Annotated in this window: 51 protein-coding genes and 1 tRNA gene; 32 read left to right on the forward strand and 20 right to left on the reverse strand. The window is 64.4% G+C overall.

Annotated elements, in window-relative coordinates; genetic code table 11:
- Positions 1-94: 94 nt before the first annotated feature.
- The gene (locus RMO95_RS18260; RefSeq protein ID WP_310452094.1) at positions 95-1,048 is read right to left on the reverse strand and encodes a hypothetical protein; all 954 of its coding nucleotides are present in this window, start codon (positions 1,046-1,048) and stop codon (positions 95-97) included.
- Positions 1,049-1,347: 299 nt separating this feature from the next.
- Between RMO95_RS18260 and RMO95_RS18265 the strand changes: the two genes are divergently transcribed.
- From RMO95_RS18265 to RMO95_RS18305, 9 genes are all read left to right on the forward strand, one after another.
- Entirely contained in the window at positions 1,348-1,560 is a 213-nt protein-coding gene (locus RMO95_RS18265) for a CsbD family protein (protein WP_310452095.1), read from the forward strand.
- A gap of 9 nt (positions 1,561-1,569) precedes the next feature.
- Positions 1,570-2,658: a glycine zipper 2TM domain-containing protein gene (locus tag RMO95_RS18270; protein ID WP_310452096.1), complete on the forward strand. Its 1,089-nt coding sequence runs from the start codon at positions 1,570-1,572 to the stop codon at positions 2,656-2,658.
- 82 nt (positions 2,659-2,740) lie between these two features.
- Positions 2,741-2,890 (forward strand): lmo0937 family membrane protein, encoded by a 150-nt coding sequence (locus tag RMO95_RS18275; protein WP_310452097.1) that lies wholly within the window; start codon positions 2,741-2,743, stop codon positions 2,888-2,890.
- Between the two features lie 472 nt (positions 2,891-3,362).
- The gene (locus RMO95_RS18280; protein ID WP_310452098.1) at positions 3,363-4,049 is read left to right on the forward strand and encodes an OmpA family protein; all 687 of its coding nucleotides are present in this window, start codon (positions 3,363-3,365) and stop codon (positions 4,047-4,049) included.
- 71 nt (positions 4,050-4,120) lie between these two features.
- Positions 4,121-4,702, forward strand: coding sequence for a hypothetical protein (locus tag RMO95_RS18285; protein ID WP_310452099.1), 582 nt, complete (start codon positions 4,121-4,123; stop codon positions 4,700-4,702).
- A 57-nt stretch (positions 4,703-4,759) separates the two neighbouring features.
- Entirely contained in the window at positions 4,760-4,975 is a 216-nt protein-coding gene (locus RMO95_RS18290) for a glycine zipper 2TM domain-containing protein (RefSeq protein ID WP_310452100.1), read from the forward strand.
- Between the two features lie 121 nt (positions 4,976-5,096).
- Positions 5,097-5,288, forward strand: coding sequence for a hypothetical protein (locus RMO95_RS18295; protein ID WP_310452101.1), 192 nt, complete (start codon positions 5,097-5,099; stop codon positions 5,286-5,288).
- A 397-nt stretch (positions 5,289-5,685) separates the two neighbouring features.
- The gene (locus RMO95_RS18300) at positions 5,686-7,074 is read left to right on the forward strand and encodes a phospholipase D-like domain-containing protein (RefSeq protein ID WP_310452102.1); all 1,389 of its coding nucleotides are present in this window, start codon (positions 5,686-5,688) and stop codon (positions 7,072-7,074) included.
- Positions 7,075-7,305: 231 nt separating this feature from the next.
- Entirely contained in the window at positions 7,306-7,743 is a 438-nt protein-coding gene (locus RMO95_RS18305; RefSeq protein WP_310452103.1) for a hypothetical protein, read from the forward strand.
- 117 nt (positions 7,744-7,860) lie between these two features.
- On the opposite strand, the gene RMO95_RS18310 is transcribed toward RMO95_RS18305, so the two are convergent.
- Both RMO95_RS18310 and RMO95_RS18315 read right to left on the reverse strand, forming a co-directional pair.
- A complete protein-coding gene (locus tag RMO95_RS18310; protein WP_310452104.1) occupies positions 7,861-8,121 on the reverse strand; it encodes a hypothetical protein in 261 nt (86 codons plus the stop codon).
- 16 nt (positions 8,122-8,137) lie between these two features.
- Positions 8,138-8,611: a hypothetical protein gene (locus RMO95_RS18315; protein ID WP_310452105.1), complete on the reverse strand. Its 474-nt coding sequence runs from the start codon at positions 8,609-8,611 to the stop codon at positions 8,138-8,140.
- A gap of 188 nt (positions 8,612-8,799) precedes the next feature.
- Between RMO95_RS18315 and RMO95_RS18320 the strand changes: the two genes are divergently transcribed.
- The 6 genes from RMO95_RS18320 to RMO95_RS18345 all read left to right on the forward strand — a co-directional run bounded on the left by RMO95_RS18320 (position 8,800) and on the right by RMO95_RS18345 (position 15,062).
- The gene (locus tag RMO95_RS18320; protein ID WP_310452106.1) at positions 8,800-9,699 is read left to right on the forward strand and encodes a hypothetical protein; all 900 of its coding nucleotides are present in this window, start codon (positions 8,800-8,802) and stop codon (positions 9,697-9,699) included.
- A gap of 98 nt (positions 9,700-9,797) precedes the next feature.
- Entirely contained in the window at positions 9,798-11,213 is a 1,416-nt protein-coding gene (locus RMO95_RS18325) for a dihydrolipoyl dehydrogenase (RefSeq protein WP_310452107.1), read from the forward strand.
- Positions 11,214-11,433: 220 nt separating this feature from the next.
- On the forward strand, positions 11,434-11,787 hold the full coding sequence (locus RMO95_RS18330; RefSeq protein WP_310452108.1) for a PA2779 family protein: 354 nt from the start codon (positions 11,434-11,436) through the stop codon (positions 11,785-11,787).
- A gap of 98 nt (positions 11,788-11,885) precedes the next feature.
- Complete coding sequence (locus RMO95_RS18335; RefSeq protein WP_310452109.1) at positions 11,886-12,809, forward strand: PA2778 family cysteine peptidase; 924 nt, start codon at positions 11,886-11,888, stop codon at positions 12,807-12,809.
- Between the two features lie 195 nt (positions 12,810-13,004).
- Entirely contained in the window at positions 13,005-13,547 is a 543-nt protein-coding gene (locus tag RMO95_RS18340; protein WP_310452110.1) for a hypothetical protein, read from the forward strand.
- 108 nt (positions 13,548-13,655) lie between these two features.
- On the forward strand, positions 13,656-15,062 hold the full coding sequence (locus RMO95_RS18345) for a MipA/OmpV family protein (protein WP_310452111.1): 1,407 nt from the start codon (positions 13,656-13,658) through the stop codon (positions 15,060-15,062).
- 91 nt (positions 15,063-15,153) lie between these two features.
- Here the strand turns inward: RMO95_RS18345 and RMO95_RS18350 are convergent, their stop codons facing one another.
- From RMO95_RS18350 to RMO95_RS18365, 4 genes are all read right to left on the reverse strand, one after another.
- Positions 15,154-15,546, reverse strand: coding sequence for a universal stress protein (locus RMO95_RS18350; protein WP_310452112.1), 393 nt, complete (start codon positions 15,544-15,546; stop codon positions 15,154-15,156).
- A 155-nt stretch (positions 15,547-15,701) separates the two neighbouring features.
- Positions 15,702-16,055, reverse strand: a complete 354-nt coding sequence (locus RMO95_RS18355; RefSeq protein ID WP_310452113.1) for a BON domain-containing protein — start codon at positions 16,053-16,055, stop codon at positions 15,702-15,704.
- A 117-nt stretch (positions 16,056-16,172) separates the two neighbouring features.
- Positions 16,173-16,349 carry a CsbD family protein gene (locus tag RMO95_RS18360; protein WP_310452114.1) on the reverse strand — a complete coding sequence of 59 codons (177 nt, stop codon included), beginning with the start codon at positions 16,347-16,349 and terminating at the stop codon, positions 16,173-16,175.
- A 279-nt stretch (positions 16,350-16,628) separates the two neighbouring features.
- Complete coding sequence (locus tag RMO95_RS18365) at positions 16,629-17,123, reverse strand: BON domain-containing protein (protein ID WP_310452116.1); 495 nt, start codon at positions 17,121-17,123, stop codon at positions 16,629-16,631.
- Positions 17,124-17,368: 245 nt separating this feature from the next.
- On the opposite strand from RMO95_RS18365, the gene RMO95_RS18370 reads away from it, so the two are divergent.
- The 6 genes from RMO95_RS18370 to RMO95_RS18395 all read left to right on the forward strand — a co-directional run bounded on the left by RMO95_RS18370 (position 17,369) and on the right by RMO95_RS18395 (position 29,771).
- Positions 17,369-17,701, forward strand: a complete 333-nt coding sequence (locus tag RMO95_RS18370) for a glycine zipper domain-containing protein (RefSeq protein ID WP_310452117.1) — start codon at positions 17,369-17,371, stop codon at positions 17,699-17,701.
- A 323-nt stretch (positions 17,702-18,024) separates the two neighbouring features.
- Positions 18,025-18,339 (forward strand): BON domain-containing protein, encoded by a 315-nt coding sequence (locus RMO95_RS18375; protein WP_310452118.1) that lies wholly within the window; start codon positions 18,025-18,027, stop codon positions 18,337-18,339.
- Positions 18,340-18,441: 102 nt separating this feature from the next.
- Complete coding sequence (locus RMO95_RS18380) at positions 18,442-19,386, forward strand: YihY/virulence factor BrkB family protein (protein WP_310452119.1); 945 nt, start codon at positions 18,442-18,444, stop codon at positions 19,384-19,386.
- 116 nt (positions 19,387-19,502) lie between these two features.
- The gene (locus RMO95_RS18385) at positions 19,503-20,603 is read left to right on the forward strand and encodes an AI-2E family transporter (protein WP_310452120.1); all 1,101 of its coding nucleotides are present in this window, start codon (positions 19,503-19,505) and stop codon (positions 20,601-20,603) included.
- Positions 20,604-20,780: 177 nt separating this feature from the next.
- A complete protein-coding gene (locus RMO95_RS18390; protein ID WP_409574974.1) occupies positions 20,781-29,597 on the forward strand; it encodes a GH36-type glycosyl hydrolase domain-containing protein in 8,817 nt (2,938 codons plus the stop codon).
- A gap of 97 nt (positions 29,598-29,694) precedes the next feature.
- Positions 29,695-29,771: transfer RNA gene (locus RMO95_RS18395), tRNA-Val, on the forward strand.
- Between the two features lie 117 nt (positions 29,772-29,888).
- Here RMO95_RS18395 and RMO95_RS18400 read toward each other — a convergent pair.
- Entirely contained in the window at positions 29,889-30,269 is a 381-nt protein-coding gene (locus tag RMO95_RS18400) for a bacteriohemerythrin (RefSeq protein WP_310452121.1), read from the reverse strand.
- 139 nt (positions 30,270-30,408) lie between these two features.
- Between RMO95_RS18400 and ald the strand changes: the two genes are divergently transcribed.
- A complete protein-coding gene (ald, locus tag RMO95_RS18405) occupies positions 30,409-31,524 on the forward strand; it encodes an alanine dehydrogenase (RefSeq protein WP_310452122.1) in 1,116 nt (371 codons plus the stop codon).
- A 37-nt stretch (positions 31,525-31,561) separates the two neighbouring features.
- Here ald and RMO95_RS18410 read toward each other — a convergent pair whose 3' ends face one another.
- The 11 genes from RMO95_RS18410 to RMO95_RS18460 all read right to left on the reverse strand — a co-directional run bounded on the left by RMO95_RS18410 (position 31,562) and on the right by RMO95_RS18460 (position 36,905).
- Complete coding sequence (locus tag RMO95_RS18410) at positions 31,562-32,167, reverse strand: cytochrome c (RefSeq protein ID WP_310452123.1); 606 nt, start codon at positions 32,165-32,167, stop codon at positions 31,562-31,564.
- A 6-nt stretch (positions 32,168-32,173) separates the two neighbouring features.
- Complete coding sequence (locus tag RMO95_RS18415; RefSeq protein ID WP_310452124.1) at positions 32,174-33,106, reverse strand: sulfurtransferase; 933 nt, start codon at positions 33,104-33,106, stop codon at positions 32,174-32,176.
- A gap of 49 nt (positions 33,107-33,155) precedes the next feature.
- Positions 33,156-33,341: a hypothetical protein gene (locus RMO95_RS18420; protein ID WP_310452125.1), complete on the reverse strand. Its 186-nt coding sequence runs from the start codon at positions 33,339-33,341 to the stop codon at positions 33,156-33,158.
- Between the two features lie 18 nt (positions 33,342-33,359).
- Positions 33,360-33,638 (reverse strand): hypothetical protein, encoded by a 279-nt coding sequence (locus RMO95_RS18425; RefSeq protein WP_310452126.1) that lies wholly within the window; start codon positions 33,636-33,638, stop codon positions 33,360-33,362.
- 109 nt (positions 33,639-33,747) lie between these two features.
- Positions 33,748-34,038 carry a hypothetical protein gene (locus tag RMO95_RS18430; RefSeq protein ID WP_310452127.1) on the reverse strand — a complete coding sequence of 97 codons (291 nt, stop codon included), beginning with the start codon at positions 34,036-34,038 and terminating at the stop codon, positions 33,748-33,750.
- Positions 34,038-34,682, reverse strand: a complete 645-nt coding sequence (locus RMO95_RS18435; RefSeq protein ID WP_310452128.1) for a hypothetical protein — start codon at positions 34,680-34,682, stop codon at positions 34,038-34,040. The genes RMO95_RS18430 and RMO95_RS18435 overlap by 1 nt, the downstream gene beginning before the upstream one ends.
- Positions 34,683-34,684: 2 nt before the next feature.
- On the reverse strand, positions 34,685-34,957 hold the full coding sequence (locus RMO95_RS18440) for a hypothetical protein (RefSeq protein ID WP_310452129.1): 273 nt from the start codon (positions 34,955-34,957) through the stop codon (positions 34,685-34,687).
- Positions 34,958-35,074: 117 nt separating this feature from the next.
- On the reverse strand, positions 35,075-35,284 hold the full coding sequence (locus tag RMO95_RS18445) for a hypothetical protein (protein ID WP_310452130.1): 210 nt from the start codon (positions 35,282-35,284) through the stop codon (positions 35,075-35,077).
- A 4-nt stretch (positions 35,285-35,288) separates the two neighbouring features.
- Positions 35,289-35,594 carry a sulfurtransferase TusA family protein gene (locus RMO95_RS18450; protein WP_310452131.1) on the reverse strand — a complete coding sequence of 102 codons (306 nt, stop codon included), beginning with the start codon at positions 35,592-35,594 and terminating at the stop codon, positions 35,289-35,291.
- 16 nt (positions 35,595-35,610) lie between these two features.
- A complete protein-coding gene (locus RMO95_RS18455; protein ID WP_310452132.1) occupies positions 35,611-36,261 on the reverse strand; it encodes a YeeE/YedE thiosulfate transporter family protein in 651 nt (216 codons plus the stop codon).
- Complete coding sequence (locus tag RMO95_RS18460) at positions 36,258-36,905, reverse strand: YeeE/YedE thiosulfate transporter family protein (protein ID WP_310452133.1); 648 nt, start codon at positions 36,903-36,905, stop codon at positions 36,258-36,260. The genes RMO95_RS18455 and RMO95_RS18460 overlap by 4 nt, the downstream gene beginning before the upstream one ends.
- Here RMO95_RS18460 and RMO95_RS18465 point away from each other — a divergent pair.
- Positions 36,898-37,242, forward strand: a complete 345-nt coding sequence (locus tag RMO95_RS18465) for a ribbon-helix-helix domain-containing protein (protein WP_310452134.1) — start codon at positions 36,898-36,900, stop codon at positions 37,240-37,242. The genes RMO95_RS18460 and RMO95_RS18465 overlap by 8 nt on opposite strands.
- An 85-nt stretch (positions 37,243-37,327) precedes the next feature.
- Positions 37,328-39,928, forward strand: a complete 2,601-nt coding sequence (locus RMO95_RS18470) for a GGDEF domain-containing phosphodiesterase (RefSeq protein WP_310452135.1) — start codon at positions 37,328-37,330, stop codon at positions 39,926-39,928.
- A gap of 43 nt (positions 39,929-39,971) precedes the next feature.
- Here RMO95_RS18470 and RMO95_RS18475 read toward each other — a convergent pair whose 3' ends face one another.
- The gene (locus RMO95_RS18475) at positions 39,972-40,397 is read right to left on the reverse strand and encodes a nuclear transport factor 2 family protein (protein WP_310452136.1); all 426 of its coding nucleotides are present in this window, start codon (positions 40,395-40,397) and stop codon (positions 39,972-39,974) included.
- A gap of 148 nt (positions 40,398-40,545) precedes the next feature.
- Between RMO95_RS18475 and thrS the strand changes: the two genes are divergently transcribed.
- The 8 genes from thrS to RMO95_RS18515 all read left to right on the forward strand — a co-directional run bounded on the left by thrS (position 40,546) and on the right by RMO95_RS18515 (position 47,994).
- Positions 40,546-42,462: a threonine--tRNA ligase gene (gene thrS, locus RMO95_RS18480; RefSeq protein WP_310452137.1), complete on the forward strand. Its 1,917-nt coding sequence runs from the start codon at positions 40,546-40,548 to the stop codon at positions 42,460-42,462.
- Positions 42,463-42,490: 28 nt separating this feature from the next.
- Positions 42,491-43,018 (forward strand): translation initiation factor IF-3, encoded by a 528-nt coding sequence (gene infC, locus RMO95_RS18485; protein ID WP_310452144.1) that lies wholly within the window; start codon positions 42,491-42,493, stop codon positions 43,016-43,018.
- A 119-nt stretch (positions 43,019-43,137) separates the two neighbouring features.
- A complete protein-coding gene (gene rpmI, locus RMO95_RS18490) occupies positions 43,138-43,335 on the forward strand; it encodes a 50S ribosomal protein L35 (RefSeq protein WP_310452138.1) in 198 nt (65 codons plus the stop codon).
- A gap of 11 nt (positions 43,336-43,346) precedes the next feature.
- Positions 43,347-43,706 (forward strand): 50S ribosomal protein L20, encoded by a 360-nt coding sequence (gene rplT, locus RMO95_RS18495; RefSeq protein WP_041099570.1) that lies wholly within the window; start codon positions 43,347-43,349, stop codon positions 43,704-43,706.
- A gap of 141 nt (positions 43,707-43,847) precedes the next feature.
- A complete protein-coding gene (pheS, locus tag RMO95_RS18500; protein ID WP_310452139.1) occupies positions 43,848-44,903 on the forward strand; it encodes a phenylalanine--tRNA ligase subunit alpha in 1,056 nt (351 codons plus the stop codon).
- A gap of 25 nt (positions 44,904-44,928) precedes the next feature.
- Positions 44,929-47,319 carry a phenylalanine--tRNA ligase subunit beta gene (pheT, locus tag RMO95_RS18505; protein WP_310452140.1) on the forward strand — a complete coding sequence of 797 codons (2,391 nt, stop codon included), beginning with the start codon at positions 44,929-44,931 and terminating at the stop codon, positions 47,317-47,319.
- A 17-nt stretch (positions 47,320-47,336) separates the two neighbouring features.
- Positions 47,337-47,642 (forward strand): integration host factor subunit alpha, encoded by a 306-nt coding sequence (locus tag RMO95_RS18510; protein ID WP_310452141.1) that lies wholly within the window; start codon positions 47,337-47,339, stop codon positions 47,640-47,642.
- Complete coding sequence (locus RMO95_RS18515) at positions 47,623-47,994, forward strand: MerR family transcriptional regulator (protein ID WP_310452142.1); 372 nt, start codon at positions 47,623-47,625, stop codon at positions 47,992-47,994. The genes RMO95_RS18510 and RMO95_RS18515 overlap by 20 nt, the downstream gene beginning before the upstream one ends.
- Positions 47,995-48,095 lie beyond the last annotated feature (101 nt).

The following is a 48,095-nucleotide window of genomic DNA, read 5'->3' on the forward strand; positions in this document are numbered from 1 at the left end:
GGAGCGAGCTTGCTCGCGATAGCGGCTTATCGCGAGCAAGCTCGCTCCTACAGGGGATGCGCCTTTTCCCCGTTGACTGACTAGTAGATTCTCGTCATATTCGGCGCAAGGCGATGTAGCCGTGGCCGCCGCGGGCACCGGGATCGCACTCGCTGCTGGTGCCTTCGCCGCCGCCACCGCCACCGCCAAGGGTGCCGCGCTGCGGGGGATGTTCGGTTTGCCCCGGACTTTCGCCGCCGCCGCCACCGCCTGAGCCGACCGCGGTTGCGCCGCCGCCGCCGCCGGCACCCGAGAGTTTGTCACCGGCGCTGACGGAGCCGGCCGCACCGGCGGCCCCCGTGTAGCCCGAGGCGAGTTTGGCGCCACCCGGCTCGGCAGGCACCCTGGCGGTGGTCGCAGTTGCCGCCACCGCGGCGTGGCCGCCTTCGGTCTGGCCGACGCCGGAGCCGCCATGCCCATCCATCTTGCCGGCCATCTTTTCGTTCTGGCGACGTTTGAGGCGGACGTAGCTGTCGGCACCCGGTACGCCCGCGACGACTTCGCCGGTGGCGACGCGGATCATGTTGCTCGGACTACCGACCCATCCTGGGCCGCCGCTAAAGCCGGCGCGCGGCATGCAGGCGGTTCCGCCCGGTCCGCCGGCGCCCAGGGTGAGCTTGTAGGCGCCCGGACTCAAGACGAGCGGCGCCTGGGTTTCCATCGCGCCGGCGCCGCCACCGCCGCCACCGCCGCTGCCGGCGAAGCTCTGGAGGGTGCCGCCGGCCCCGCCGCCGCCGCCGTTGGCCAGATAAGCCGTGTATCTGCCTGCCACGAGTTGCGACGCCGATGCAGCCTCATCGCTGGCGTGCACGATCAGCAGGCATTGCTGGTTGACGGCGTTGGCGACTTCGTTCTTCATCGTGAAAATGCCGCGTTCCCGGTCGTAATTGGTATCGAAGCAATTCGGCAAGTCGGATGTCGCGAGCTGGGGTGAAGGCGGCACCGTGGTACAGCCGGCGCCGAGGCCGGCGCCCAGCATCAGTGATAGTGCGAGCTTGGTGATTGTCATTGCAATTCTCCTTTGCGTTTGCGTTTGCGGTCCGGGATGGGCCGGGTCGCGCTGCCCGGCCGTTGCGGCGCCGTGCCTGTCCTGTCGAATCGTTACTCCTACGTCATCGTAGGGCGGCGGTGCCGCGCATTCCGTGCGCTGTCGTACATAAGGACGCGTTCTCTCCGGCTCCATGTCGATCGTGCGTTGGCGCACAGACGAAGCCTGCTGCGCGGCAGAACATGGGCCAATGCGAGTGCCGATTGTCGGGGTGCCGTTGCCACCGTCGTCGCCACCGCTTTGCCAACATGGAGCCTGAAATGAACAAGGAACAATTCGCCGGCATCTGCCTGCAGCTGGCTGGAAAAATCAAGCAGACCTGGGGCGAATGGACCGGCGATTCACTGCAGGAAGCGCTTGGCAGGCACGAGCAGGTCAGCGGCAAGGCGCAGCAGGACAACGGCATCGCGTGCGAGCAGGCCGACCGCCAGTTGAAGGATTTTCACGACCAACACCGTAACTGGTATTTCTAGGAGCCAAAAATGTACAAAAGAATTGTTCTTGGATTGTTCGCCCTGGCGGCATTGCTCCCACTGCCCTTTGTCACCAGCCAGGCTCAGGCCCAGTATGCGGCGTCGCGCGCCGAAGCCACGAGAATCGACGGCTTCGACGTCCGGCCGGTACGACAGGCTGTCGCCGGCAGGGAACTGGACTTCACCCTTTACGGCAGCCCCGGCGGCACCGCGGCGGTACGCATCAACGGCGCAACGGCGGGCGTGGTGCTGGTGGAAACCGAAGCCGGTGTCTACGAGGGCACCTACACCATCCGCCAGCGCGACAGGATCACGGCCGAGAGCAAGGCCACGGCCAATCTGCGGGTGGGCAACCAGGTCGCCAGCGCCATCCTCGACGAGCCCTTGATCGGCCGGGCCTATGCCAGGCGGGCGGGCGCCGGGCAACGCTACGCCAGGGGGCCGACGATCGATCGCTTCGACGTGGTCGATCCGCCGGCCAGCCTGGTTGCGGGCGAAGACCTGAACCTGGTTCTGTCCGGCAGTCCGGGCGGGGCCGCCAGCGCCACGATAGTCGGCGTCAAGGGCAAGATCCTGTTGAACGAGGTCCGCGAGGGCGTGTATGAAGGCAGCCACATCATCAAGCGGCGCGACCGTATCTCGGCGAACTCGACGGTGACCGGACTTCTGCGCGTCGGCGAGCGGGAAACCAGCGCCGTGCTGGGCCAGTCGCTGCTGGCCGCCGCCGGCCAGGCGCCGCGTGCCCGGCAGACGGCCCGCCGCTGCCTCAACTGCGGCGTGATCGAGGCGATCAATCTGGTTGAAGTCAAAGGCGAAGGCAGCTACCTCGGCAAGATCGCCGGCGGTTTGGCCGGCATCGTGATCGGCAACCAGATCGGCGAGGGCAACACCAAAACGGTCGCCCAGGTGGCCGGCGCGGCAGGCGGCGCCTACGTCGGCAATGAAATCGAAAAGCGGGCGAAAACCACCAAGCATTACGAAGTGGTGGTGCGCCTCGAGAACGGCGGCACCCAGACCATCACCTATGCCGCGCAACCGCCTTTCGCGGTCGGCAGCAAGGTCAAGGTCGACGGCAATGTCCTGACCGTAATTCAGTAGGCGCGGATGCCGGCGGCCACTTGGTCAAGCGGTTGCCGGCGCTCCTGCACCCGAACTTTGCAGCATGGAAGAGAGGCTCCAAATGCTATACACAATCGCCGTCGTACTCATCGTCCTGTGGCTGCTCGGCCTGGTCACGTCCTACACGATGGGAGGCTTCATCCATATCCTCATCGTGATCGCCGTCGTCGTGGTGCTGCTCAGAATCATCAGCGGGCGCAAGGTGCTCTGACGCAATCGGCCAGGGGTGGATGGCGTTGTAGGGCCGACTTCAGTCGGCCAGCGGTGGATGGTTTTGTAGGGCCGACTTCAGTCGGCCAAGTGGATGGCGGACTGAAGTCCGCCCTACGGTCCGCCCTACGGTCCGCACTACGGCCCGCCTCGTATCCGCCCCACACCAGTATGCCGTCGACATCCAGCGATAGTTGGCGCTGGCGATACGGCGCGATTCCCTCGCGCGGCAGAGCCCGGACAAATCGCACCCTGTGTGCGACAACGTACAGACCGGGCGCAGTAAGCGGCAGATGATGGGCACAGTGATCGGTACGCGGCAAGTCGCGCAATGACTTGAGCATCGCGCGCAAGCGGACCGGTTCGGAAGAATCAACAGCGACCGTCGGCATTTCTTCGCCTTGCGGACGGTCGGAAGAATCAAAGCAGCACAAGGCGGAAGCTGACGCAAACTTTATGGATCGGAAATCATCATGACCTATGCATTGAACAAAAAACAGATGGCGGTGGCCATATCCTGCGTCCTGGCTCTGGGCCTGATCTCGGGCGCGGCAACAGCGCAAAGCAACAATCCGACCAAGGAAGGCTATCTGATCGACACGCGTAACGAGGTGGTGAAGAGCGGCTTCGGTCTGTGCTGGCACACCGGCTACTGGACTCCGGCGCAGGCGATCGAGGAATGCGATCCCGACCTGGTGAAGAAGCCGATGGCTCAAGCCCCCGCGCCGGCACCGCAACAGCTCGCCGCCGTGGCGCCGCCGCCGGCACCGAAGCCGGCCGCCGACCGCGTCAAGCTGAATGCCGATACGCTGTTCGACTTCGACAAGGCGGTGTTGCGCCCGGCCGGACGCGACGCACTGGATGACTTCTACAACAAGACCCGCGACATCAATCCGGAAGTGATCACCGCCGTCGGCCACGCCGACCGCTTCGGCTCCGACAAATACAACCAGAACCTGTCCGAGCGACGCGCCATGGCCGTGAAGACCTACCTGATGGGCAAGGGCATCGCCGACAACCGTATCTACACCGAAGGCAAGGGCGAAATGCAGCCGGTGACCAAGGCCGACGAATGCAAGGGCCCCAAGAACGCCAAGGTGATCGCCTGCCTGCAGCCCGACCGCCGCGTTGAAATCGAAGTGATCGGCACCCGCAAGTAGCCACCGCCCGGAGCGCTTGCGGCATGAGCTGCCGCAAGCGCCTTCCGGTCTCAGTCCACGAAGGAAGCGAAATGAACAAATACAGCATCAATGTGCTGGCGCTCGCAGTCGGCCTGGCCTTCAGCGCCGGCGCCATGGCGCAGAGCCTGGCGAACGACGACTACAAGGCCGGCAAGAACCGGATCGAAAGCCAGTACAAGGCCGAGAAGGCCGCCTGCAGTTCCTTTTCGGGCAACGCCCGGGATATCTGCGTGGCCGAGGCCGAGGGCCGCGAGCAGGTCGCCAGAGCCGACCTTGAGGCCAGCTACAAGCCATCCGTAAGCAGCCGCTACAAGGCCCGCGTGGTCGCGGCCGAGGCCGCCTACTCGATAGCCAAGGAACGCTGCGACGACAAGGGCGGCACGGCCAAGGATGTTTGTGTCAAGGAAGCCAAGGCAGTGCAGACCACCGCCAAGGCCGACGCCAAGGCGCAGATGAAGGTTTCGGACGCCAACGCGGAAGCCCGCGGCAAGGCAGCGGAGGCGCGCGAGGCCGCTGCAGCAACCGCCAATGACGCGCAATACGGCGTCGCCAAGGAAAAGTGCGATGCCTATGCCAGCGAGGCAAAGGATCATTGCCTGGCACAAGCCAAGAAGAACTTCGGCAAGACCTGAGTCGCCGTCGAGCAGAAACACCCATGCAAGCCCACTGTTTCACAAAGAGGTAATCCCATGAAAACGATCAAGAGCATCACGATAAGTGCAGTTACCGCGGCCATGCTGGTCGGTCTGGTTGGTTGTGCCGGCATGACGGCGCAGGAAAAGGCCACGGCGATCGGCGCCGGCGTCGGTGCCATCGGCGGTTCCGTCCTTACCGGCGGCAGCGCTATCGGCACGGTCGGCGGCGCTGCTGTCGGCGGCGTCATAGGTCACGAAATCAACAAGTGATGCCAGCTGTGCGGCCTGCCCGAGCTTGCGGCGGGTGTGCCGCACCGTTATTCCGAATCCGTAGCCAGCGCGACCGCAAGGTCGCGTTTGTGTTCGGGCGAATCACCAGGAGTCAGAGATCATGAAATTCGGCAAAATAGTCAGCACGGTTCTGGTCGCGGGCGCGATGGCGTTGGTACTCGCCGCGTGCGAGAAGGAAGGACCGGCCGAACGCGCCGGCAAGGAAGCCGACAAGGTGGTCGAGAGCGTCGGCAAATCGATAGAAAAGGCCGGCGAGAACATCCAGGACGCGGCCAAGGGCGAGAAGAAGTAGGACAAACTTTCATGCAGCAGTACCGCAGCGCCCCCGATGATGAAACACGCGAAAGGCGAATTGAAGGCCCGCCCCTCCCATCCGCTGCGCGGCCCACGGCTGGCTTTGCACAGCCAGCCGGCTGCGGCGGCGCGACGCATGCGTCACGAATTCCCGCCTCGCCCCCTCACGGGGAGGCTTCTGATGATGCCCCTGCGCAGTGGGCTAAGCCCGCAAACAACGCGGGCAAAGCCACTGCGGATGATCGGCTCGCTTCGCTCGGCTATCACCCGTCGCTCCGAACGAGTTATTTCACGTTAACAGGAATTCAGATCAGGATCTTCCGACGGTGCAAGCAGGGCATGCGATTGAAGATTTTCCCTGAGCTGAACCCGCAATCCATGACGAGGGGCGGCCCATGTTGATTCGTGTGTTGCAGCGGGCCGCGTTCGCGGTAGCGTGCCTGCCTGCATTTTTCGGTTGCGCAAGCCTGCCCGACACCGACGAACTTATCGCGCGCCACGCCGGGCAGACCGCCCGCTTCGAGAACGCGCGCGGGCCGATCTCGGCGAAGCGCAGTGCCGCGGTACTGGCGGAACTCAAGCGCAAGTCCGGCGATCTGGACATCCTCGACAAGCAGATTGCGCTGGAGCAGGCCGTCGTCGGCAGCCCGCTGATCATGGGCAACAAGGTCACCCTGCTGCAGGACGGCGGGAGCACCTACGCCGCGATGTTTGCCGCCATCCGTGGCGCCAGGGATCACATCAACATCGAGACCTACATCATCGAGGACGACGCCATCGGACGCGAGTTTTCCGACCTGCTGCTGGAACAGCAGACGCGCGGCGTCCAGGTCAATATGATCCACGACAGCTTCGGCAGCATCATTACGCCCAAGGCCTTCTTCGAGCGGCTGAGCCAGGGCGGCATCGAAGTGCTGGAGTTCAATCCGATCAACCCGCTGTCGCTCAAGAAGGGCTGGCAGATCAACCATCGCGATCACCGCAAGTTGCTGGTGGTCGACGGACGCATTGCCTTCCTCGGCGGCATCAATATCAGCAGCGTCTATTCCTCGGGCTCGGTTCCCAAAGGAGCCTCAAAAACGCCCTCGGGCACGGTTGCCTGGCGCGACACCGACCTCCGGATCGAAGGCCCGCTGGTGGCCGAATTGCAGAAGCTGTTCATGGATACCTGGGCAGCGCAGAAAGGCAAGGCGCTGGCGGCGAAGGATTATTTCCCCATGCTGACGACACAGGGGGCGGACATCGTGCGCGCCATCGGCAGCACGCCCAATGACCCCTACAGCCTGATCTACCTGACGCTGATTTCGGCGATCGGCAATGCCGAAAAGCAGGTGCACCTGACCCACGCCTATTTCGTGCCCGATCCCCAGTTGCTCAAAGCCCTGACCGAAGCCGCCGGGCGCGGTGTCGACGTGGTGCTGATCCTGCCCAGCCATACCGATTCCGGCGCCACCTTTCACTCGGGACGCTCGCACTATTCCACCCTGCTCAATGCCGGCGTCAAGATCTACGAGCGGCGCGACGCGCTGCTGCATTCCAAGACGGCCCTGATCGACGGTGTCTGGTCCTGCGTCGGCTCGACCAATCTCGACTGGCGCAGCTTTCTCGACAATGACGAAATCAACGCGGTGGTGATAGGGCGCGAGTTCGGCCAGCAGATGCAGGCCATGTTCAACAAGGACCTGGCCGCGTCGGATGCCATTCTCCTGGAGCAGTGGAATCGCCGCTCCCTGATCTTGCGCATCAAGGAGTGGTTCAGCGGATTCATCCAGTACTGGCTCTAGTACGCAGACATGTTGAAACCGATGGATGTAGGAGCGAGCTTGCTCGCGACAACGGCTTATCGCGAGCAAGCTCGCTCCTACAGGGGCAGGCCACCATTTGCCGACAGCCTGCGACCCGGTTTATTAAGCGCTTGCGTCAACCGATTCGACGGTCCGGCGTTTATCGCTTACGGACCGACAAAGTCCCAGGTCGCAAGCTGCGGCTGACCCCATCTCTATTTAAGGAATTCCATGAACAAATTGCTCGCCGTACTCGTCGCAGGCCTGTTTGCCACCTCCGTCTTCGCCCAGGCCACCGCGCCGGCTGTTGTGAAAGCCGAAGTCAAGGCTGAAAAGGCCGATGCCAAGGCCGTCAAGACCGAAGCCAAGGTTGATGCCAAGGCCGACGCCAAGGTAGACGCCGCCACCGCCAAGGCCGACAAGGCCAAGGCCAAGGCCGACGCCAAGGCTGCCAAGGCCGAAGCCAAGGCTGCGAAGACCAAGGCTGCCGCCGATGCCAAGGCCGCCAAGAGCGACAAGGCTGTCGATGTCAAGGCCGACAAGGTGAAAGCCGAAGCCAAGACCGACAAGGCTGCCGCCAAGTCCGACACCGCTGCCGTCAAGGCCGAGGGCAAGGCTGACGTGAAAGCCGCCGCCGTCAAGGCTGATGCGAAGGCCGCCGCCAAGTAATCGGTAGCGCTACCGCAGAAAAAGACAGGCTTGCCTGTCTTTTTTTTGCCTGGGTGTCATGGATGCCTGCCGATGGCCCGGCAAAAGGTCTTCCAGATTCCCCTGAGGGTTTGCAGCTTATTGTTTGTGGGCGACCACCCGGCCTTCCGCGTTGATGAATACGCGGTAGCGCTTGCCGTTCCTGCAGGCAGCGATGTGGCTGCCGTCCGCTTGCCGTGCGGCGCCGACCACCCGATCGCAGGGCAAACCCAGCAGCACGACGACGGCGGTCAGGTCCTTCAGCAGCGCAAGGTCTGCCGTCGCCGTGGCCGACGCCGGCCCGGCGCAGAGCGCCGCGAGCATAAATACAAGGGCCGCAGCCCTGGTCGATTTGATCAACACACCACTCCCCCGGTCAGCCGACTGACTTGAATTGTTCCGGATCGGCAAGAATGCTCCAGATTGCCTCCCGCGACCCCGCGATGGTGCGTGCCAGAGGTGGATCGCCGTCCTGGATCAGGGCAAGCACCTTGAGCACCAGCAGGTCATAGCGCTGCCGCAGTTTGGTGACGTTATTGCTCCGTCCGCCCAGGTGAAGCGAGCGAAACTCTTGCACCAGGTCATCCATCTGATTGCTCAGTGCGAGCTTGGCGAATACGCCGATCGCATGGGTTTCCCGCAGCCTCGTCTTCAAGGCCGCCACGTCCAGCGGCGGCTCCAACTTCCTGGCAACCGGCGCAGGGGCCACGACCGGACTCGGCTGCTCGACGATGACCGCGGCGGACGCGGATTCAGGCGGGGCGGCCGGGTATTGCGTGACCTCGGCCCAGGCCAGGGCTGTTCCCAGTGCGATGCACAATATTCCAACATGGATGGATGCCGATTTCATGCATTCAACTTAGCCCTCGGCCGCGGCGCTGTCTGTACGCTGACCCACAGACCCGGCAGGCGACCAGGGCTCATGCTGCAGCCATGCGTAGTGCATGGACAGATCACAGGTTGCCTTCAGAGCCGACTCCCGGACCGACTCCCGGGCCGATCCCCGCGCCGCCGGCGCGGGCGACGACAGCGCGGAGGATGCTGCGGCTGCTGCCAGTGGCCCTGGCCTGCTGCGCTGCGGGCCTGGCCCCTGCCGCGGAGTCCGCTGCAAATGCCGCTGCGAATGCCGCTGCGGCCTTGCGCGCCGACTACGAAGTCCTGCACCAGCGACCCGGCAGCAACCCGTTCCAGCGCCCGCTCTACCTGGAATCCGCCGAGACCGCCGACGGTGTCGCGGGAAGCATTCATGCGCTGGTCGATCATCCGTTTGCATTGGCGGGGAGCGAGCTGGACGGGCCGGCGCGCTGGTGCGACATCCTGCTGCTGCATCTGAATATCAAATACTGCCGCGCTGCGACGGACGGCAGCGGCAGCACCCTGCGGGTGTATATCGGCAAGAAACACGAGCAGCCGCTGGACGACGCCTACCCGGTGGACTTTGCCTGGCGCGTCGCCGCCGCAAGCCCCGACTACCTGAAGGTCATGTTGAGCGCCGACGAGGGTCCGCTCAGTACCCGCGATTACCGGATCACGCTCGAGGCCGTGCCGCTGGATGGCAGCCGGACCTTGCTGCATCTGGCCTATTCCTACGGCTATGGCTTTGCCGGCAAAGTGGCGATGCAAGCCTACCTGGGCACCATAGCCAGCGACAAGCTGGGCTTCACCGTCGCAGGCAAGCAGTCCGATGGCCGGCCGATCTACATCGGCGGCATGCGCGGCCTGGTGGAACGCAACACCATGCGCTATTACTTGGCGATTGAGTCCTATCTCGGCGCCTTGTCCACGCCGCCCCAGGCGCGGCTCGAAAAGAGCCTGCATGACTGGTTCGCCGCGATCGAGCGCTATCCGCGCCAACTGCATGAACTGGAACGGGGCGAATACCTGGCGATGAAGCGCAAGGAGTATTTGCGCGCGCGGGCCGCAGTCCGGACGCCCTGACGCCCGGCCAGCAGACGCCGATGTGCGCTGGCGAACAGATCGGCCGGTGCGACGAGCGAACAATGGTCATTGCTTGCTTCCGCAGGGAGGTCTGAATCATGAAAACCATGCAGGTCGACGTTGCAATCATCGGTGCCGGCACGGCCGGCCTGGCTGCCTATCGCTCCGCCAAGGCCGCGGGCGCGAGCGTCGTCATCATCGAGGGCGGCGATCACGGCACCACCTGCGCGCGCGTCGGCTGCATGCCGAGCAAGCTGCTGATCGCCGCGGCCGATGCCGCCGACGCGGTCGGCAAGGCGCCGGGCTTCGGCGTCCATGTCGATGGCGTGGTCCGCATCGATGGCGGCGAGGTGATGGACCGGGTCAGGCGCGAGCGCGACCGTTTTGTCGACTTCGTGCTGGGCGACGTGCAGGATATTTCCGAGACGGATCGCATTCGCGGTCATGCCGCCTTCGTGGATAAGCATACGATCGCAGTCGCCGACTACAGCCTGATCCGCTGCAAGAGCAGCGTCATCGCCACCGGCTCGCGCGCCACCTACCCGGATACGTTCAAATCCCTCGGCGACCGCCTGATCATCAGCGACGATGTCTTCAACTGGCGCGACCTGCCCAAATCCCTAGCCGTGATGGGGCCTGGGATCATCGGGCTGGAACTGGGCCAGGCTTTGCACCGCCTGGGTGTCCGGGTCGCGGTGCTCGGCCGCGGCGGCCGCCTTGGCCCCATCAACGATCCCGAGATCCTCGCCTATGCCGTCGCCGCCTTCAACCGGGAATTCGCGCTGGAGCCCGACGCTCACGTCGAGTCCATGGAGCGCGACGGTGATCGCGTGGCGATTCGACGCAAGGGGGCGGATGGCAAGGTGGATGTCGAGCATTTCGACTATGTCCTCGCCGCCACCGGGCGCACGCCCAATGTGTCGGGCATCGGCCTCGACCAGACCGGCATCGATCTAGATGAGAAGGGCGTGCCGTGCTTCGATCCCCTGACCACCCGCACCATCGACGCCGCCGGGACCAGCCCGATCTTCATCGCCGGCGACGCCAACAACTTCATCCCGCTGCTGCACGAGGCGGCCGACGAAGGGCGCATTGCGGGACGCAACGCCGCACGCCTGGCGCTGGGCAGCGAGGTGACTCCGGTTCCGCGCCGCGTGCCGATCGGCATCGTGTTCACCGATCCGCAAATCGGCATCGTCGGCGGCGGCTACCATGCGCTGTCGGCCGGCAGCTTCGTCAGCGGCCAGGCGAGTTTCGAGGACCAGGGCCGTTCGCGCATCATGCTGAAGAACAAGGGACTGCTCAAGGTCTATGCCGATCCCGCCACGGGCCGCTTCCTGGGCGCCGAAATGCTGGTGCCGGCCGCAGAGCATCTGGCGCATCTGCTGGCCTGGGCGCTGCAGAACAAGATGACCGTGACACAGATGCTGGAGATGCCTTTCTATCACCCGGTCATCGAAGAGGGATTGCGCACGGCGCTGCGTGACGTCAAGGCGAAGCTGCGCCGGGCGTAAGCATGCCGGCTTTGCCCGCCGCGGCCAAGAGTTGGCGTTGGCGTTACGGCGATGCGCAGGGCCGCAGGGCCGAAAGCCGACAAGTTTTCAATAACGCAATTGTCGCGATATGTGCGACAGCGCACAGACCGTGCGCGGAGCCTGGCTCAGAGTCCGTAACAAGTTCTCACACATCCTTGCGTGGGGACGATCCCGATCCGACCCACCACAGGAGATAGACATGAATTCCGCATTCAAGAAACTGCTTTGCCGCTTTCTCGCCGTTGCTCTCATAACCCTGCCCTTCCAGACCGGACAGGCCAGCATGATCGGGACGGATCAGGTAACTGCCGCCGCCACCGTTCAGGCCGACCGCAATCTGGTATCGAGTTACCTGAGCCGCTCGCAGACCGTGAATGAGTTTCAGGCGCTGGGCCTGGATGCACAGGATGCCAGGGACCGCGTTGCGTCGATGAGCGATGAGGAAGTCCGCGGCCTCGCTGGCCAGATCAATGCCGTTCCTGCCGGTGGCGATGGTCTGGTGGTGCTGATCCTGGTCGTCTTCTTCATCTGGTACTTCGCTTTCCGTAAGTAGGCTGTCGAATCCCGCACCGGCCCCGAAAGTCACCGATGCCCGGCTTCCTGGTTCGGTTCGCAGGCGTCCGCTTCAGTGCGGGCGCCTTTTTGCTTTTTATGCTCGCGGGCCTGAGCGGATGCGCCTCGCTGGTGCCGCAAACCATGGGCTTGCGCGATGCCTGGCCGCAGGGCGTCGCCGACCGCAGCGAACTGCGCGAGGTGCCTTTCTTTGCCCAGCAGGAATATCAGTGCGGCCCCGCCGCGCTGGCGACGACGCTGGTCCATGCCGGCACGGCGGTCACCGCGGACGAACTCGTCAGGCGCGTCTACCTGCCCGGGCGCGAAGGCAGCCTGCAGGCGGAAATGCTGGCTGCACCGCGCCGCTACGGCAAGCTTTCCTACCCGCTCGCGCCGCGTTTCGACGACCTGCTGCGAGAGGTCGCGGCGGGCAACCCGGTGCTGGTCCTGCAGGATACCGGGGTCGGCTTCATCACCAACTGGCACTATGCCGTTGTCGTCGGCTTCGACTATTCCGCCGGCGAGCTCTACCTGCGATCGGGTGAAACCCGGCGCCTGGCCGTGCCGTTCACGGTCTTCGAATACACCTGGAAGAAGAGCAATTACTGGGCAATGCTGACCCTGCCGCCCGGCCGCATCCCGGTTACGGCTACCGAGCCTGCCTATCTGGCGGCGGTTGCGGCCTTGGAGCGCGTGGCCGAGCCGGATGCCAGCCTCGCCGCATATTCGGCAGCGCTGCAGCGCTGGCCCGACAATGTCACCGCGAGCATCGGCCTGGCCAACCGGCATTACGCGCGGGGAGACCTCGAGCAAGCCGAAGCCGTCCTGCGCCGGGCTCACATCCGCCATCCGGATTCCGTGGCGGTGATCAACAACCTGGCGCATACGCTCTCGGATCTGAAGCGCAACGAAGAGGCGCTGGTGCTGATCGGGCAGGCCGCAGCGCCCGCCGGCAGTCCCTTCGCCGTGGCGGTAGGCGAGACCCGGGCACTGATCCTGCAACGCCTGGGCCGCGACAGCTAGTGGTCAGTCAACAAGGAAAAGACGCATTCCCTGTAGGAGCGAGCTTGCTCGCGATAAGCCGTTGTCGCGAGCAAGCTCGCTCCTACATCCATCGGTTGCGCCAATGTGCGGTATCGCACAGAAGCTTTCTCCAGAGCCGGCTATGTTGCGCAGGACAGTTCGCTGCTCAATGAATTCCCTACACGGTGATCCAACATGAAACTACTTGCCCTGAAAACAAGATGTGCGATGGCGCTGCTGATTGCCGGAGTTTTCGCGGCCGGTCCGGCGCTGGCCGACAAGCCCTCGTGGGCCGGCAATGACAAGGACGGCAGGAAAGATCGCGGCGATCAGCGTGACGATCGCAAGGGTGACCGCAAGGATAACCGCAAGGACAGCGACCGCGACTCGCGCAAGGACGATGACCGTCGTTCCGATGGCGACAGGCGCCACTTCCAGCCGCAGCAGCACGTGGTGGTGCGTGACTACTACGCCGAGCATTATCGTGGGCGCGGCTGCCCGCCGGGCCTGGCGAAGAAGCACAACGGCTGCATGCCGCCGGGACAGGCCAAGAAATGGCGGGTCGGCTACCAGTTGCCGCGCGACGTGATCTATTACGAGGTTCCCGCATCGCTGGTGATACAGATCGGTCCCCCGCCGGCCGGCCATCGCTACGTGCGTGTTGCCGGCGACATCCTGATGCTGGCGATCGGCACGGGCCTGGTGGTCGATGCGATCGCGGATCTCGGCGCCATGTAGGCATTGCCTGCCGTAGCCGGGCATATAATCAAAATGATGCGGGCGCCGGTTCCTGCCGGCGTTCGGTGCAGCGGCGGCAACGGCCGCAATGAAATCGGAGTGCATGCAATGATTTCTGGTTCCGGTTATTCACTGCAGGCAACGACGGGCCTGGCATTGTGCCTGTGCCTGTTTCCGGCGGCGCATGGCGCTGCGGTAGAGCCCGCCAATCCGCCGATCGTCGCGGCCACCATGCCCGTGGCAACCGGTGGCGCCGGCCTCGGCATGGCCATGCGCTTCGAGAACTCCATCTATCGTGGCGCGGGAACGCGCCACGATTTCGTCCCGATCTACATCTACGAGAGCAAGCGCGTCTTCCTCGAAGCCTACCGAGTCGGCCTCAAGCTCGATACAACGCCCGACTCGCGCTTCGACGCGTTTGTCGCCTACCGTTTCGAGGGCTTTCCCTACGACCGCATTCCCGCGAGCCTGGCCGGCATGGCCAATCGCGGGCCGGGCGTCGACCTGGGGCTGGGCTATCAGCAGCGCAAGCCCTGGGGCACGCTGTTCGGTGAAGTATTGAGCGATGCCGGCAGCGGATCGGGCGGCACTGAAGTCAGGGCCGGCTATCGCTACGATCTGGCGCTCGGCAAGCTGCAGTTGCAGCCGCAATTCACGCTCGCCGCACGCGATGCCCGGCTCAACAACCACTACTACGGCGTGCGTCCGTCCGAAGCGACGATCACGCGGCCGGCCTATGACCCGGGCGGCGGCATCAACGCCGAACTGGGCCTGTCCGCGGCCTATCGGCTTTCCGAGCGCTGGCGGTTGATCGGCGGCGTATCCGCGACGCGCTGGGCCTCGGGTGTGCGCGCCAGTCCCATCGTCGACAGCCGCACCCAGTTGGCCGGGCACCTCGGATTGGCCTACGATTTTTCTCCCGAGCACGACGCCTGGCCCGACGGCCGGCCGCTGATCGTCAAGGCGCTGTACGGCAAGGCCACCGATTGCGATGTGGCCCAGGTCATGCTGCTCAAATGCACCTCGACCAACACCGTCGACCAGACGCGCGTCGCCGGCATCGAACTGGGCCGCCCCTTCATCGAGCGCCTGAACGGCTGGCCGCTCGATTTCGTCGGTTACGTCGGCCTGCTGCGCCACAACGAACGCGGGCTGCAGGAGAATTCCTGGCAGGCCAACGCCTACATGAAGGCCTACTATTACGGATTCCCCTGGAGCCACCGCGTGCGCACCCGGCTCGGCATGGGCGTCGGCATCTCCTATGCCGAGCGCGTGCCCTACGTCGAACTGCGCGACCAGTTGGCGCGCGGCCGCAGCAGCTCACGGCTGCTCAACTACCTCGATCCGAGCATCGACATCAGCCTGGGCGACCTGATCGGCGTGAAGTCCATGGGCGAAACCTATGTCGGCCTCGGCGTCACGCACCGCTCGGGCATCTTCGGCACCTCGCGCCTGCTCGGCAACGTGAACGGCGGCTCGAACTACATCTATTCCTACGTCGAATGGCGCATGTAGTTGCTGCAGGGCGGGCGCCGGTCACGATGGCGCCAGCGCTGGCAGGATGACGGCAGATGCCTTGCAGCCTCCCGGCTGCCTGACACAGCGATCATCCAGCCTTTACGGCCAATACCGGGCAGGGAACCGTAAGCAGAATTTCCTGGGCCACGCTGCCCAGAAAAAGCTTTCCCACGGGTGTGCGTTTGCGCAGGCCGATGATGAGAAGCGAAACCCGCAGCGAGTCGACCATTTCTTCAATTTCCTCGATGGCGCTCTTGCCTCGGACAAACTGCTTGAATGTTGCGTCGATCCCGGAAGCCATCAGCAATTTTTCGACGCGCTCGACATCCTGGACATCGGCCATCGAGGGATCGTCCCCGCTGCCGCCCCGGCTGGTGTTGACCACCACCAGGGCTTCCTTGCGGCGACCCGCGATTTCGATTCCCTTATCCAGGGCGGCCTGCCCTTCCGGGCGCGGTACATAGGCTACAAGTATGGTCACGGCTACTCTCCCTATCAACGACGGATGGGTACCTGGAGAACGCAGATTCTGCCCACGTCCAGGATCTGAATAACCTGATCTTAACCTGCCTGTCGAACGCGCCGGACTTGTCTCTCCCGGATTGCCCGGCGCTTGCCCGATGCCGAGGAGCGGGCTTACTGCCTGCCCTTGACCACCATGTCGTTCTTGATGGATTTGACGCCCTTGACGCCTCGGGCAAGCCTGACGGCCTGGTTGATATCGGCGCGCGACTTGACGAAGCCGGTCAGTTGAACAATCCCCTGGTGGGTCTCGACATTGATCTCCGTCGCCTTGAGCGTGGAGTCCTGGAAGACGGCGGTCTTGATCTTGCTGGTGATGACGGCGTCGTCGACATATTCGCCGACGGATGCCGTGCTGCCGGACGCAGCCTTGGATTCGTTTTGGGGAGTGGTTTCGGCGGCGAGCGCATGGGCGCCGAAGGCGAGGGCGATTGTGGCGGCGATTGCGGCCAGATTGATTCGTTTCATGGCGTTTCCTTTCGTGGTGGCAATGCCTGACGGGATGGGCTCATCCCCGGACTGAATCCTTGCCGGCGGCCGACGAATGCGCGGCACGACGGCAAGGGATGTGATGCTGTGTCGATCTCAGACGACTTTCTTGATGTCTTCTTTCAGATCGCCAAAACCGGCCTGCACCTGACCTTTGAGGTTCTGCAGCTTGCCTTCGTCTTCCAGTTTCTTGTCGCCGCTCAGCTTGCCGGCAATTTCCTTTACCTTGCCTTTGACTTCCTCGACGCGGCCTTTGGTTTGATCCTTGTTCATGCTGTGCTCCCGGTGATTGAAATTGAGAAGGGTCGGTGGCGCCGCCTGGCAGCGCCCACCGTCATTTATGCTATTCGCGAAGCCGGCGACGTTCCGTGCGCTGGCGCTCACAGGTGCAGGAAACCGGGGCGCTTATCAGGAAAAAGGCCCGCAGCAGCGTCGCTGCTTCGGGCCAAGTGCTGCAGGGGTTCGCTGCGGAGGAGGCAACGAATACCTGACTGCAGAATGCCTGGGTTTGCCGATTCGATCTGTGCGTTGTCGCACCTTGCGATGAATCCCTTATTTGCCCTGCACGGCCTTGGCGACCAGCCGGTTGTCGACCTGCGTGACGCCCGCCACCGCTCCCGCGAGTTCCTTGGCCCTGCTGCTGCTCTGGGGCGAATCGACCGAGCCGGTGAGCGTCACCACGCCCTTGACGCTGTCAACGCTGATCTGCAACGTCTTCAGACCGGGCTCGGCAAATATCGCCGCTTTGACCTTCGCCGTGATTTCGGTATCGTCGATGGCGACCCCGGCTTTCATGCCCTGTTCGCCCAGCTTGTCGCCCACCTTGTCGGTTGCCTCGTTGATGGTCTTGCCGGCCGACTCCGCGGTTTGCTCGATCTTGCGGCCGGCGGCCTCGGCGGTCTGGTCGATCTTCTTGCCTGCGGCCTCTGCCGTCTGATCGATTTTCTTGCCTGCGGTTTCTGCAGGTCCGGGTTTGTCGCATGCGGCGAGGCCGGCTGCGAGCAGGACCGAAATGGCGACTAATTTGAAGCGGTATGGGATTTTCATTTGGGTTTCCTTTTTATGTATTGCGATCGAACCACAGGGTGCACTTATCCTCCATTCGCCGGCGACAGTCAGTGCGCTGGAACACATAGGCCCGATCGGACGGCGTCGGTTCGCACCGGCCCGTGGTCCGATTCGTACGGTGGCGTACAGACCGGCGCACAGGCAGGGATCACGATGTCCGGCAGGGGAGTATCGGCGCTCGAATCTCCGGTCGCCGCTGCTGCTCGTCAACATCGGGAGAGACCATGAATATTGCATTATTCGAGCATCGCGGCGCCATCGAGGTCAAGAAGGACAGGCTGGTCAAGGACCTCAAGGGCGTCGTCGCCGATACCGACGACCTGTTGCAGCAGGTGGTGAATTCGACCGCGGAGGAATTCGCTGCGACGCGTACCCGGATCGAGGGCCAGTTGCGGGACGCGAGATCGCGACTCGATGCGGCGCGAATTGCGGTGGCAAGAAAGGCCTGCGACGCCGCCGACGCCACCCAGGAATACGTCAGGGAAAATCCCTGGAAGGCATTCGGCATACCCGCGGTGGCCGGGCTGATCGTATTCCTCCTGCTCAGCCGTCGCTGAGCGGCCTGCCCGCCGCGCGCCTGCGGCGACAGGCTGGCCAGAGAGTTGGCGCTGGCGCGCCGGCGAGCGCGCCGCAGGCCGCGACGGCCATGCACGATGTACCCGGAATGATCGGAGTTCCGTTCGCTGGCGCACCCTTTGTCCTGCGCTATGTACGCCACCGCACTGACGCCATCGGTCGCCTTGACTATTCTGGCTTTGAGGCTTCGAAAGCGTGTGCGGTTTGCATCCCAGGGGCTCGGTTCTCCGTGCGGAAGATGGCGAAATAAATTGTTCGAATCCGGATCGGGAATTCTGTTCAACTCAAATTTGGAGAATCAATCATGAAACAAGCTAGAAGTTATATCTCGGCACTTTTCCTGGCCGTCACGCTGGTCTCGGTCGTCGGCTGCGCGTCCACCACCAAGCAGGAAGGCACCGGCGAGTACATCGACGACGCCGTGATCACCACCAAGGTAAAGACGGCAATCTTCAATGAGCCGACCCTGAAATCCGCCGAAATCAATGTCGAGACCTTCAAGAACGTGGTGCAGTTGAGCGGATTCGTCAGCTCGCAGGCGGCGATCTACAAGGCCACCGAACTGGCGCGCGGTGTCGCCGGTGTCCGCTCCGTCAAGAACGACATGCGGATCAAGTAAGCCAGCCTGAAGCCGAAGCGGGAGCAGGGATCCGCGGGCACTGCCCGCGGTTGCCTGTTCGTGCTGCGCCAGCCACCGCAAACGTCCCGGGCGAGACCAGCCATGGCCAGCGCAATCGTCGATCTGATCGTCCTCGTCCCGATTCATTGGGCGCGACGGCTGAGAATCGTCCTGGTCGCCTCGCTGGTCTCGTGGATCGACCATCGTGCCGCCAGCAAAGGCGCGGCATTGGCCTTTTACACGCTGTTTTCGATGACGCCGATCCTGGTGCTGGCGATTGCGGTCGCCGGCTATTTTTTTGGCGCCGAGGCGGCCCAGGGCGAGATCGTCGCCCAACTGGAAGGCCTGGTGGGGCCGAATGGCGCAAAGGCGATGCAGGCCTTGCTGGCCGGTGCGCAGAGTCCGTCTTCGGGCCTGCTGGCCACGCTCATCGCCAGCGTGCTGCTGCTGCTGGGCGCGACCAGCGTTTTTGCCGAGCTGAAGGGCAGCCTCGATGAGTTGTGGGGCGTAGGCCCACCCGCACGCTCTGGCTTCGGCGTACTGCTCAGAACACGGCTGCTGTCATTCGGCCTGGTGCTGGTACTGGCCTTTCTGCTGCTCGTGTCGCTGGTCGTCAGCGCCGGATTGGCGATGGCGGAGCGCTATGCGCATGGAATGCTCGGTAGCTCTGCGCTGGTGCTTGAGACGATGTCGTCATTCGTCTCCTTTGCCGTCATCGCCTGCATGTTTTCCATCATCTACAAGACCTTGCCCGACGCGCCGCTGTCGTGGCGCGATGTCTGGATCGGCGCCGCCTTCACCGCCGGACTGTTCAGCCTGGGCAAGTACGTGATCGGCCTGTATCTGGGCAACAGCGGCGTGGCATCGAGCTTTGGCGCCGCCGGATCGCTGATTGCCCTGCTGTTGTGGGTGTACTACTCGGCACAGATTTTCTTCCTCGGCGCGGAGTTCACGCGGCACTACGCGCTGTGGTTCGGCAGCCTGCAGCAGGAGAGGCTGCGCATGGAGGAAATCAGCGCACTGGCCGTGCGACCCGAGATCGACTGATGAAACAACCACCTATTCCGATGCCTGCCCCTACGCCCCTTGGCCCCACTATCGAAACGGACGCTGCAGCCGGCAACCCGACTGAACCAGGTCCCGATTCGGCGGCCGCGCCGCCCGTGATCAGCGTTCTGGAAGGCAGCCGGGATCTGGCGCTGGCCGTCATCGCCCTGGTGGCGACGGTATTTGCCCTGAGATGGGCGCAGGGCTTTTTCATCTCCCTGCTGCTCGGCATTCTCTTCGCCTACACCCTGGGTCCGCTGGTGGCTTGGCTGGAGCGCATCCGCGTGCCGCGCGTGCTCGGCACCGGCATCGTGATGGCCGGCGTGGTGTCGGCGCTGGCCTTCGGCAGCTACTCGCTGCGCGATGAAGTGCAGACGATACTGGACCAGTTGCCGGAAGCGGCGACCAAGTTGTCGGCCGGCCTGGCCAGTCTGAACAACGGGCAGGGCAGCACCATGCGGAAGGTGGAAACCGCCGCGAGCGAAATCGAAAAGGCGACCAGTGCGGCGACAGGCCAGTCAGACAAGTCGAGGCGGCAGGCAACGCATGTCGTGATCGACTCGCCCGGCTCCCGATTCGGCAATTTCCTGTGGGTCGGCTCCATGAGTGCCGCTGCGATGTTCGGTCAGGCCACCATGGTGCTGTTCCTGACTTTTTTCCTCCTGCTGTCGGGCGACATCTTCAAGAGAAAACTGGTGCGGGTGACCGGGCCGTCCCTGTCGCGGCGTAAGATCACCGTGCGCATCCTCGATGACATCAACGATTCGATCCAGCGCTACATGCTGATGCTGCTGGCGACCAATGTGCTGGTGGGCATGTTGACCTGGCTGGCGCTGCGCTGGATCGGCCTGGAAAACGCCGGTGCCTGGGCGGTGGCGGCGGGCTTGCTGCATGTGATTCCCTATCTCGGCCCGGTGGTCACGGCTGCAGCCTTGGGCATGGCGGCATTCATGCAGTTCGACCAACTGACTGCGACGCTGCTCGTCGCCGGCGCTTCGACGGCGATCGCCGTTGCGGTCGGGTTCTTCGGTGTCACCTGGATGACGGGTCGGATCGCGAAAATGAACACTGCCGCCGTATTCATCTCGCTGCTGTTCTGGGGCTGGCTGTGGGGAATCTGGGGCATGCTGCTGAGCGTGCCGATCACCGTCATCGTCAAGGTGGTGGCGCAGCACGTGGAGCAACTGGAGGCGGTTTCCGAGTTGCTCGGCGATTAGTACGCATACATGTTGAAGCCGATGGATGTAGGAGCGAGCTTGCTCGCGACAACGGCTTATCGCGAGCAAGCTCGCTCCTACAGGGAATGCGCCTTTTCCTGGTTGACTGACTACTAGGCGGGTACCGATCGATGCTAATTGCATCGACGGAAGGACTAAGCGAAAAGGCTGGCTGAATTGAACATCGATACCGGGCTTGGCGGATCTTGGCGACAGTGGACCACGCGCTTGCGGGCGAGCTGGTGGCCGCAGCAGGCCTGCGACGAGGAATCTCCGCTGCGCGCCCGCTTGTTCAGCGCTGATCAGATGGAACAGCATGGCAAGGTTCTCGCCGGGTCGCATCGGCTGGCTGTCGGCCGCGCACCGGACCAGCTCCTGGCACGGCTGGCAGCCAACGAAAACACCTTGGTCGGCGTGAGCCAACTGCTGACGGCGGCGGTCGCGAAGCGACGCCGGATCACGCCGGCGGGGGAATGGCTGCTCGACAATTTCTATCTGATCGAGGAACAGATCCGCACGGCCAGGAAGCATCTGCCCAAGGGTTACAGCCTGGAACTGCCGCGTCTGGCGCAGGGCCCATCGGCCGGCCGGCCGCGGGTCTACGACATCGCGCTGGAAATCGTCGCGCATGGCGACGGCCACGTCGACGCGGAATGCCTCGGCCGCTTCGTCACGGCCTACCAGACCGTGACCGCCCTCGATCTGGGCGAGTTGTGGGCGATTCCGATCATGCTGCGCCTGGCCGTGATCGAAAACCTGCGGCGCGTCGGCGTGCGTATCGCCGCGAGCTTGAAGGAGCGCAATCTGGCCGTCCGCTGGGCCGACGAGATGACGGATACCGCCGCAAACGATGCCAAGAACCTGATTCTGGTGATCGGCGACATGGCCCGATCGGAGCCGCCGATGAACTGCTCGTTCGTCGCCGAACTGGCCCGCCTGCTGCAGGGGAAGGGGCCGGCGCTGGCCTTGCCCCTGACCTGGATCGAACAGCACCTTGCGGAATCCGGCCTGAGCATCGAACAACTGGTGCAGACCGAGAACCAGCTGCAGGCATCGGGCCAGGTCTCGATCAGCAATAGCATCGGCAGCCTGCGGGTGCTGGGCGCGATCGACTGGCGCGACTTCGTCGAGAGCATGAGCTTGGTCGAGCAGACGCTGCGCGAGGATCCGCCGGGCGTTTACGGCAGCATGGATTTCGCCACCCGCGACCTCTACCGTCACGCCACCGAACGGATCGCGAGGAAGAGCGGGCTGGCGGAGGAGCTGGTGGCCCGTAGCGCGCTTGCCCTGGCCAGCGCCGGGGCCGCCGCCGATCCCGCCAGCGGAAGCGACGCGCGCGCGGCGCACGTCGGCTTCTATCTGACCGACCGGGGCTTGCCGCAACTCGAACGCGCCATCGGCGCGATCCCCTCGCGCGTGGGCGCCTTGCGGCGGACGGCAAGCCGGTTTCCGCTGCTGCTTTACCTGGGCAGCATCACCCTGATCGCCCTGCCCATCGCCTGGGCGCTCGTGGCGCAGATGCTGCCTGCCGTGCAGCGCATCGCGCAGTTCGCCGCTCAGTTCTCTACGGAGTTCGCCACGCTATCGGTCTGGGTGCTGCTGCCGCTGCTCATCCTCGCCCTGCTGGCCGCGAGCCAGTTGGCCCTGGCGCTGGCGAACTGGCTCGCCACCCTGGTGGTGCAGCCGAAGCCGCTGCCGCGCATGGATTTTTCCAAGGGTATTCCGGCAGCATCGCGCACCCTGGTGGTGGTGCCGACCATGCTCACCAGCAAGTCCAACATCGAAAATCTGATCGAGGCGCTGGAGGTCAGGTTCCTCGCGAATCGCGACGAGCGCCTGCATTTCGGCCTATTGACGGATTATGGCGACGCCCGCCAGGAAACCCTGCCCGAGGATGAGCTGCTGCTGCAACAGGCGCAAACCGGCATCCTCGAACTCAACGAAAAATATGTCGGCGCCGGCCCGCGGACTCGGGACGACATTTTCTTTCTCTTCCATCGCCCGCGCTGCTGGAACCCCGTGGCGGGGCTCTGGATGGGCTATGAGCGCAAGCGCGGCAAGCTGGCGGCCCTCAATGCGCTGCTGCGCGGCGGCGCGGGCGGCCAGTGCGAGGGCGCCATGGACGCCTTTTCGCTGGTCGTCGGCGACACGGCGATTCTGGCCGGGGTGAAATATGTGATCACCCTGGACACGGATACGACCCTGCCGCGCGATGCGGCGCGGCAATTTGTCGGCGCCATGGCGCACCCGCTGAATCGCCCCGCTTATGACGAGGAACAGGGAAGGATCTGTACCGGCTACGGCATCCTGCAACCCAGCGTCGCGGTCAGCCTGCCGGGCACCAACCGCTCGCGCTATGCGCGCCTGAACGGCGGCGAGCCCGGCATCGATCCCTACACGCGCACCGTTTCGAATGTTTACCAGGACGTGTTCGGCGAAGGCTCCTTCATCGGCAAGGGGATCTACGACGTCGACGCCTTCGAGCAGGCTCTGGGCGGGCGTTTTCCCGAGAACCGCGTGCTCAGCCACGATCTGATCGAGGGCTGCTACGCGCGCGCCGGCCTGCTCAGCGACGTGCAGCTCTACGAGGACACTCCCTTGCGCTACAGCGCGGAGGTGAGCCGCCGCCACCGCTGGATACGCGGCGATTGGCAACTCGCGGGCTGGCTGCGGCGGCATGTTCCCGACCATCGGCCGGATTTGAAAGTTGGCGCTGGCGACACGGCGAAGAAAAACCAGCTCACGCTCTTGTCGCAGTGGAAGCTGTTCGACAACCTGCGTCGCAGTCTGATTCCGGCCGCGCTGACCCTGCTGCTGCTGCTGGGATGGACGTTGCTGCCGGCGGTCGGACTGTGGACCTTGTCGGTGATCGGCATCCTGTTGATTCCCTCCGTCTGCGCCTCGATCGTGGAACTGTTGCGCAAGCCGGGCGAGGTGCTGCTGCGGCAGCATCTCGCGGCTGTCGGCCGGTCGGCGGCGCGGCGCATGATGCAGTTCGCATTCGAGTTCGCCTGCCTGCCCTACGAGGCGTACTACAGCCTGGATGCCATCGCGCGCACCATCTGGCGCATGCTCGTCACGCAGCGGCGACTGCTGGAATGGAATCCGTCGAGCGAGGCGGATCGCGAGTCGGCCAGGGGCGATGGCCACAGCCTGGCCGGCGTGGTCCGGACGATGTGGGCGGCGCCGGCGCTTGCTCTGGCCACTGCAATCGGGCTGGCGGCATGGGCGCCGGCGGCCTTGCCGGTGGCCGCGCCGATTCTGCTGCTCTGGTTTGCTTCCCCCGCCATCGCCTGGTGGCTCAGCCTGCCGCTGGCGCACCGCAAGGCCAGCCTGAGCGTCGAGCAAACCCGCTTCCTGCGCGCGCTGTCGCGCCGCACCTGGGCCTTCTTCGACAACTTCGTCGGCGCCGAGGATCACTGGCTGCCGCCCGACAATTTCCAGGAGTATCGGATTGCCGCGATTGCGCACCGCACCTCGCCGACCAACATCGGGCTGGCGCTGCTGGCCAATCTTTCGGCCTGTGACTTCGGCTACCTGGCGCCCGGACAACTCCTGCTGCGCACGAGCAACACCTTCGCCACCCTGGATCTGCTGGAGCGCCACCGCGGTCACTTCTTCAACTGGTACGACACGCTGACGCTGCAGCCCTTGGCGCCGCGCTACATCTCGACGGTGGACAGCGGCAATCTCGCCGGCCATCTGCTGACCTTGCGCGCCGGCCTGCTGGCGCAGGCCGATGAACGGATACTGCCGGCGCGGCTGTTCGCCGGCCTGCGCGACACGCTGGGCATCCTCGCGGATGCGGCGGACGGTCCGGGGGCCGACCCGGTGGCGGCATTTCAGAAAAAGCTGGAGGCGGCGTCGCTGGCGCCGCCACTCACGCTCGAAGCGGGGCACGGGCTGCTGGTGGCCTTGACGAACTCCGCCGCTGAACTGCAGCTGCAGATCGCCAAGGCCTTCAATGGCAGCGACGATCCCTTGCTCAAGGGCGAGGCCGACGAGTGGGCGACGGCGCTGGCGCGGCAATGTCGGCAGGCGCTGGACGAGTTGAGCGTGCTTGCTCCCTGGCTCGCATCGAGCGAGTTGCCGGCAGTGGCCGACCAGGTCGGCATTCCGACCCTGCGCGAGCTGGCTGCGGCGGGCAGCGTCCCGGCGCGCGAGCGCATGGCGGCGCTCGACGCGCTGGCGGCGCGGGCCTTCGAGTTCGCCCAGATGGAATATGACTTCCTGTTCGACAGGACGCGGCAGTTGCTGGCCATCGGCTACAACCTCGATGAGCGGCGGGTGGATGCCAGCTACTACGACCTGCTGGCCTCGGAGGCGCGACTGTGCTGCTTCGTCGGCATTGCCCAGGGGCAACTGCCGGTGGATAGCTGGTTCGCATTGGGGCGCCTGCTGACCCGCGCCGGCGGCGAGCCGGTGCTGCTGTCGTGGAGCGGCTCGATGTTCGAGTACCTGATGCCCCTGCTGGTGATGCCGACCTACGACAACACCCTGCTCGACCAGACCTGCAAGGCGGCCGTGGCCCGCCAGATCGAGTACGGACGCCAGCGCGGCGTGCCCTGGGGCATTTCGGAATCGGGCTACAACACCGTCGATGTGCAGCTCAACTATCAGTACCGCGCCTTCGGCGTGCCGGGCCTGGGACTCAAGCGCGGCCTGGCCGACGACCTGGTGATCGCGCCCTATGCCTCGGTGCTGGCCCTGATGGTGGCCCCCGAGGAGGCCTGCCGGAACCTGCAGCGGCTCGCGGCCGAAGGGTTCATGGGCAAGTTCGGCTTGCTCGAAGCCATCGACTACACCCCGGCACGGCAGCGGCGCCGGCAATCGAGTGCGGTGGTGCGCTCCTTCATGGCGCACCACCAGGGCATGAGCCTGCTGGCGCTGGCCTACCTGCTGCTGGACCGGCCGATGCAGCGGCGCTTCGAATCGGACCGGCTGTTCCAGGCCGTGATGCTGCTGCTCCAGGAGCGGGTTCCGAAGGCCACGGCGCTGTTCTCGCACATCGCGCAACTGGCCGATGCCAGCGCATCGCAGGTCCCCGCGGAGATGCCGATCCGGGTCTTCGAAAGCGCCGACACGCCGATACCGGAAGTGCAACTGCTCTCCAACGGCCGCTACCACGTCATGGTGACCAATGCCGGCGGCGGCTACAGCCGTTGGAACGATCTCGCCGTGACGCGCTGGCGCGAGGACGGTACCTGCGACAACCGCGGCAGCTTCTGCTACATCCGCGACCGCGCCAGCGGCGAGTTCTGGTCGACCGCCCATCAGCCGACGCTGAAGCGGGCGGACAGCTTCGAGGCGATCTTCTCCGAGGGGCGCGCCGAGTTTCGCCGCCGCGATGCCGTGGCCGACGGCGATGGCCAGTTCGAGACCTATACCGAGATCGTCGTCTCGCCGGAGGACGACATCGAGCTGCGCCGGGTGCGCATCACCAATCGTTCGCGCCAGCGCCGGGTGATCGACGTCACGACTTACGCCGAGGTGGTGATCGCGCCGGCGGCGGCCGACGCCATGCATCCGGCCTTCAGCAATCTTTTCGTGCAGACCGAGATCATCCCCGAGCGGCAGGCCATCCTGTGCACCCGTCGGCCGCGCTCCGTCGGCGAAAAGGCGCCCTGGATGTTCCACCTGATGACGGTGCATGGGGCGGAGCCGGGCGAGGTGTCCTACGAGACCGATCGCCTGCGCTTCATCGGCCGTGGCCGCAGCACCGTCGCGCCCCTGGCCATGAGCGAGGGCCTGGCGCCGCTGTCGGGCAGCGCCGGTTCGGTGCTCGACCCGATCGTCGCCATCCGTCATAGCGTGACGCTCGATCCCGACCAGGTGGTGACCATCAACCGGGTTTCGGGCATCGGCGAAACGCGCGCCAAGGCGCTGGCACTGGTCGACAAATACCAGGACCGGCATCTCGCCGACCGCGTCTTCGATCTGACCTGGACGCACAGCCAGGTGGTGCTGCGCCAACTCAATGCCACCGAGGCCGATGCGCAACTGTATGCGCGTCTGGCCAGCTCGGTGATCCACGCCAATGCCGGTCTGCGCGCCGAGGCCGCGCTGCTGATCCGTAATCGTCGCGGCCAGTCCGGGCTTTGGGGCTATGCAATTTCCGGCGATCTGCCGATTGTGCTGCTGCAAATCGGTGACTTCGCCAATCTCGATCTGGTGCGCCAACTGGTGCAGGCCCATGCCTACTGGCGCCTGAAGGGCCTGACGGTGGACCTGGTGATCTGGAACGAGGAACACGCCGGTTACCGGCAACGCCTGCAGGAACAGATCATCGGACTGATCGCCTCGGGCATCGAGGCCAGCGTGATCGACCGGCCCGGCGGCATCTTCGTGCGGCCGGTGGAGCAGATCTCCAGCGAGGACAGGCTACTGTTCCACTCGGTTGCCCGCGTCATCCTCAGCGACATTCGCGGCACCCTGGCGGAACAGCTCGACCAGCGCCGCCCGACGGAAGCGCGGCCGCCGCTGCTCAAGCGCAGCCGTGCGCCGCGTGCCGAGGTTCCGTCCGCCGCCGCGCCGCCGCGCCAGGATCTGATCCTGTGCAACGGCCTCGGGGGATTCACGGCCGACGGGCGCGAGTACGTGATTACGCTGGCGCCGGGGCAAACCACGCCGGCGCCGTGGGCGAACGTGTTGGCCAATCCGCAGTTCGGCAGCGTCGTTTCGGAAAGCGGCGTTGCCTACACCTGGAGCGAGAACGCCCACGAATTCCGCCTCACGCCCTGGCACAACGATCCGGTCAGCGACGCCGGCGGCGAGGCCATCTACCTGCGCGACGAAGACAGCGGCGAGGTCTGGTCGCCGACACCGCTGCCGGCCGGCGCCGGCCTCGCGCACGTGATCCGCCACGGCTTCGGCTACAGCGTATTCGAGACTCAGTCGGCGGGCATCCGCTCCGAGCTGTGGGTTTACGTGGCCATGGATGCGGCCGTCAAGTTTTCGGTCCTGAAAGTACGCAACGAGTCCGGGCGCGCGCGGAAACTCTCGGCCACCGGCTATGTCGAGTGGGTGCTGGGCGATCTGCGCGCCAAATCGGCCATGCATGTGAGTACCGAAGTCGCTGCCCAGAGCGGTGCGCTGTTTGCGCGCAACCCTTACCATACCGAGTTCGCCGAACGCGTGGCGTTCTTCGATGTCGATGAGCGCAAACGCGGCGTCAGCGGCGATCGCGTGGAATTCCTCGGCCGCAACGGCACGTTGGGCGATCCCGCCGCGATGAAACGCTCGCGCCTGTCCGGTAAGGTCGGTGCCGGGCTCGATCCCTGCGGCGCGCTGCAGGTGGCCTTCGATCTGGCCGACGGGCAGGAGCGCGAGATCGTGTTCCGCCTCGGCGTCGGCCGCAATGCCGATGAGGCCGCGCAACTGGTGCAGCACTGCCGCGGCAGCACCGCCGCGCGCTCTGCGCTGGAGGCGGTGTGGCGCTACTGGAATCGCACGCTGGGCGCCGTGCAGGTGGAAACGCCCGACCCTTCGCTCAACGTGCTGGCCAACGGCTGGCTGCTGTATCAAACCCTGGCCTGCCGCGTCTGGGCCCGCAGCGGCTATTACCAGTCGGGCGGCGCTTACGGCTTCCGCGACCAGTTGCAGGACATGATGGCGCTGATCCATGCCGAGCCCGCACTGGTGCGCGAACACCTGCTGTTGTGCGCCAGCCGGCAGTTCGCGGAAGGCGACGTGCAACACTGGTGGCACCCGCCGGCGGGCCGCGGCGTGCGCACCCATTGCTCGGACGACTACCTGTGGCTGCCGCTGGCGGTGTGCCGCTATGTGACGGCTATCGGCGATACCGGCGTACTGGATGTCGACGTGGGTTTCCTCGAAGGCCGCCTGGTGAACGCGGAGGACGATTCCTACTACGACCTGCCGGGCCGCTCGGGCGAGACCGCCAGTCTCTACCAGCACTGCGTGCGGGCCATCCGCCACGGACTGCGCTTCGGCAGCCACGGCCTGCCGCTGATCGGCTCCGGCGACTGGAACGACGGCATGAACCTGGTCGGCATCCAAGGCAAGGGCGAAAGCGTCTGGCTCGGCTTCTTTCTCTGCGAGGTGCTGCGGCAGTTTGCGCCGGTGGCGCTGGTGCACGGCGATGCGGCTTTCGCCGAGTTATGCCGGGAGGAGGGCGGACGTTTGCGCCAGGACATCGAGCAACATGCCTGGGACGGCGACTGGTACCGCCGCGCCTATTTCGACGACGGCACGCCGCTGGGATCGGCCGGCAACACGGAATGCCGGATCGATTCGATCTCGCAGAGCTGGTCGGTGTTGTCCGCCGCGGGCGAGGCCAGCGGCAGGGAAGGCGTCGGCAACGCCCGTTCGCGCCTGGCCATGCAGGCGCTCGATGACCATCTGGTGCGCCGCGACGCCGGCCTGGTGCAACTGCTCGATCCGCCCTTCGACAACCATTCCGCCATGGATCCCGGCTATATCCGCGGCTACGTGCCGGGCGTCAGGGAGAACGGCGGGCAATACACCCATGCCGCGATCTGGGCCTCGATGGCCTTCGCCGCCCTGGGCGAGCGCGAGCGCGCCTGGGATCTGATGCGCATGATCAATCCGGTGAACCACGCGTTGTCGGCCGAGGCCGCTGTCGTCTACAAGGTGGAGCCCTACGTCGTCGCCGCCGACGTCTATGCGGCCGCGCCGCACGTCGGCCGCGGCGGCTGGAGCTGGTACACGGGATCGGCCGGCTGGATGTACCGCCTGATGCTGGAATCGCTGCTGGGCCTGACTCTGGTGGGCGACAGGCTGCATCTTGCGCCCTGTCTGCCGGCGGACTGGCAGGCGTTCAAGATTCACTACCGCTATCGGGAGACGGTGTACCACATCGACGTTGCGCAGGCTGGCGACGATGGCAGCGATGGCGGCCGCAGTCGCGTGGCAAGCGTGCTGGTCGATGGTGTCGAGCAGGCCGACAAGAGGATTCTCCTGGTCGACGACCGGCGCGATCATGAGGTGGCGGTCAGGCTTCAGGCCAACTAGCCGAAACACCCATAGCCTGAAACTCCAGTCCTGCCAAGGGCTTGCAGGGGGTGTCTTGACTTTGCTCCCGCCGTGCTTATACTGCGCGCTCTTCAGTAGGCGCGTAGCTCAGCTGGTTAGAGCACCACCTTGACATGGTGGGGGTCGTTGGTTCGAGTCCAATCGCGCCTACCAGGATTCCGCAGGAAATCAGGTAGTTCATGTCACGACAAAGCCACCGCGAGGTGGCTTTGTCGGTTAACGCCGGTGAATTCGACAGCTCGCCGGGCGATCGGCGCGCGGGCGCGGAATTCAGTGTTTGAGGTAGGGCACGTAGGCCATGTCGGTCGTGGTGATGTGCTGGACCAGCCAATCGCGGAGGAATTGCACCGTGTCCGCCGAGATGTCCTGGTCGATGGAGCGGATCTGGAGTTCTCCGAGCCTGCGGCGGAACTCCGCGTGGGCGGCCATGTGCTCGGCCAGCTTCGGATACGCAACCGACTCCATCAGGGCTTCCTCGGCCGTGAAGTGGTCCCGGATATAGTGTTTCAGCCGGGTAATCGCGTAAACGCCGAACAGCGTGCGCTGATCGGCGCTGGCGCGTTCCAGTTCGGTGAGCCACTGGAAAATTATCCTGTGGTGCTCGTCGATCAGCGGTACACCTGTGCTGAGGGCTGGAGTCCAGTTCGTCATGAATGCATGGTAGCAGTTGGCAGCATGGCCGTGAACATGTCATGAAGCATTTCAGAATGCTCAAACCCGGCGACCCTGGCTTGGCTCGGCGCCGGAAGTGCATACTTGGCCGTGTTGCAGACCCGCGAGGAGATGAAAAATGCGTATTGGTGTCCCTGCCGAAATCAAGTCCGGCGAGTTTCGTGTCGGCCTGGTCCCCGCCTCGGTGCGGGAGCTGTGCGCTGCCGGGCACGAGGTCCATGTCCAGTCGGGTGCCGGCGCGCCGATCGGCTTCGGCGATGCGCAGTATGCGGCGGCCGGCGCCCGCATCGTGCCGGCCGCGGCCGACGCTTGGGCGGCCGAACTGGTGGTCAAGGTGAAGGAGCCGCAAGCGGCCGAGTACGCCTTGCTGCGGCCGGACCAGGTGCTGTTCACCTACCTGCACCTGGCGCCGGACCCGCGCCAGGCCGAGGCCTTGCAGCGCGCCGGCGGCGTCGCCATCGCCTATGAAACGGTGACCGATCGGCACGGCGGGCTGCCCTTGCTGGCACCCATGTCGGCGGTGGCCGGACGCCTCTCGGTGCAGGCCGGCGCGCATTTTCTGGAAAAGACCCAGGGCGGCCGCGGCGTGCTGCTCGGCGGGGTTCCCGGCGTGGCGCCGGGGCGCGTCACGGTGCTCGGCGCCGGCAGTGTCGGCAGCCATGCGCTACGCATGGCGCTGGGGCTCGGCGCTGCGGTGACCGTGGTCAATCGCACGCTGCCGCGGCTCGATGCGCTCGACCGCGAATATCCCGGGCGCATCCGCACGCTGCTGGCCAGCGGCGCGGTGATCGAGGAAGCCGTGTGCGGCGCCGATCTGGTGGTCGGCGCCGTGCTGCAGCCGGGCGGCGTCGCGCCGAAGCTGATCGACCGCGCGCTGTTGAAGAAAATGCAGCGCGGGGCGGTGATCGTCGACGTCGCCATCGACCAGGGCGGCTGCTGCGAAACTTCGCGCCCGACCACCCATGCCGATCCGGTCTTCGTCGAGGAAGGCGTGCTGCACTATTGCGTCGCCAACATGCCCGGCGCCGTGCCGCTCACCTCCGCGCTGGCGCTGAACAATGCCACCCTGCCTTATCTGCGCGCGCTGGCCGACAAGGGCTGGCGCCAGGCGCTGCGCGATGACCCCGGCTTCGCCGCGGGCCTCAATGTCTGCGCCGGGCAGATCGCCCATGCGGCGGTGGCGCAGGCGCTGGGCAAGCGCTGGATGGCGCCGCAGGAACTGATCGCGGGTTGAGCGGGGCCGCCGCACCGCACGATTGGCGGCCGGTGATTCAGCGGGCGCTGGCGTACCAGGCGATCAGGGCCGCGAGTTCCGCATCGCTGAAGGGGTTGCGCCAAGCGGTGGTGCGATCGCCGCGCACGCCGAGCAGCAGGCGCGCGGCGAATTCTTCGCGCGGCATGGATTTGAGCTGTCGTGAAAGGTCGAAGGCCGGCAACAGCGTATCCCCGCCCGCCGCATCATGGCAGCCGGCGCAGGTCGTGCGATGGATCGATGCGCCGAGGGCCAGCATTGCCGGCGTCGGCGCGGTGTCCAGCAGCGAATGCGCATCGAAGGTATGGCGCTGCTTGAGCGGCGCGAGCGTGGCAGCGAAGGCGCGCCAGTCGCCGCGGGCGAGCGACGCGCGCAAGGCGGCCACCGGCCTGGCATCGCCGTCGGCCCGGCGCAGCAGCAGCGGCAGCGATGAAAGCGCCCCGTTCACGCGCTGGACCAGTCCCTCGCGTTCCAGCGGTCCGCCTGCGCCGGCTGCCAGCCGGCGCGCATCCCCGGCCATGACGACGAGTTCCGCCGCCAGCCGCCGCTGATGCTCTCCCGCGGCCTGGACGGCGGCACAACAGCACGCCGCCGCCAGGCCCGCGAGGAGGACGCGGACGCGCATCCAGGCTTATTTCAGGCTGATCTTGTGTTCGACCGGGCCGGCCTTGGTGATGGTCCATTCGGTCATGGAGCCGTCGTAAATCCTGGCTTTCTTGTTGCCCATCAGCTCGCTGGAAACGAACCAGCCGACGGACGCCCAATGGCCGGTGTTGCAGAAGTTGATCTGTTCGCCGCTGGTCGGCACGTTGGCCACCTTGAACAGCTTTTCCAGTTCGGTCTTGGGCCGGAACATGCCGCCGCCATTCTCGGTGGTCCAGCCTGAAGGCAGGTTGTGAGCGCCGGGCAGGGTACCGTTTTCCTTGGCCGCCGGGCTGCCGTTGATGCCGACGAACTGATCCTCGGGACGGTTATCCACCAGCAGCACGCCCTTGGCCTTCGCCGCCTTGACGTCGGCGACGGTGGCGATCATGTCGAGACGCGGATGCGGCGTGAAGGTCTTGGCCGTCACCTTGGCAGCGCCGGTCTCCAGCGGATTGGCCTTGTCCTTGGTCCAGGCCACCATGCCGCCGTTGAGGATCGACAGATTGTCGTGACCGAGCACCTTGAAGGTCCAGTAGATGCGCGTCGCAAAGCCCATGTCGCTATAGCCGCCGCCGGGCGCCACCAGGACGACGTGGCTGTTGTTGTCGATGCCCAGGCTGCCGATGTGGGCGACCAGCTTGTCGAGTTTGGCCGGCAGCATGCCCGGTACCTTGTCGGCATTCTCTTCGCGCCAGCCGGACTTGCCGAAGTCGGTGCTCGCCGCGCCGGGAATGTGGCCGCGCAGGAAGTCCGACGTTCCCTGGATATCCACGACGACTATGCCGGGCTTGCCGAGATTGGCCTTGACCCAGGCCGCATCGACCAGCGGATCGGCGGCGCAGGCTGCGCCGATGAAACCGAACAACAAGCTCAAGGCCAGCCAGAACGACCGGCCGCTATTCATCAATATATTGTTCATGAGTCTCTCCTCCATCAGGTTTTGTGGGTGCTGCGGGGTGTTGCTTGCTTCAGGTGCTGACTACCAAATCCGCAGCCAGGATGGCGGCAATGACGCCGTCCCAGTCGCGTTCCTGCAGGTCCAGACGCCGGATATCGACGACATCGACGCGATGCGTCGCTGTCGCCTGCCGCAGCGCGGCGATCACGGTCTGGGCGTCGGGAAACAGACCGGTATTCAGTTGCACGATGTTCATGTTCGACTCAGGTTCGACTCAAATGGAAAGCACGATGTCGGCGCTGGTCATCGCCAGCGCCAGCGCCGCGGCATCGAGCAGGGGCAGGTCGGCGGCCATTGCGGCGACGGTGGTTTGCGGCGCGATGCCGGTGAGTTCCAGCAATTCGACATTGGCGGCGTTCTCCGGCGTGTCCGCCACCGGCCCGGTCATGAACACCAGGCCGACCTGGTGGCCGAAAATGGTCAGGCCGGCTGCCACGCGCATCGCCTCGGCGTGGTCATGTCGCGCCAGCACCAGGAGTTTTTTCTCGCTCATTGGACTACCCTCCCCCCGGCCCCCTCGCCAAGCGAGGGGGTGACAATGGTTCGCCGCGGTGCGGCTCCGTGTGATGACTGGCGCCCCTTCGGGCGGCCGTGTGGGGCGCTCACAGGCTCACCACCTTGCGCGCCTCGCCCATCAGGGCGCTGTTGCTGGTCTGGCTGCCGGCCTCGACGGGGCAGGGCAGTCCCGGGCAGAAGCGATGCCAGGATTCCTCGCAGACCACGGCGCGGTCGGCCTGGATCAAGGCCGCCGCGAGGTCGGTGTCGCGCAGCCCGAGCACGCCTTCGTGCGTGAAGAAGGCGCCGACGCGGCAATCCGCGCGGCGTGCGGCGAGCAGCAGCGGATACAGCAGTCGCCCGCCGGCCGCCGTGCTGACATGGAACAGGATGTCCATTACCGCGCTCTCCCTGTCGCCAGGGCCAAACTTCCGGGATGAACGCGGACGGCAATGCCCTGGCCCGCGCGCAACTGTGTGAAGCGAGCGATCGCTTGATAGGCATCGTCCGCGATCACCACCCCATCGGCCGTCGTCGGCTTGAGGCCGCTGGCATCGACGAGTGTCGGCTTGTCGCGCACGATGTCGACACCCAGCACCCACAAGCTATCGCGCATCGGCGCCGTCCACACCGCGCTGCGCACCATGCCGCGTTCCTGGCCGCCTTCGGCACGGCCATCCAGGCGGGGCATAGGCCCGTTCAGAATGTGCACCGATTTCTGTCCGGCGAGATACAGCAGGCCGGCGACGAAATCGCGCGCGGTCGCATCCTGGCCGACGACCAGCGCGGTTTCGCTGCCGGCCAATCCTGCGGTGCCAAGCAGCCAGAGTATGTCGCGCTCGCTGGGCAGGCGCCGCTGCGGACCGAGAAATTCCTCCGCCGGCAGACAACGCGCGCCGGGAAGGCTGGCGCGCTTGCAATCGACCAGCGGCCGACTGTCGATCACCGTCTCGCCAGCGCCAACTCTTTGCGTGTACGCAAAGTCGCCCGCCGCCCCCGCGGGCGCGGCAATCAAGGCCAAGGCGAACAATGCGCCACGCATGTTCAGCAACCGCCGAAGCGCTTCGCCGCTGCCGGCGCAGCGCCTGCGGCCACCGGCGCCGGCGGATTGTCGATGTAATAGCCCATCAGGTCGATCGCCGTCACCTTACCGAAGCCGGGCAGGTCGAGCTCGGGCAGGGTTTCCGGCGGCGCCGGCTGCTTCGAGGCCGCGATGGTTGCGCGCGGCAGGGCGGCCAGCGAGAAACCGACGGCGCACACGGCGACGGTCAGCACCAGGCTCACGGAACAGAAAATTACGCCGGTGCGATTCAGCATGAAGCTCTCCCGAAAAAAGTCGCGCTCACAGCGAGTCGCTGAAAAATGCCAGGTACATCATGCCGAAGGCCAGGCAGAACAGCAGGCCGTGGGCAATGGTTTGCGCGTCGATGCCCATCATTTGCCTCCCTTGTAATGGCGCACCAGGGTTTCCATCGGCACGCCTTCGCCGCTGACCGGATGCACCACCGGCGGCGTGAAATAGGGCACGCCATCCGCGGTCGCCTTCATGCCCGGCGGCGGCGCGAATGTCATCCAGAGCAAGCCGCCGATGCTGGCCAGCGCCGAGAGCGCCACGAGGAAACGCAGGAGCAGTCTTTGCCACATGGCATCAGTCCTTGCGGATGTAGATGTGCCAGCAATTGGACGCCTTGACCGTCTCCAGATGCGTGGCATCCAGCTCGTCGCACAGCGGCGGCAGGGCTTCGACCGAGGACGGGTTGTCGGCCAGCACTTCGATGATGTCGCCGACGGCAACCTCGCCCACCGCCTTCTTGGTCATCAGCTGCGGCCGCGGACAGGACACGCCGAGGCAGTCGACGCGGCGCGCGATGCCGATCTTGGTGCCGTCGGCGAGTACCGCCACGCCGCCGGAAACGCTTTCCTCGACCTTCTTTTTCGATCCGAACAATCCCATTTTCTTTTTCTCCCGATCAGGCTTCGACAGCGGCGGCCGCGGCCGCCTTTTTCTTTTGATGCTCCTTCTGGTGCTTCTCGTGTTCGGCATGCTGGGCGCGCTCGCGGCGCAGGATGCCGCGATAGAGCAGGCCCAGGAAGGCCGTCTGCGCCAGGCCGAAGACGATCGCGGGTATGCCGAACTTGTCCTGCAGCGTCTGCGCATTGGCGAAGCCGAGCTGCAGGGCAGGGGCATTGATCTGGCCGGTCATGGTCTGCGGCGCGGGCGGCCACCAGCTCGCCGACCACACCAGCGAGAACAGGAACATGCCGACGAAGGTGAAAATCAGCGCCCACAGCGCGCCGATGTTGCCTTCACCGGCCTTGACCCAGGTCGAGACGGTGCAGGCTCCGGCCAGCACCATGCCGATGCCGAACAGGAACAGCCCGGCGAAGGTGTTGAGGCCGACGTCGAACTGCAGCGGATGTCCGGCGCCGACGCTCATGAAGCCGGTGAAGCCGACGGTGAGGATCATCATCGCCACCAGCATGGCCTTGGTGTTGCGATAGGTCTTGAACATGATCGCGTCGCGCAGCGCGGCGGTGTTGCAGAAGCGCGAGCGCTGCATCAACAGGCCGGCGACGGAGCCGAACAGAAATGCGACCAGACATTCGACGATGGGTGTCATGTGTCGCGCTCCAGAAGTTTCTTGTAGATCAGCGAACCGACCCAGGCGCCGGCGACGATGCCGGACATGGCCAGGTAGCCGCCTAGGTTCATTTCCGGCATCAGGCCGAAGAAGGTCGACACGTTGCAGATGTAGGCCAGCCGGATGCCGAAGCCCATCAGCAGGCCGCCGATGGTGATCAGCACCCATTCGGACAAATGGCGCGGCACGCGCAGGTAGAACTCCTTGCTGGCCACCGCGCCGACGAAGGCGCCGAACAGCATGCCGAGGCTGATGTAGATCTTCCAGTAGTCCGCATGCGGCGGAAAGACGATGCTCCAGAAGGGGATGCGGTCGAGTTCGTCGCCGAGCACGGCCTGGGCCATCAGGCCGGTCATCATCGTCTCGCCGCCACCCACCGTCCACGCGCCCATCAGCAGGAACATGAAAATGTCGAGTACCGCGATGGCGGCAAGCGCGATGATGGGATCGAGAGTCTTGCGAAAAAACTCCATGCCGGTTCTCCTCCTTGTTGTTGCGTTTCGGCTTGGCCGGCCGACGCTGTGAAAGAATTCTATGGAAGGGGGCGCGGCTCGGGTAGTATTTATTGCAAACAAGAATTCGCCGCAGAACTGCGGCCCGTCCGGAGGAGGCAAGATGACCATATATCGTGAATCGCGGGATCTGCTCGATCACATGTTCGACTCCTGCTCGACGGCGCAAATCAGCGAGTTCATTCCCGAAAAGCGCGGTTTCCGCATTCATGGCCACAGCACCACGGTTGCGCTGGAGCGCGCGTTCTGGAACGTCATCGACGCCATGGCCGAGGAATGCGGCCTCACCGTGCCGCGCCTGATCGAGCGGGTGCTCGACGGCTGCCTGGTCGCCAACGACAAGAACCTGTCGTCCTGCCTGCGCGTGATCAGCCTGAAATTCCTCAATATCTATGCCACCGGCGGCACGGCCGCCGATTGCCTGGCCGTCCGCGAGGACCGGGCCTGATGGCGCCGAGGATCCGGCAGCCTGTTGCCGATAGGAAGTTGCGTTACGGAACCGGGTCGGCCCTCTGCGCGTGCTGCCGGCACTCATGAATCCCGTGCGCAGCATCAAGGGTCTGCTGCTCGCCGCCGGCGCGGTTTTCGCGGTGGCGATCTTCGCCACCACGCTGTTCGTGGTGCGCGGAATTTACGAGCGTTCGGTGCGCGACGATGCCGTGCAGGACGCCACCGCCTTTGCCGAGCTGACCTTCAACGCCATGTTCGAGTTGATGAGCACCGGCTGGAACCGCCGCCAACTGGAAGGCTTCCTGGGGGCGATACATAAATCCGTGGACCGGAGCCAGCGCCAGATCGACATATATCGCGGACCCAAGGTCAGTGCGCTGTTCGGCGAGATCGCGCAGAAGACACCCGATGCCGCAATCGAGCGTGCGCTGAGGGAGGGCAATCGTCAGCGCATCGACACGGGCGACATCATTCGCGTGGTCTATCCCCTGGCGGCTCAGGACGTCTGCCTCAAGTGCCATGTCAATGCGGCGGTCGGTGATGTGCTGGGCGTGATCGACGTGCGACAGAACGTTGCGCCCGCCATCGAATCGCACCAGACGCGCTTCACCTATGCCTTCGCTCCCATCGTCCCGGTGGTCCTGATCGTGACCCTGGTCATGGTGCTGTACATACGGCGCCGCCTGGAAAAATCGATCGATACCCTGGCCGGCGACATCAGGGCGGTCAACCGGATCTCCGACCTGCGCGCGCTGGAGGCCAGGCAGATCGATCTGGGCTTTTCCGAATTCAATGCGGTGGCCAGCGAAGTCAGGCAATTGACCGAGCGCATCCGGGCGATAGCAGTGGACAAGGACATGCTCGAATTCGAGATTCGCCTGCTCGAAAAATTCGTGCTCACCACGGAAGTCATCAAGGACTGGCGCGAGTATGTCAGCCACCTGATCATCGATATCGATGCCGTGATGCCGGCCTACCTGATGTTTTCGGTGTTCAAGATCGGCGACGAGGCCTACGACCTGGAGATCTTCTGGCGCCGGCGTCCGTCCGATGCGACCAAGCGCGTGTTCGAGAACTGCCTGTACCAGGTCCTGCAGCGTACCGAGTATTTCGAGACCGGCTATTCGATCCGCGTCAAACACAATATTGCCGACGTCGGCACCATGACGCCGGAACTCAAGGCGGCGGATATCGATGTGCAGATCAAGTCGCTGCTGGTCGATGCGCCGAAGATCGGCGGCATCGTCGGCATCGGCATGCAGCCGCAGGACGAAACCGACCCGATGCGCCTGCTGGTGGTGCAGAGCATCCTCGCCACCCTGCTCAACGTCGTCGGCTCGGTCAAGGCCATCGACAAATACACCAAGGATCTCGAGTACTACGCCACGCGCGATCCGCTGACCAATCTCTTCAACCAGCGCGTGTTCTGGGAGCTGATCGAGAACGAGGTGATCCGCTCCTCGCGGCACGGCAAGAAGTTCACGTTGCTGGTGATCGATGCCGACAACTTCAAGTCGATCAACGATTCCTACGGCCACAGCGTCGGCGACAAGCTGCTGCAGTTGCTGGTCGGCGGCATCAAGTCGGCGATTCGCGATGACGACCTCCTGTCGCGCTATGGCGGCGACGAATTCGTCGCGATCCTGCCGGAAACCGACCTGGAGGCCGCCACCGTGGTGGCGCGACGGATCATCGAAGCGGTGGGCGGCGTGACCATGAGCGTGCCGGACGGCGCTGTCGTCACCGGTTCGGTGTCGATCGGCATGGCCACCTATCCCGACCATGCAGTGGCGATGAAGGATCTCTTCCTGTTTGCCGACAACATGATGTATCGCGCCAAGGCCGAGGGCAAGAATCGTGTCGTGGTACCCGATGCCCAGGACGTGATCGACGTGTTCCGCACCCTCGGCGAGAAGAGCATGCTGATCCTGAACGCGGTCGAGAAGCGCAGCGTGGTGCCCTTCTTCCAGCCGATCATCAATGTCCAGAGCGGCGAGGTCGAGGCGATCGAGGTACTGTCGCGGATACGCATGGAGGACGGGCGCTACATCATCGCCGACGAATATGTCGCCATCGCGGAAAAGATGGGCGTGATGCACAAGCTGGATTTCATACAACTGGAGAAAGCCCTGGAGGCGGTGGAAACCACCGGCTACAAGGGCTACCTGTTCATCAACATGTCACCGCGGGCTCTGGTGCTGAATGATTTCGTGCAGGAAACCCGGCGCATTGCGAGCCAGTTCAGGATCGATCCGACGCGCCTGGTGTTCGAGATCACGGAACGCGAGACGATCAAGAACATGGCATTGCTCGAGCGTTTCATCGGTACCCTGCGCAGTGAAGGTTTCAAACTGGCGATCGACGATTTCGGTTCCGGTTTTTCGTCGTTTCATTACGTCAAGCGCTTCCCGATCGATTTCCTCAAGATCGAAGGCGACTTCATCCTCGGCATGAAGAGCAGCGAGAAGGACAGGGCGCTGGTACGCAGCATTGTCACCCTGAGCAAGGACTTGGGTATCCGCACCGTGGCCGAGTATGTCGAGGACCAGGCCGTGCTCGACCAAGTCGTCGCGCAAGGCATCGACCTGGCGCAGGGCTTCTACATCCATCGGCCGAACATTTCGATGGCGGAAGCGATGCGGGGCCGTCAGGGATCGGAAACTGCCGCCGCGGCGGGAAGCTGAGCGCATCTCCCGGCCCGGGCACCGCGCCCGGACCGCAAGCTCTTCAGTCGTCGATCCGGCTATGCCACCAGAGGCGCAATTCGCGGCACAGTCCGTCCTGGTCGAATTCGACGCTGGCGATGCCATCGAGCGCCAGGCGCGGCAGCGGGTCGCCGGGCTGGCGCGCCAGCATGTTGGTGCCGGTCGAGGCGGCCCACATCTTGAACATGTCTTCCGAGGTCACCTGGTAGGTGGTGTGCCAGTGGGCGATGCCGCCCGTGGCGTGGCGCTGCAGCACCTCATAGCTAAGCCGGATGTCGGTCTGCAGCTTGGTGCGCTGCCAGTACTGCTTGATCGCCTCATGCCCTTCCTGGACGGCGAAAGGCGTGTTGCGGTAGCGGCCGTCGGCTGCGAACAGCGATGCCAGCAGGTTTTCGTCGCTGGTTTCCCAGGCGCGCTGGTAATTCTGCATGAATCCATCGATATCCATAGCTTGCCTCCCTGGGCCCGTGGCGAGAGCGGAATGATGCCGTAAGGCTGGCAGGCGCTGTGATAAAATTTCGCAAAATCGAAAGTGGGGCGCACCGCGTGATTTCCGCGTGAACCGTGCGCCCTGTTGCATTTCTGGAGCTGCGACTATGCCGGTGATCACCCTGCCTGATGGATCGAAACGCGAATACCCGCAAGCGCTGACGGTGGCCGCCGTTGCCGCCTCGATCGGCGCCGGCCTGGCCAAGGCGGCTCTGGCCGGGCGCGTCGACGGCGTGCTGGTCGATACCTCCTTCCTGATCGAGCGCGATGCCCAACTGGCGATCGTCACCGACAAGGATGCCGACGGCGTAGACATCATTCGCCATTCGACCTCGCATCTGCTGGCCTATGCGGTCAAGGAACTGTTTCCCGAGGCGCAGGTAACCATCGGTCCGGTCATCGAGAACGGCTTTTACTACGACTTCGCCTACAAGCGGCCGTTCACACCGGAAGACCTGGAAGCCATCGAAAAGCGCATGGCGGAACTAGCGAAGAAGGATTTTCCGGTCACCCGCGAAGTCTGGTCGCGCGACAAGGCGGTGGAATTCTTCAAGTCCATCGGCGAGCACTACAAGGCCGAACTGATCGCGGCAATTCCGCAGGGCGAGGACGTGTCGCTTTATCGCGAGGGCGACTTCATCGATCTTTGCCGCGGTCCGCATGTGCCCTCCACCGGCAGGCTCAAGGTGTTCAAGCTGATGAAGGTGGCCGGCGCGTATTGGCGTGGCGACCAGAACAACGAGCAGCTGCAGCGCATTTATGGCACCGCCTGGGCCAAGAAGGACGAACTCGACGCCTACCTGCACATGCTGGAGGAAGCCGAGAAACGCGACCATCGCAAGCTCGGCCGCCAGCTCGACCTGTTTCACCTGCAGGAGGAAGCGCCCGGCATGGTGTTCTGGCATCCGCACGGCTGGGCCGTGTGGCAGGAGGTCGAGCAATACATGCGCCGCGTCTATCGCGACAACGGCTACCAGGAAGTCCGCTGCCCGCAGATCCTCGATCGCAGCCTGTGGGAGCGCTCCGGCCACTGGGAGCATTTCAAGCACAACATGTTCACCACCGAGTCGGAGAACCGCGATTACGCGGTGAAGCCGATGAACTGCCCGGGCCATGTGCAGATTTTCAACACCGACGTGCGCTCCTACCGCGAACTGCCGCTGCGCTACGGCGAATTCGGTTCCTGCCATCGCAACGAGCCGTCGGGGGCGCTGCACGGCGTGATGCGCGTGCGTGCCTTTACCCAGGACGACGGACATATTTTCTGCACCGAAGACCAGATCCAGTCCGAAGTCACGGCCTTCAATGACCTGTTGCGCAAGGTTTATGGCGACTTCGGCTTTCACGACGTGGCCGTCAAGCTCGCGCTGCGCCCCGATAGCCGGGTGGGCGAGGATCATCTCTGGGACAAGGCCGAAAACGCCTTGCGCGCAGCGCTCACCGCCAGCAACCTGGCATGGGACGAACTTCCCGGCGAAGGGGCTTTTTACGGTCCCAAGATCGAATTCCATATCAAGGATGCCATTGGCCGGTCCTGGCAATGCGGCACCGTGCAGGTTGATTTCTCGATGCCCGGGCGTCTGGGTGCCGAATATGTCGGCGAGGACAACAGCCGCCATACCCCGGTCATGTTGCATCGCGCGATCCTCGGTTCGCTGGAGCGTTTCATCGGCATCCTGATCGAAAACCACGCCGGTGCCCTTCCACTCTGGCTGGCACCGGTGCAGGTGGTGGTCACGAATATCTCCGAAGCGCAGACGGATTACGCGGAAAATGTGGCAAAAATGCTGCGCGACGCCGGCCTGCGTGTCGACAGCGATTTGCGCGGAGAGAAAATAAACTATAAAATCCGCGAACATAGCTTGTTGAAGCGGCCTTATATCGTTGTCGTCGGTGACAAGGAAAAGGCTGCAGGGTTGGTTGCTTTACGTGCCCGCGGCAATCAGGATCTCGGGCAGATGTCCCCCCAGGCCTTGATCGAGCGTCTGCTGCATGAACAGTGCAACAGAGGCGCAACGGTCTGATTTTTTGAATTTTTTGGAGATTTGAACCATCGCTCAGGATAAATCGCAGCGTCTCAACGAAGAGATCACCACCCCCGAGGTTCGCTTGGTCGGGGAAGACGGAGAGCAACTGGGCATCGTCCCGATTCGTCAGGCGCTGGCGCTGGCCGAAGAGGCCGGTGTGGATCTGGTGGAAATCGCTCCCACAGCCGTGCCGCCCGTCTGCAAGATCATGGACATCGGCAAGTTCAAGTACCAGGAAGCCAAGCGTCAGCACGAGGCCAAGCTGAAGCAGAAGCAGGTGGTGGTGAAGGAAGTCAAGTTCCGCCCCGGTACCGACGAGAACGATTACCAGATCAAGCTGCGCAATGTGATCAAGTTTCTGAGCGAAGGCGACAAGGCGAAAATTACCCTGCGTTTCCGCGGACGTGAAATGGCGCACCAGGAAATTGGCATGCGCATGCTGGAACGGATCAAGCTGGACCTGGAGCAGCAGGCGATGGTGGAGCAGTGGCCGAAAATGGAAGGGCGCCAGCTCATCATGGTGCTGGCAGCTTCCAAGAAAAAGCCGCATTGAGCAAGTAGCAAGAGAATTTGTTCCGCATGCAATGCATGCGGAAACAAGAAGTGGTTGCAGGTCACCAAGCATTCCCGAGGCGGGAAACACCTGGCAGCCATGTAATAGGGAGATCTTCGATGCCGAAGATGAAGACCAAGAGCGGTGCCAAGAAGCGCTTTGTCGTGCGCGCTTCCGGCGGCATCAAGCGCGGGAGTGCGTTCAAGCGCCACATCCTGACCAAGAAAACCACCAAGAGCAAGCGCCAGTTGCGCGGTGTGCACACCGTGCACGCCTCCGACGTCAAGTCGGTTCGCGCCATGCTGCCTAACGGTTAAGGAGAGACACCATGCCAAGAGTAAAACGTGGTGTAACGGCGCGCGCGCGCCACAAGAAGGTTCTCGACCTGGCCAAGGGTTACCGCGGCCGGCGCAGCAAGGTCTATCGCATCGCCAAAGAAGCGGTGATGAAGGCCGGACAATATGCCTACCGCGACCGTCGTCAGCGGAAGCGGCAGTTCCGCGTGCTGTGGATCGCCCGTATCAATGCGGCGGCCCGCGAACTGGGCATGAAGTACAGCACCTTCATGAACGGCCTGAAGAAGGCTTCGATCGAAGTCGATCGCAAGGTGCTGGCCGACCTCGCGGTGTTCGACAAGCCGGCATTCGCCGCCCTGGCCGCACAGGCCAAGGCCAAGCTGACGGCCTGAGTCTCGCCGTACCCGGAGAAGGAGGCCCAGGGCTGTTGGGGGCCTCCTTTTTTTAGTTGCGGCCGCTGCGCTTGATGCCGATAACGCCCGGCGTTAGCCTGCGCTGAAACTGCGTTTTGTTGCTGTCCATAACCGTCATCAATGAACAATCTGGATCAACTCATCGCCTCGGCGACGGCCGACTTTGCCGCGGCCACCGAGCCAGCGCGGCTGGAAGATGCCAAGGCGCGCTATCTGGGCAAGGAAGGTTCGCTCACGGCGCTGCTCAAGGGCCTCGGCAAGTTGCCGGCCGAAGAGCGCAAGAGCGCCGGCGCGGCGATCAACATTGCCAAGGAACGCATAGAGTCGGCGTTGACGACGCGGCGCGAGGCGTTGAAGAACGCCCAGCTCGAAGCCCAGCTGGCCACCGAAGCGCTGGATGTGACCTTGCCCGGGCGCGGAAGCCTGCGCGGCAGCCTGCATCCGGTGATCATCAGCCTGGACCGCATCGAACAGCTGTTCCGTTCGATCGGCTTCAATGTCGCCGACGGCCCCGAGATAGAAACCGACTGGCATAACTTCACCGCGCTCAACACGCCCGAGAATCACCCGGCGCGTTCGATGCATGACACCTTTTATCTACAGGGCCCGAGTGAACATGGCGGCAAGCCGCAGGAAGACGTGCTGCTGCGCACCCACACCAGCCCCGTGCAGATCCGTTCCATGCTGGCGCACACGGAACGCTACAAGCACCTGGAATCGATGCCCGAGCTGCGCGTGATCTGCCCCGGCCGCGTCTATCGCGTCGATTCCGATGCCACGCATTCGCCGATGTTCCACCAGGTCGAAGGCCTCTGGGTCGGGGAGAACGTCAGCTTCGCCGATCTCAAGGGCGTGGTCGCCGATTTCCTGCGGCGCTTCTTCGAATCCGACGATCTCAAGGTGCGTTTCCGTCCCTCCTTCTTTCCCTTCACCGAGCCGTCCGCCGAAATCGATGTCGCCTTCATGAGCGGTGCGCTGGAAGGACGCTGGCTGGAAATCGCCGGTTGCGGCATGGTCCATCCCAACGTCTTGCGCTTCGGCGGCTTCGATCCCGAAAAGTACACGGGTTTCGCCTTCGGCATGGGCCCGGACCGGTTGACCATGCTGCGCTATTCGATCCCCGACCTGCGCCTGTTTTTCGAAGGCGATCTGCGCTTCCTTTCGCAGTTCCACTGAGCGCTACGTGCGAACCTGAACCGTCATGCAATTTTCCGAATCCTGGCTGCGCAGTCTTTGCAATCCCTCGTTGTCGAGCGAGGAACTCTGCCATGTGCTGACCATGGCCGGCCTCGAAGTCGAGGAACGCCGTCCCGCCAGCGCCAACTTTTCGAATGTCGTCGTGGCACAGGTGCTGAGCGTCGACAAGCACCCTGACGCCGACAAGCTCAAGCTCTGCGCCGTCGATGTCGGCGAAGCCGCGCCGCTGCAGATCGTCTGCGGCGCGCCGAATGTTGCCGCCGGCATGAAGGTGCCGTGCGCACGCGTCGGCGCCAGGCTGCCCGGCATCGAAATCAAGCGCGCCAAGGTGCGCGGCATCGAGAGTTTCGGCATGCTTTGCTCGGCGCGCGAACTCGGACTTTCCGACGACCACGGCGGCCTGCTGCCGCTGGCCGCCGATGCGCAGGTGGGCGAGGACATCCGCCGCCACCTGGATCTCGACGATCACCTGATCACGCTCAAGCTGACGCCGAACCGGGCCGACTGCCTGTCGCTGCTAGGCATTGCGCGCGAGCTCTCGGCACTGACCGGTGCGCCGCTGCTGGCGCCCGAGGTCGAGCCGGTCGCCGCAAGCGTTGCCGACACGCGCCAGGTGGTGCTCGACGCCCCCGCTTCGTGCTCGCGCTACTGCGGCCGCATCGTGCGCGGTGTCGATGCCCGCGCCGCGACGCCGGAATGGATGAAGCGGCGCATCGAGCGCAGCGGCATCCGCTCGATTTCCTTCCTGGTCGACGTCACCAACTACGTGATGCTCGAACTCGGCCAGCCGCTGCATGCCTTCGACGACGCCGAACTCTCGGGCGCGATCCATGTGCGCCTGCCCAATCCTGGCGAGCAACTGCTGCTGCTGAACGAACAGACCGTGACGCCGTCGGCCGACACCGCATTGATCGCCGACGATGAGAAACCGCTGGCGATGGCCGGCGTCATGGGTGGCGAGCATTCGGGCATCGGCGACGCCACCCGCGACCTGTTCCTCGAAAGCGCCTTTTTCCCGCCCGTCGCCATCGCCGGCAAGGCCCGCGCGCTGGGCTTCAGCTCGGATGCCTCGCATCGCTACGAGCGCGGCGTCGATTTCGAACTGCAGCGCAAGGCCATCGAACGCGCGACGCAACTGATTCTCGAAACCTGCGGCGGACAGCCCGGCCCGGTGGTCGAGGCGGTGTCGGCCGCGCACCTGCCCACACGCAAACCCGTGCGCCTGCGCACGGCGCGTGCCGCCAAGGTGATCGGCATTCGACTCGGTGCCGAGCGCATCGAAAGCATACTCAAGAGCCTCGGCCTCGGCGTCGAGCGGCAGGGCGAGGATTTCCTCGTCACGCCGCCGTCCTTCCGTTTCGACATCGAAATCGAGGAAGACCTGATCGAGGAGATCGCGCGCATCCACGGTTACGACAACATTCCTTCCCCGCCGCCGGTGGCGCAGATGGCCATGATGCCGGCCACCGAGCACAGCCGCACGGCCATGAGCCTGCGCCGTCTGGTGGCCGAACGCGAATATCACGAGGTGGTGACCTACAGCTTCGTCGAGGCACAGTGGGAAGCCGACTTTTCCGCCGTCCAGGCCACGGGTGCGGCGCCCATCGTGCTGGCCAATCCGATCGCCAGCCAGATGGGTGTGATGCGCTCGACGCTGATCGGCGGCCTGGTCGGAGCCCTGGTCGCCAACCGCAAGCGGCAGACGGAGCGGGTACGTATTTTCGAACTGGGGCGCTGTTTCATGCGCGACGCTGCTGCCGGTCCGGTCGCCGGATTCGATCAGCCGCTGCGCCTGGCCGGCCTGGCCGCCGGTTCGGCGCTGCCGGAGCAATGGGGAGCGCCCGCCAGCCGGGTGGATTTCTACGACGTCAAGGCCGACATCGAAGCCCTCTTCGCACCGCGTCGCCTCGAATTCGTCAAAGCCGGGCATCCGGCGCTGCATCCGGGCCGCTGTGCCACGGTCAGTCTCGATGGCCGGCCGGTGGGCTTCCTTGGCGAACTGCATCCGCGCTGGGTGCAGAAGTACGAACTGGGCACCGCCCCGGTAGTTTTCGAACTCGAATTGGCCGCCCTGCTGGCGACACCCTTCTCCCGCTATGAGGAAGTTTCCCGATTCCCCGCGGTGATCCGGGATCTGGCACTGGTGGTGCCGCAAAGCCAGACTTTGGCGCCCCTACTGACCGCCCTGCGCGCCGCCGCGCCGGCCGTCGTGCGCGATGTGGCCTTGTTCGACGTATATCAGGGCAAGGGCCTGGCTGAAAACGAAAAGAGCCTTGCCTTTCGTATAGTTATGCAAGATACTCAACGTACTCTCGAGGATGCGGAAGTGGAGGCGGTAATCGCCGATCTGCTGGCAGTCGCCAGCCGGGATTTCCATGCGTCCTTGCGCGGATAAACGCAGTCGGAGCTTATATGACATTGACCAAGGCGGAACTCGCCGACCTGTTGTTCGAAAAAGTTGGCCTCAACAAGCGCGAAGCCAAAGACATGGTCGAAGCCTTTTTCGACGAAGTGCGTCTGGCGCTCGAAAAGGGCGACAGCGTCAAGCTTTCCGGCTTTGGCAATTTCCAGTTGCGCGAAAAGCCGCAACGTCCGGGGCGCAATCCCAAGACGGGCGAGGAAATTCCGATCACGGCTCGCCGCGTCGTCACCTTCCACGCCAGCCAGAAACTCAAGGCGGCGGTCGAGGCATTCCCGCGTGGCAACGTCCAGCAATAGCCGGGACGAACTGCCGCCGATACCGGCCAAGCGCTACTTCACCATCGGTGAAGTGAGCGAACTTTGCGGCGTCAAGCCGCATGTCCTGCGCTACTGGGAGCAGGAGTTCACACAACTGCGTCCCGTCAAGCGGCGTGGCAACCGCCGCTACTACCAGCACCATGAAGTCCTGCTGGTGCGGCGCATCCGCGAACTGCTGTACCAGGAAGGTTTCACCATCAGCGGCGCGCGCAATCGCCTGGAGGATGGCCCAGGCAAGCTGCACGATGCTGCCGAGGCGCAGGGCGGCGCCTCGCAGGCGTCGGTGCGCGCCGAACTCGCCGCCATCATCGAATTCCTGCGCGCTGCCTGACGCCGCCGGACGTTTCCTTTGTTATAATTCGCGCAGTCGGGGCGTGGCGCAGCCTGGTAGCGCACTTGCATGGGGTGCAAGGGGTCGCGAGTTCGAATCCC

Origin of the sequence: Sulfuritalea sp. (genome assembly GCF_031426875.1) — a bacterium.
GTDB lineage: Bacteria > Pseudomonadota > Gammaproteobacteria > Burkholderiales > Rhodocyclaceae > Sulfuritalea.

What these genes read in the sequence shown, in the direction of transcription:
- RMO95_RS18260 (WP_310452094.1), bottom strand. Translation starts at nt 1,048, where the DNA reads ATGACAATCACCAAGCTCGCACTATCACTGATGCTGGGCGCCGGCCTC.
- RMO95_RS18265 (WP_310452095.1), top strand. Translation starts at nt 1,348, where the DNA reads ATGAACAAGGAACAATTCGCCGGCATCTGCCTGCAGCTGGCTGGAAAA.
- RMO95_RS18270 (WP_310452096.1), top strand. Translation starts at nt 1,570, where the DNA reads ATGTACAAAAGAATTGTTCTTGGATTGTTCGCCCTGGCGGCATTGCTC.
- RMO95_RS18275 (WP_310452097.1), top strand. Translation starts at nt 2,741, where the DNA reads ATGCTATACACAATCGCCGTCGTACTCATCGTCCTGTGGCTGCTCGGC.
- RMO95_RS18280 (WP_310452098.1), top strand. Translation starts at nt 3,363, where the DNA reads ATGACCTATGCATTGAACAAAAAACAGATGGCGGTGGCCATATCCTGC.
- RMO95_RS18285 (WP_310452099.1), top strand. Translation starts at nt 4,121, where the DNA reads ATGAACAAATACAGCATCAATGTGCTGGCGCTCGCAGTCGGCCTGGCC.
- RMO95_RS18290 (WP_310452100.1), top strand. Translation starts at nt 4,760, where the DNA reads ATGAAAACGATCAAGAGCATCACGATAAGTGCAGTTACCGCGGCCATG.
- RMO95_RS18295 (WP_310452101.1), top strand. Translation starts at nt 5,097, where the DNA reads ATGAAATTCGGCAAAATAGTCAGCACGGTTCTGGTCGCGGGCGCGATG.
- RMO95_RS18300 (WP_310452102.1), top strand. Translation starts at nt 5,686, where the DNA reads ATGTTGATTCGTGTGTTGCAGCGGGCCGCGTTCGCGGTAGCGTGCCTG.
- RMO95_RS18305 (WP_310452103.1), top strand. Translation starts at nt 7,306, where the DNA reads ATGAACAAATTGCTCGCCGTACTCGTCGCAGGCCTGTTTGCCACCTCC.
- RMO95_RS18315 (WP_310452105.1), bottom strand. Translation starts at nt 8,611, where the DNA reads ATGAAATCGGCATCCATCCATGTTGGAATATTGTGCATCGCACTGGGA.
- RMO95_RS18320 (WP_310452106.1), top strand. Translation starts at nt 8,800, where the DNA reads ATGCTGCGGCTGCTGCCAGTGGCCCTGGCCTGCTGCGCTGCGGGCCTG.
- RMO95_RS18325 (WP_310452107.1), top strand. Translation starts at nt 9,798, where the DNA reads ATGAAAACCATGCAGGTCGACGTTGCAATCATCGGTGCCGGCACGGCC.
- RMO95_RS18330 (WP_310452108.1), top strand. Translation starts at nt 11,434, where the DNA reads ATGAATTCCGCATTCAAGAAACTGCTTTGCCGCTTTCTCGCCGTTGCT.
- RMO95_RS18335 (WP_310452109.1), top strand. Translation starts at nt 11,886, where the DNA reads ATGCTCGCGGGCCTGAGCGGATGCGCCTCGCTGGTGCCGCAAACCATG.
- RMO95_RS18340 (WP_310452110.1), top strand. Translation starts at nt 13,005, where the DNA reads ATGAAACTACTTGCCCTGAAAACAAGATGTGCGATGGCGCTGCTGATT.
- RMO95_RS18345 (WP_310452111.1), top strand. Translation starts at nt 13,656, where the DNA reads ATGATTTCTGGTTCCGGTTATTCACTGCAGGCAACGACGGGCCTGGCA.
- RMO95_RS18355 (WP_310452113.1), bottom strand. Translation starts at nt 16,055, where the DNA reads ATGAAACGAATCAATCTGGCCGCAATCGCCGCCACAATCGCCCTCGCC.
- RMO95_RS18360 (WP_310452114.1), bottom strand. Translation starts at nt 16,349, where the DNA reads ATGAACAAGGATCAAACCAAAGGCCGCGTCGAGGAAGTCAAAGGCAAG.
- RMO95_RS18365 (WP_310452116.1), bottom strand. Translation starts at nt 17,123, where the DNA reads ATGAAAATCCCATACCGCTTCAAATTAGTCGCCATTTCGGTCCTGCTC.
- RMO95_RS18370 (WP_310452117.1), top strand. Translation starts at nt 17,369, where the DNA reads ATGAATATTGCATTATTCGAGCATCGCGGCGCCATCGAGGTCAAGAAG.
- RMO95_RS18375 (WP_310452118.1), top strand. Translation starts at nt 18,025, where the DNA reads ATGAAACAAGCTAGAAGTTATATCTCGGCACTTTTCCTGGCCGTCACG.
- RMO95_RS18380 (WP_310452119.1), top strand. Translation starts at nt 18,442, where the DNA reads ATGGCCAGCGCAATCGTCGATCTGATCGTCCTCGTCCCGATTCATTGG.
- RMO95_RS18400 (WP_310452121.1), bottom strand. Translation starts at nt 30,269, where the DNA reads ATGACGAACTGGACTCCAGCCCTCAGCACAGGTGTACCGCTGATCGAC.
- ald (WP_310452122.1), top strand. Translation starts at nt 30,409, where the DNA reads ATGCGTATTGGTGTCCCTGCCGAAATCAAGTCCGGCGAGTTTCGTGTC.
- RMO95_RS18410 (WP_310452123.1), bottom strand. Translation starts at nt 32,167, where the DNA reads ATGCGCGTCCGCGTCCTCCTCGCGGGCCTGGCGGCGGCGTGCTGTTGT.
- RMO95_RS18415 (WP_310452124.1), bottom strand. Translation starts at nt 33,106, where the DNA reads ATGAACAATATATTGATGAATAGCGGCCGGTCGTTCTGGCTGGCCTTG.
- RMO95_RS18420 (WP_310452125.1), bottom strand. Translation starts at nt 33,341, where the DNA reads ATGAACATCGTGCAACTGAATACCGGTCTGTTTCCCGACGCCCAGACC.
- RMO95_RS18425 (WP_310452126.1), bottom strand. Translation starts at nt 33,638, where the DNA reads ATGAGCGAGAAAAAACTCCTGGTGCTGGCGCGACATGACCACGCCGAG.
- RMO95_RS18430 (WP_310452127.1), bottom strand. Translation starts at nt 34,038, where the DNA reads ATGGACATCCTGTTCCATGTCAGCACGGCGGCCGGCGGGCGACTGCTG.
- RMO95_RS18435 (WP_310452128.1), bottom strand. Translation starts at nt 34,682, where the DNA reads ATGCGTGGCGCATTGTTCGCCTTGGCCTTGATTGCCGCGCCCGCGGGG.
- RMO95_RS18440 (WP_310452129.1), bottom strand. Translation starts at nt 34,957, where the DNA reads ATGCTGAATCGCACCGGCGTAATTTTCTGTTCCGTGAGCCTGGTGCTG.
- RMO95_RS18445 (WP_310452130.1), bottom strand. Translation starts at nt 35,284, where the DNA reads ATGTGGCAAAGACTGCTCCTGCGTTTCCTCGTGGCGCTCTCGGCGCTG.
- RMO95_RS18450 (WP_310452131.1), bottom strand. Translation starts at nt 35,594, where the DNA reads ATGGGATTGTTCGGATCGAAAAAGAAGGTCGAGGAAAGCGTTTCCGGC.
- RMO95_RS18455 (WP_310452132.1), bottom strand. Translation starts at nt 36,261, where the DNA reads ATGACACCCATCGTCGAATGTCTGGTCGCATTTCTGTTCGGCTCCGTC.
- RMO95_RS18465 (WP_310452134.1), top strand. Translation starts at nt 36,898, where the DNA reads ATGACCATATATCGTGAATCGCGGGATCTGCTCGATCACATGTTCGAC.
- RMO95_RS18460 (WP_310452133.1), bottom strand. Translation starts at nt 36,905, where the DNA reads ATGGTCATCTTGCCTCCTCCGGACGGGCCGCAGTTCTGCGGCGAATTC.
- RMO95_RS18470 (WP_310452135.1), top strand. Translation starts at nt 37,328, where the DNA reads ATGAATCCCGTGCGCAGCATCAAGGGTCTGCTGCTCGCCGCCGGCGCG.
- RMO95_RS18475 (WP_310452136.1), bottom strand. Translation starts at nt 40,397, where the DNA reads ATGGATATCGATGGATTCATGCAGAATTACCAGCGCGCCTGGGAAACC.
- thrS (WP_310452137.1), top strand. Translation starts at nt 40,546, where the DNA reads ATGCCGGTGATCACCCTGCCTGATGGATCGAAACGCGAATACCCGCAA.
- rpmI (WP_310452138.1), top strand. Translation starts at nt 43,138, where the DNA reads ATGCCGAAGATGAAGACCAAGAGCGGTGCCAAGAAGCGCTTTGTCGTG.
- rplT (WP_041099570.1), top strand. Translation starts at nt 43,347, where the DNA reads ATGCCAAGAGTAAAACGTGGTGTAACGGCGCGCGCGCGCCACAAGAAG.
- pheS (WP_310452139.1), top strand. Translation starts at nt 43,848, where the DNA reads ATGAACAATCTGGATCAACTCATCGCCTCGGCGACGGCCGACTTTGCC.
- pheT (WP_310452140.1), top strand. Translation starts at nt 44,929, where the DNA reads ATGCAATTTTCCGAATCCTGGCTGCGCAGTCTTTGCAATCCCTCGTTG.
- RMO95_RS18510 (WP_310452141.1), top strand. Translation starts at nt 47,337, where the DNA reads ATGACATTGACCAAGGCGGAACTCGCCGACCTGTTGTTCGAAAAAGTT.